The organism is Halanaerobium sp. ST460_2HS_T2 (genome assembly GCF_003337665.1).
Classification (GTDB): domain Bacteria; phylum Bacillota; class Halanaerobiia; order Halanaerobiales; family Halanaerobiaceae; genus Halanaerobium; species Halanaerobium kushneri.
Window position 1 is genome coordinate 1 of sequence record NZ_QPJF01000002.1, and the last position, 57,671, is coordinate 57,671.

At 33.4% G+C, this 57,671-nt stretch carries 55 protein-coding genes, 3 tRNA genes and 2 riboswitches (1 of these 60 running past the window's edge); of the genes, 4 read left to right on the top strand and 54 right to left on the bottom strand.

Going from position 1 to position 57,671, the window contains the following annotated elements; translation table 11 throughout:
* Positions 1-90: 90 nt before the first annotated feature.
* The 4 genes from DFR80_RS01435 to DFR80_RS01450 form a co-directional block, all read right to left on the bottom strand.
* The gene (locus tag DFR80_RS01435) at positions 91-768 is read right to left on the bottom strand and encodes a radical SAM protein (protein ID WP_114489027.1); all 678 of its coding nucleotides are present in this window, start codon (positions 766-768) and stop codon (positions 91-93) included.
* 72 nt (positions 769-840) lie between these two features.
* Positions 841-1,392, bottom strand: coding sequence for a TetR/AcrR family transcriptional regulator (locus tag DFR80_RS01440; protein ID WP_158537669.1), 552 nt, complete (start codon positions 1,390-1,392; stop codon positions 841-843).
* Positions 1,393-1,547: 155 nt separating this feature from the next.
* On the bottom strand, positions 1,548-2,888 hold the full coding sequence (locus tag DFR80_RS01445; RefSeq protein WP_114489029.1) for a phenylacetate--CoA ligase family protein: 1,341 nt from the start codon (positions 2,886-2,888) through the stop codon (positions 1,548-1,550).
* A gap of 16 nt (positions 2,889-2,904) precedes the next feature.
* Positions 2,905-3,429, bottom strand: coding sequence for a peptidylprolyl isomerase (locus DFR80_RS01450; RefSeq protein ID WP_114489030.1), 525 nt, complete (start codon positions 3,427-3,429; stop codon positions 2,905-2,907).
* Positions 3,430-3,671: 242 nt separating this feature from the next.
* Here DFR80_RS01450 and DFR80_RS01455 point away from each other — a divergent pair, with 242 nt between their 5' ends.
* A complete protein-coding gene (locus DFR80_RS01455) occupies positions 3,672-4,637 on the top strand; it encodes an ABC transporter substrate-binding protein (RefSeq protein ID WP_114489031.1) in 966 nt (321 codons plus the stop codon).
* An 84-nt stretch (positions 4,638-4,721) separates the two neighbouring features.
* Here DFR80_RS01455 and DFR80_RS01460 read toward each other — a convergent pair.
* From DFR80_RS01460 to nth, 10 genes are all read right to left on the bottom strand, one after another.
* Positions 4,722-4,797 (bottom strand) — tRNA-Phe (locus tag DFR80_RS01460).
* A 24-nt stretch (positions 4,798-4,821) separates the two neighbouring features.
* Positions 4,822-4,898 (bottom strand) — tRNA-Met (locus DFR80_RS01465).
* Positions 4,899-4,906: 8 nt separating this feature from the next.
* Positions 4,907-4,982 (bottom strand) — tRNA-Lys (locus DFR80_RS01470).
* 117 nt (positions 4,983-5,099) lie between these two features.
* A complete protein-coding gene (locus DFR80_RS01475) occupies positions 5,100-6,359 on the bottom strand; it encodes a LysM peptidoglycan-binding domain-containing protein (RefSeq protein ID WP_076546052.1) in 1,260 nt (419 codons plus the stop codon).
* Between the two features lie 50 nt (positions 6,360-6,409).
* The gene (gene trmL / locus DFR80_RS01480; RefSeq protein WP_076546051.1) at positions 6,410-6,901 is read right to left on the bottom strand and encodes a tRNA (uridine(34)/cytosine(34)/5-carboxymethylaminomethyluridine(34)-2'-O)-methyltransferase TrmL; all 492 of its coding nucleotides are present in this window, start codon (positions 6,899-6,901) and stop codon (positions 6,410-6,412) included.
* A 91-nt stretch (positions 6,902-6,992) separates the two neighbouring features.
* Positions 6,993-7,751, bottom strand: coding sequence for an MBL fold metallo-hydrolase (locus tag DFR80_RS01485; protein ID WP_076546050.1), 759 nt, complete (start codon positions 7,749-7,751; stop codon positions 6,993-6,995).
* 60 nt (positions 7,752-7,811) lie between these two features.
* Positions 7,812-8,357: an ECF transporter S component gene (locus DFR80_RS01490; RefSeq protein ID WP_114489032.1), complete on the bottom strand. Its 546-nt coding sequence runs from the start codon at positions 8,355-8,357 to the stop codon at positions 7,812-7,814.
* Between the two features lie 86 nt (positions 8,358-8,443).
* A riboswitch (FMN riboswitch) is annotated at positions 8,444-8,565 on the bottom strand.
* Between the two features lie 90 nt (positions 8,566-8,655).
* Positions 8,656-10,749 (bottom strand): SpoIID/LytB domain-containing protein, encoded by a 2,094-nt coding sequence (locus DFR80_RS01495; RefSeq protein ID WP_114489033.1) that lies wholly within the window; start codon positions 10,747-10,749, stop codon positions 8,656-8,658.
* 17 nt (positions 10,750-10,766) lie between these two features.
* Positions 10,767-12,077, bottom strand: a complete 1,311-nt coding sequence (locus tag DFR80_RS01500) for a PhoH family protein (RefSeq protein WP_076546047.1) — start codon at positions 12,075-12,077, stop codon at positions 10,767-10,769.
* Between the two features lie 152 nt (positions 12,078-12,229).
* Positions 12,230-12,871 (bottom strand): endonuclease III, encoded by a 642-nt coding sequence (nth, locus tag DFR80_RS01505; RefSeq protein WP_076546046.1) that lies wholly within the window; start codon positions 12,869-12,871, stop codon positions 12,230-12,232.
* Positions 12,872-13,039: 168 nt separating this feature from the next.
* Here nth and DFR80_RS01510 point away from each other — a divergent pair, with 168 nt between their 5' ends.
* On the top strand, positions 13,040-13,639 hold the full coding sequence (locus DFR80_RS01510) for a hypothetical protein (RefSeq protein WP_114489034.1): 600 nt from the start codon (positions 13,040-13,042) through the stop codon (positions 13,637-13,639).
* Here the strand turns inward: DFR80_RS01510 and DFR80_RS01515 are convergent.
* The 30 genes from DFR80_RS01515 to pta form a co-directional block, all read right to left on the bottom strand.
* Complete coding sequence (locus DFR80_RS01515; protein WP_114489035.1) at positions 13,598-15,247, bottom strand: nucleoside kinase; 1,650 nt, start codon at positions 15,245-15,247, stop codon at positions 13,598-13,600. The genes DFR80_RS01510 and DFR80_RS01515 overlap by 42 nt on opposite strands.
* Before the next feature lies 1 nt (position 15,248).
* Positions 15,249-16,334, bottom strand: a complete 1,086-nt coding sequence (gene queG, locus DFR80_RS01520; protein ID WP_114489036.1) for a tRNA epoxyqueuosine(34) reductase QueG — start codon at positions 16,332-16,334, stop codon at positions 15,249-15,251.
* Positions 16,324-17,466 (bottom strand): MFS transporter, encoded by a 1,143-nt coding sequence (locus DFR80_RS01525; RefSeq protein WP_076546042.1) that lies wholly within the window; start codon positions 17,464-17,466, stop codon positions 16,324-16,326. Before DFR80_RS01525 ends, queG begins: the two co-directional genes overlap by 11 nt.
* A 5-nt stretch (positions 17,467-17,471) precedes the next feature.
* Positions 17,472-18,755 (bottom strand): EF-P 5-aminopentanol modification-associated protein YfmH, encoded by a 1,284-nt coding sequence (gene yfmH, locus DFR80_RS01530; protein ID WP_076546041.1) that lies wholly within the window; start codon positions 18,753-18,755, stop codon positions 17,472-17,474.
* Between the two features lie 5 nt (positions 18,756-18,760).
* Positions 18,761-20,032, bottom strand: coding sequence for an EF-P 5-aminopentanol modification-associated protein YfmF (gene yfmF / locus DFR80_RS01535; protein ID WP_114489037.1), 1,272 nt, complete (start codon positions 20,030-20,032; stop codon positions 18,761-18,763).
* Between the two features lie 6 nt (positions 20,033-20,038).
* Positions 20,039-22,879, bottom strand: coding sequence for a UPF0182 family protein (locus tag DFR80_RS01540; protein WP_114489038.1), 2,841 nt, complete (start codon positions 22,877-22,879; stop codon positions 20,039-20,041).
* A 39-nt stretch (positions 22,880-22,918) separates the two neighbouring features.
* A complete protein-coding gene (locus DFR80_RS01545; RefSeq protein WP_114489039.1) occupies positions 22,919-24,217 on the bottom strand; it encodes an amidohydrolase in 1,299 nt (432 codons plus the stop codon).
* 22 nt (positions 24,218-24,239) lie between these two features.
* Positions 24,240-24,758: a CDP-alcohol phosphatidyltransferase family protein gene (locus DFR80_RS01550; RefSeq protein WP_076546038.1), complete on the bottom strand. Its 519-nt coding sequence runs from the start codon at positions 24,756-24,758 to the stop codon at positions 24,240-24,242.
* 12 nt (positions 24,759-24,770) lie between these two features.
* Complete coding sequence (locus tag DFR80_RS01555) at positions 24,771-25,076, bottom strand: hypothetical protein (protein WP_076546037.1); 306 nt, start codon at positions 25,074-25,076, stop codon at positions 24,771-24,773.
* Positions 25,077-25,159: 83 nt separating this feature from the next.
* Positions 25,160-25,678: a ferritin gene (locus tag DFR80_RS01560; RefSeq protein ID WP_114489041.1), complete on the bottom strand. Its 519-nt coding sequence runs from the start codon at positions 25,676-25,678 to the stop codon at positions 25,160-25,162.
* Between the two features lie 94 nt (positions 25,679-25,772).
* On the bottom strand, positions 25,773-27,134 hold the full coding sequence (locus tag DFR80_RS01565; protein ID WP_114489042.1) for a deoxyribodipyrimidine photo-lyase: 1,362 nt from the start codon (positions 27,132-27,134) through the stop codon (positions 25,773-25,775).
* A complete protein-coding gene (locus tag DFR80_RS01570; RefSeq protein ID WP_114489043.1) occupies positions 27,128-27,943 on the bottom strand; it encodes a mechanosensitive ion channel family protein in 816 nt (271 codons plus the stop codon). The genes DFR80_RS01565 and DFR80_RS01570 overlap by 7 nt, the downstream gene beginning before the upstream one ends.
* Positions 27,944-28,154: 211 nt before the next feature.
* On the bottom strand, positions 28,155-28,454 hold the full coding sequence (locus tag DFR80_RS01575; RefSeq protein WP_076546033.1) for an HU family DNA-binding protein: 300 nt from the start codon (positions 28,452-28,454) through the stop codon (positions 28,155-28,157).
* Between the two features lie 104 nt (positions 28,455-28,558).
* On the bottom strand, positions 28,559-29,590 hold the full coding sequence (locus DFR80_RS01580) for an NAD(P)H-dependent glycerol-3-phosphate dehydrogenase (protein ID WP_076546032.1): 1,032 nt from the start codon (positions 29,588-29,590) through the stop codon (positions 28,559-28,561).
* Positions 29,590-30,207, bottom strand: coding sequence for a glycerol-3-phosphate 1-O-acyltransferase PlsY (gene plsY, locus DFR80_RS01585; RefSeq protein WP_084566226.1), 618 nt, complete (start codon positions 30,205-30,207; stop codon positions 29,590-29,592). Before plsY ends, DFR80_RS01580 begins: the two co-directional genes overlap by 1 nt.
* A gap of 9 nt (positions 30,208-30,216) precedes the next feature.
* Positions 30,217-31,533 (bottom strand): ribosome biogenesis GTPase Der, encoded by a 1,317-nt coding sequence (gene der / locus DFR80_RS01590; RefSeq protein ID WP_114489044.1) that lies wholly within the window; start codon positions 31,531-31,533, stop codon positions 30,217-30,219.
* A complete protein-coding gene (locus DFR80_RS01595; RefSeq protein WP_076546029.1) occupies positions 31,526-32,824 on the bottom strand; it encodes a DUF512 domain-containing protein in 1,299 nt (432 codons plus the stop codon). Before DFR80_RS01595 ends, der begins: the two co-directional genes overlap by 8 nt.
* 120 nt (positions 32,825-32,944) lie before the next feature.
* Positions 32,945-35,161: a bifunctional 4-hydroxy-3-methylbut-2-enyl diphosphate reductase/30S ribosomal protein S1 gene (locus DFR80_RS01600; protein WP_114489045.1), complete on the bottom strand. Its 2,217-nt coding sequence runs from the start codon at positions 35,159-35,161 to the stop codon at positions 32,945-32,947.
* 147 nt (positions 35,162-35,308) lie between these two features.
* Complete coding sequence (locus DFR80_RS01605) at positions 35,309-35,902, bottom strand: 1-acyl-sn-glycerol-3-phosphate acyltransferase (RefSeq protein WP_114489046.1); 594 nt, start codon at positions 35,900-35,902, stop codon at positions 35,309-35,311.
* Complete coding sequence (gene cmk / locus DFR80_RS01610; RefSeq protein ID WP_114489047.1) at positions 35,899-36,558, bottom strand: (d)CMP kinase; 660 nt, start codon at positions 36,556-36,558, stop codon at positions 35,899-35,901. The genes DFR80_RS01605 and cmk overlap by 4 nt, the downstream gene beginning before the upstream one ends.
* 29 nt (positions 36,559-36,587) lie before the next feature.
* The gene (gene aroH, locus DFR80_RS01615) at positions 36,588-36,944 is read right to left on the bottom strand and encodes a chorismate mutase (protein ID WP_084566231.1); all 357 of its coding nucleotides are present in this window, start codon (positions 36,942-36,944) and stop codon (positions 36,588-36,590) included.
* A gap of 19 nt (positions 36,945-36,963) precedes the next feature.
* Positions 36,964-37,677: a ribonuclease III gene (rnc, locus tag DFR80_RS01620; RefSeq protein ID WP_076546128.1), complete on the bottom strand. Its 714-nt coding sequence runs from the start codon at positions 37,675-37,677 to the stop codon at positions 36,964-36,966.
* A 75-nt stretch (positions 37,678-37,752) separates the two neighbouring features.
* Positions 37,753-37,986 (bottom strand): acyl carrier protein, encoded by a 234-nt coding sequence (locus DFR80_RS01625; RefSeq protein WP_076546126.1) that lies wholly within the window; start codon positions 37,984-37,986, stop codon positions 37,753-37,755.
* A gap of 88 nt (positions 37,987-38,074) precedes the next feature.
* Positions 38,075-38,818 carry a 3-oxoacyl-[acyl-carrier-protein] reductase gene (gene fabG, locus DFR80_RS01630; RefSeq protein WP_114489048.1) on the bottom strand — a complete coding sequence of 248 codons (744 nt, stop codon included), beginning with the start codon at positions 38,816-38,818 and terminating at the stop codon, positions 38,075-38,077.
* 52 nt (positions 38,819-38,870) lie between these two features.
* On the bottom strand, positions 38,871-39,818 hold the full coding sequence (gene fabK, locus DFR80_RS01635; protein ID WP_114489049.1) for an enoyl-[acyl-carrier-protein] reductase FabK: 948 nt from the start codon (positions 39,816-39,818) through the stop codon (positions 38,871-38,873).
* On the bottom strand, positions 39,819-40,832 hold the full coding sequence (gene plsX / locus DFR80_RS01640; protein WP_076546123.1) for a phosphate acyltransferase PlsX: 1,014 nt from the start codon (positions 40,830-40,832) through the stop codon (positions 39,819-39,821).
* A 148-nt stretch (positions 40,833-40,980) separates the two neighbouring features.
* On the bottom strand, positions 40,981-41,154 hold the full coding sequence (gene rpmF, locus DFR80_RS01645) for a 50S ribosomal protein L32 (RefSeq protein WP_076546122.1): 174 nt from the start codon (positions 41,152-41,154) through the stop codon (positions 40,981-40,983).
* An 18-nt stretch (positions 41,155-41,172) separates the two neighbouring features.
* The gene (locus DFR80_RS01650) at positions 41,173-41,649 is read right to left on the bottom strand and encodes a DUF177 domain-containing protein (protein ID WP_076546121.1); all 477 of its coding nucleotides are present in this window, start codon (positions 41,647-41,649) and stop codon (positions 41,173-41,175) included.
* Between the two features lie 91 nt (positions 41,650-41,740).
* A complete protein-coding gene (locus DFR80_RS01655; RefSeq protein ID WP_076546120.1) occupies positions 41,741-42,937 on the bottom strand; it encodes an acetate/propionate family kinase in 1,197 nt (398 codons plus the stop codon).
* A 19-nt stretch (positions 42,938-42,956) separates the two neighbouring features.
* Complete coding sequence (gene pta, locus DFR80_RS01660) at positions 42,957-43,955, bottom strand: phosphate acetyltransferase (RefSeq protein WP_076546119.1); 999 nt, start codon at positions 43,953-43,955, stop codon at positions 42,957-42,959.
* A 186-nt stretch (positions 43,956-44,141) separates the two neighbouring features.
* On the opposite strand from pta, the gene DFR80_RS01665 reads away from it, so the two are divergent.
* Positions 44,142-45,428 carry a nucleotidyltransferase gene (locus DFR80_RS01665; RefSeq protein ID WP_076546118.1) on the top strand — a complete coding sequence of 429 codons (1,287 nt, stop codon included), beginning with the start codon at positions 44,142-44,144 and terminating at the stop codon, positions 45,426-45,428.
* Positions 45,429-45,448: 20 nt separating this feature from the next.
* Here DFR80_RS01665 and DFR80_RS01670 read toward each other — a convergent pair whose 3' ends face one another.
* Positions 45,449-46,459, bottom strand: coding sequence for a PDZ domain-containing protein (locus DFR80_RS01670; RefSeq protein WP_076546117.1), 1,011 nt, complete (start codon positions 46,457-46,459; stop codon positions 45,449-45,451).
* Between the two features lie 239 nt (positions 46,460-46,698).
* Positions 46,699-46,878: riboswitch (Lysine riboswitch) on the top strand.
* A gap of 111 nt (positions 46,879-46,989) precedes the next feature.
* Here DFR80_RS01670 and DFR80_RS01675 point away from each other — a divergent pair.
* Positions 46,990-48,531 (top strand): Na+/H+ antiporter NhaC family protein, encoded by a 1,542-nt coding sequence (locus DFR80_RS01675; RefSeq protein ID WP_076546116.1) that lies wholly within the window; start codon positions 46,990-46,992, stop codon positions 48,529-48,531.
* 86 nt (positions 48,532-48,617) lie between these two features.
* On the opposite strand, the gene DFR80_RS01680 is transcribed toward DFR80_RS01675, so the two are convergent.
* The 9 genes in view from DFR80_RS01680 to DFR80_RS01720 are tightly spaced (at most 25 nt apart) and all read right to left on the bottom strand, a layout consistent with a single transcriptional unit that may run on beyond the window.
* Positions 48,618-50,699 carry an EAL domain-containing protein gene (locus DFR80_RS01680; protein ID WP_114489050.1) on the bottom strand — a complete coding sequence of 694 codons (2,082 nt, stop codon included), beginning with the start codon at positions 50,697-50,699 and terminating at the stop codon, positions 48,618-48,620.
* A gap of 1 nt (position 50,700) precedes the next feature.
* Positions 50,701-51,486: a tRNA 2-thiocytidine biosynthesis TtcA family protein gene (locus tag DFR80_RS01685; protein ID WP_114489051.1), complete on the bottom strand. Its 786-nt coding sequence runs from the start codon at positions 51,484-51,486 to the stop codon at positions 50,701-50,703.
* A gap of 2 nt (positions 51,487-51,488) precedes the next feature.
* Positions 51,489-52,358, bottom strand: coding sequence for a patatin family protein (locus DFR80_RS01690; protein WP_114489052.1), 870 nt, complete (start codon positions 52,356-52,358; stop codon positions 51,489-51,491).
* 16 nt (positions 52,359-52,374) lie between these two features.
* On the bottom strand, positions 52,375-52,746 hold the full coding sequence (locus DFR80_RS01695) for a YccF domain-containing protein (RefSeq protein ID WP_114489053.1): 372 nt from the start codon (positions 52,744-52,746) through the stop codon (positions 52,375-52,377).
* Between the two features lie 25 nt (positions 52,747-52,771).
* Positions 52,772-53,710 carry a 1,4-dihydroxy-2-naphthoate polyprenyltransferase gene (locus DFR80_RS01700; RefSeq protein WP_114489054.1) on the bottom strand — a complete coding sequence of 313 codons (939 nt, stop codon included), beginning with the start codon at positions 53,708-53,710 and terminating at the stop codon, positions 52,772-52,774.
* Between the two features lie 5 nt (positions 53,711-53,715).
* The gene (gene coaD, locus DFR80_RS01705) at positions 53,716-54,210 is read right to left on the bottom strand and encodes a pantetheine-phosphate adenylyltransferase (RefSeq protein ID WP_076545020.1); all 495 of its coding nucleotides are present in this window, start codon (positions 54,208-54,210) and stop codon (positions 53,716-53,718) included.
* A gap of 19 nt (positions 54,211-54,229) precedes the next feature.
* A complete protein-coding gene (gene rsmD, locus DFR80_RS01710) occupies positions 54,230-54,769 on the bottom strand; it encodes a 16S rRNA (guanine(966)-N(2))-methyltransferase RsmD (protein ID WP_114489055.1) in 540 nt (179 codons plus the stop codon).
* Between the two features lie 22 nt (positions 54,770-54,791).
* Positions 54,792-56,849 carry an ATP-dependent DNA helicase RecG gene (gene recG, locus DFR80_RS01715; RefSeq protein ID WP_114489056.1) on the bottom strand — a complete coding sequence of 686 codons (2,058 nt, stop codon included), beginning with the start codon at positions 56,847-56,849 and terminating at the stop codon, positions 54,792-54,794.
* Positions 56,849-57,671, bottom strand: partial view of a DegV family protein gene (locus DFR80_RS01720; RefSeq protein ID WP_076545026.1) — the 3' portion only. Its footprint extends 50 nt past the window's final position; only the last 823 of its 873 coding nucleotides appear in the window; its start codon lies off the right edge, out of view; its stop codon occupies positions 56,849-56,851. The genes recG and DFR80_RS01720 overlap by 1 nt, the downstream gene beginning before the upstream one ends.

Genomic DNA, 57,671 nt, shown 5'->3' on the forward strand with positions numbered 1-57,671 from the left:
CATTCTTAAGATTTTTATTATAATTAAAATTAGTGATGTTCTATTACTATTTACTTACATTTTATGGTAACTATCATATTTTATTTGACGTTATCGACGTTTATCAGTTTCTTCTCTAAATCCTTCCAGACTAATAGCTGGCGTAACATTTCCCACTTCAAGCATTCTATCAGCAAATTCATCATCAATAAGGGTACCATTAGTATACATCATAAAACCAACATCATCATGTTTTTCAAAAATATCAAAAAGCTGAGGATAAACTGTCGGCTCACCGCCTGAAAAAACTATAAAATAAATTCCCATTTCTTTAGCCTCAGTAATTATTCTATCAATTGTAGCAAAATCAAGACTATCACTTTTATTATATTCGCCAGCCCAGCACCCTTCACAATTCAAATTACAGGCACTAGTAGGGTCAATAAGCATTGTCCAGGGCACGTCTACTCCAAGATCTTCAGAAAGTTCATACTGATATGGTATACCAAAAATAGCTGAATTAACAAAAAAATTCATTAAAAGTCCATTTTTATAAGAGGGTGCAATATCATTAATTTTTTTAAGATATTTTTTTATCAAAGGAGTCGTTTTATAATTTTCTTTGATAATCTTAATAGCATTTTTGTGATTATCTCTTCTAGCTAATTTTTCTCCAATATCTAGAATCTGCAAAAAATTTTCTTCAGGATCTTTTTCCAGATATTTTAAAGCCTGTTTGATCAACTTATCAGCGGCGTATTTTTTTGCCAGTTCAAAATCAATACTCATATTAACTCCTCCTCTTGTATTGTTCTAAATTATCTCTTTAATACTTGCTCATTCGCAGTTTTTAATTTTTCTTTAAATTAGATTTGCAATTTTTAAAAGATAAGAAATATTCTTCTCCCGTTCTCCTGGAAATCTCCTGTCCAAGATCAATATCATAATAAGCAGTGCATAAACGCCGCGCTTTCTTTCTGCTTCAGCCCCCCTTTTTATTCCCTTTTTTCCTTTAATTTGTATTAATATCTGATCTACTATCTCTAATAATTCAGATCGCAGCCGGGTTACAATTTTTTCTTCTTTATTATTTATATCTTTTTTAATGACTTCATCTATTATACCTTTTGATTTATTAATTTCATCATAGAGATGGGTAATAAACTTTTCCAGATCAAGTTCATCTTTTTTTAAATATTTATCAAAAATTTTTTTATTATTGTTAATTCTTTCTTCAATAACTTTTATAAATAACTCCTCTTTATTAGCATAATAATTATATAATGTTCCAACAGCAATACCGGTTTCTTCAGCAACAATTTTCATACTAACAGCAGAATATCCTTTTTTAGAAAATAACTGATATGCTGCTCTAGATATTTTACTCCTTAAATTATTGATGATTTTAGGCACAACATTCACCACCTATTTTTTAAAATTTACAATTATTTTAATGAACTCAAATTCATAATGTTTTATGAACTTAAATTCATTATATATTATGAAAATAAATATGTCAAATTTTTGTGAAATTTTAAAATATAGGGTAAAATGCAGCTTGAATAAATTTATTTAAATTCTTTTTTTATCAATTTAAATTTACCGGTAGTACCTGTACCGTCAATATTTTTGACTTTTTTTATCCTGAAATTAACATTTTGTAGGTTTTTACTCTGAAGTATCTTTGTTAATTCTTCTTTTATTTTCACCATTACATCCTCATTTTTTCTTCCCTTTTTAATAACCGCCTTGAAAACAAAGGAAGTTTCACCCGTCTGTATCACCTGATATTTATTCAAACCTCTAATATATAATTCCACAAATATTATTGGATGAATAAACTCTTTTTTTCCAGCTTGATTTTTAAACCATAATATATCCTCCTGGCGTCCGATAATTTCTTTTACCCTGTTAAAAGGCCATCTATCTTCATTTTTCCGTTCATTTACCGATACCAGTAAATCAGACATTCGATATCGTATAAGTGGTTGGGTATAATTATAGAGATTTGTTAGGTAATAGCCTTCTTCCGCAGTTTCAATATAATTAGCATCATCAAAAATATATAAATGATTAAACTCCTCTTTTTTTACTCCGATCACCAGGGACTCCGAAGCAGCATAATGATTAACAAGAGAGGTATTCCAGGTCTTTTTAATAAATTTCCTGGTTTCTGCTGTCAGCGGTTCACCCCCGCAGATTACCACTTCTGGTGATATATCTATTTTGCCAGCTCTCTGCATTTCAGCCAGGACCCTGATCCCGAAAGGATAGCCTGTAAGATTATGAGGGCGGCATTCATTTAACCTTTGGCAATAATCTTCTAAAGGATGATTAATATTAATTATCAGATATTTTTTATAGAAGTATTCTTCCAGGGAATTAATAGGGCTTAAAAAAAGGCTGACCCCGGCATAATGACCATCTGCTGCTCCAATAAAAGCATATCTTTTTCTCTTAAGACCAAAATTAGTAAATAATCTCAGGGAAAGAGCCTTGATAAAATCCCACTCCTTTGAATTATAAAGAAAATATCCAATTCTGCCTGAAGAACCAGAGCTATGAATAACGTGATATTTATTATTTAACTTGCTAACGGGAGAAGGATAATTTTCAAGAAAAGAAGCAATCTTATCACAGCTAATATTTTTATCAGTTACTAATCTTTCATAGTTTTCCATCATTATATTTTTATCAAGAGCAGGAAGATCTGAATGTTTAATCTCTGGCAGGTCTTTTTCCTTAATCCCGTGGGCTGAATAAAAATCACGGTAAAAAGGAGAATTATTATAAGCATAATACAGCAGCTTTCTAAATTTATTCTCTCTCAGTTTTAATATTTCACTTCGACTTTTATTTAAATTTTTATCCAGCTTATATTTATAATACAGGATTCTTGGTATACTCATAATTTTCTCTCCTTAGTTAAAGCTTTTCTGCAGCTTCATATTCTGCACCAAAAGTTTCAACTGCTACTGATTCCATTATCTGATCTTCCCGCGGCATATCTCTGGCTCCAGTTTCTACCTCAGCTATCTGATCAACAATATCCATACCTTCTATAACAACCTCACCAAAAGCAGCGTATTTACCATCCAGATGAGGTGCATTCCTGTGAACTATAAAAAACTGGGAACCAGCAGAATCAGGATGAGCACTCCTAGCCATTGAAATTACTCCTTTTTTGTGGCTCAAGTCATTATCATAGCCATTCTCGGAAAACTCACCTTTAATTGAATAACCAGGGTCTCCCATACCAGTACCATCAGGACAGCCCCCCTGAATCATAAAACCTTTAATTACTCGATGAAACTTAAGGCCATCATAATATCCGGCTTCTACTAATTCTATAAAATTCCTAACAGTATTTGGAGCTATTTCAGGATATAATTCTACCCTGATTTCTTCCCCACTTTCCATTGTTATGGTTATTTCTGGGTTTTTTTCCATTTAAAACACCTCTTATTTATATTTCTAGCCCTTATACCGCTTCTATTATATACAAATTGAACATAAAATTAAAGTTGTTATTTAAATAAAATATTATTAAAAGTTACTAAATAACTCCCCTATAACTTTTCTTCAAGACTCATTCAATCATAAAAATTTCAAAATTGACAAGCAAAAGCAAAAGATTATATAATTAACTTAAATAATTTGAATTTTCTAGTGAGAAGGGAGAAGAGATAGTAATGAAAAAGACTTTATTAACTGTACTATATTTTAGTATTATTTTCTTATTTATTTTAACAAATTTTGCAGGGGCGCAGGAATACAAAATCGGGATTTCTCAGTTTGTTGAACATCCATCCCTGGATTTAGCCAGAGAGGGATTTGTTGATCAACTGGCAGAAGAAGGTTTTGTAGAGGGGGAAAATCTTCAAATCGATTTACAGAATGCTCAGGCAGATTTTTCAACTGCTCAAACTATTGCCCAGAGATTCAACCAGAATAAACTGGATTTAGTACTGGCTATAGCCACCCCCTCAGCTCAGACTGCTGCCAATGTGATATCTGAGACTCCGGTTTTAATTACAGCTGTTACAGATCCTGTGGAGGCAGGTGTAGTCAACAGTATGGAAGCACCTGGTGGAAATGTAACTGGAACTACGGATATGAATCCAGTAGCCAAACAGCTGGAATTAATTAAACAATTTTTACCGGAATTAAATACTCTCGGAATTTTATATAACCCAGGAGAGGTTAATTCTGTTGTCCAGGTTGATTTAGCTAAAGAGAAAGCTAAAGAAATGGGAGTATCTGTCGAGGAAGGAACAGTTAGCAACAGCAGTGAAGTAAGCCTGGCAGTATCCTCTCTGGTTGGAAGTGTTGATGCAATCTATGTTCCAACTGATAATATAATAGTTTCTGCAATGCCAACTGTACTGCAGACAGCATATAATAATCAGATTCCAGTCTTTGCTTCCGAAAACAATTCGGTTGAACAGGGTGCTATTGCGACTCTTGGAATAGACTATTATCAGCTAGGAAGACAGACAGGTTCCATGGCTGCCAGAATTTTAAATGGTGCTGCTCCCGCAGAAATGGCAGTTGAATCTTCTGAAGAATTAAAGCTTTATATTAATCAAAAATCAGCCTCAGAAATTGGCTTAGAAATTCCAGCAGACTTATTAGAATCTGCAGATACTATTTTTTAAGAATAATTGAAGATAATTTTACAAAAAAATAAGTATCCAAAAAAAAGGCCAGGCTATATAGCCTGGCTTTAATATTCTAAAAAATGGTGGTGGGAGACAGAATCGAACTGTCGACACGTGGATTTTCAATCCACTGCTCTACCGACTGAGCTATCCCACCCAATATGTAATTTTAAAATAAAAATGGTTGCGGGGACCGGATTCGAACCGATGGCCTCCAGGTTATGAGCCTGACGAGCTACCAGACTGCTCTACCCCGCGCTATTAAATGGTGAGCCATGGAGGATTCGAACCTCCGACAACCTGATTAAAAGTCAGGTGCTCTGCCAACTGAGCTAATGGCCCATTTCTCTTGCGACGCTTTTTATAATATCAATAATAAATAGAGTTGTCAAGAAAAAAAGCAAAAAAAAAATAAAAAGGCAGGCAATTAAGGCCTGCCCATAGAATTTAATTTTATTTTTATGGTAAATAGTTCTTTGGATTTAAAGGTTCTTCATTTCTCAAAACACCAAAATGAAGATGAGGACCAGTACTTAAACCACTACTTCCTGATAAAGCAATTTGTTGGCCTTTGCTTACCATTGCACCTCTGGCCACTGTCACTCTAGAATTATGACCATAAAGAGTTTCTACTCCATTTCCATGATCAATAATTACTGTATAACCAAAACCATTCATCCAACCACTATGTACAACTTCGCCAGATGCTGCTGCTCTTACACTTGTACCTCTAGGAACTGCAATATCTAAACCATTGTGGAATAATCTTGTCTTCTTAATCGGATGAGTTCTCCAACCAAAATTAGAAGTTATCCGCCCATTTACAGGCCAGATAAAAGCATTTCTACCTAATTTAAAAGGTCCTCTTGTATAATTAGTTATTACAAGCTCATCACCAGCAAAAATTCGATCTCCATTTATATTATTATTTCTACGAATTGTATCTATATCAGTACCATACATTTTAGCTATGGTACTTAGAGCATCTCCTCGCTGAACTTTATATACTATCCGATCAGAAGAAGAATTATTTTTTTTAGTTTTTGTCTCACTTTTACTGCTGTTTGAAGCTTTAAAATCTACTATTGGAAGCACCAGTTCCTGACCTATTTTTATGAAATCTGAATTTAAATTGTTGGCATTCATAATTTCTTCAACAGGCAGATTTCTGCGAGCCGCAATTGTAGAAAGGGTATCTCCCCTGCGGACAGTGTAATAAATTTGTGCTTTTTTAGTTTCTGTATTTGTAGGTTGAGTTTTTGCTTCAGCTGTTAATATATTTTCTCTAGGTATTTTTAAGTCTTGTCCGGGTTTTATTCTAGAAGAACTCATGTTATTAAACTCCATAATTTCTTCTACAGTTACATCTCTTGACCCAGCAATTCCTGACAGAGTATCTCCATTATCTACAACATAAAGCTCATAAGATACTTTCTCAGAAATCATTTTTTTCAGTAATTCAAGGGTTCTACCACCAACAATACCATCAATCTTTAAACTATTATTTTTCTGAAAAGATTTTACTGCATCTTCGGTAGTCTTTCCAAATATACCGTCAGTCGATACATTATAACCAAGGGTTTCTAAATATTTTTGGACTTCAATCACATCTCTACCCCGATCATTTAATCTAACCTGAAAAGCAGAAGCAGCGATAGTTATTGACAAAAGAAAAACTAATAAAATTATTAGTGTAGTTAAATAATTATTTTTTTCCATTTCTCCCCTCCCTTCTTTTTTGCTCTACTATATTTAATTCAAGATAAAACTCAAATTTCCTTTTTATATTTCCCTTTTTTGTTTAAATTTATAAAATTATTCTGTCTCAGGGCTTCATAAATAATAATGGAAACAGAATTCGAAAGATTTAAAGACCTTAAATTATCCTTCATTGGAATTCTAATACATTTATCAAGATTTTTTTCTAGTAACTTTTCCGGCAAACCAGCAGTTTCTTTACCAAATAAAAAATAATCATTTTCCTGATATTCAAAATCAGCATAAGATTTTGCGGCTTTAGTAGTGGCATAAAAAAAGCGCCCATCTTTGTTTACCTCAAAAAAATTATCTAAATTGTCATAATAACTGATATCTAATTTATCCCAGTAATCAAGACCAGCTCTTTTTAAATATTTATCTGATGTTGAAAAACCAAGAGGTCTAACCAGATGCAGTTTAGAATCAGTTACCGCACAGGTGCGAGCAATATTACCAGTGTTTTGTGGAATTTCAGGTTCAACAAGTACTATATTCAAAATCATCACCTAATTAATTTTTTAATTATTATGTTGAGTAAAAGTTATTTCTTCTATAAAACTCATATTGTTATTACTAACTATTAATTACTAGCTATTAAATATTAATAATCAACCCATCATAGGCTGCACTAATATTTTCAGGCAAATAATCATTTAACTTTTTATGATCCAGTCTGTGGGAGATATGAGTTAAATAACCATGTTTTAAATTCAATTTGTCAATTAACTCCACCGCCTGATCAACAGACATATGAGTTGGATGTTTTTCAAATCTCAACGCATCAACAGCAGCATATTCAATACCTTCCAGCAGTTTTAAGGAGCTGTCCGGAATCTTACTGCAGTCAGTTAAATAAGCAAAATTATTAATTCTGTAAGCAAGAATTTTATTATCACCATGATAAATCGGAACAGCTTTAACATTTAAATCCATAAACTTTATTTCTCCCTCTATCTTTTTTAAAATAACCTGGGGTACCCCTCCACCAGGGTTTTCATCTGAAAAAATATAAGGGAAAATCCTTTTAATATGATTTAAGGTTTTATGGTCACCATAAACAGGCATTTCTTTACCCTGAAACCAGTTTAAAGCTCTGATATCATCAAAGCCCATAATATGATCGGCATGAGCATGGGTCATTAAAACTGAATCAACATTTTTGATATTATTATTAATCAACTCCAGCCTCATTTCCGGTGGTGTATCTATTAACAAATTATATTCTTCACTTTTTATATGAACCGAAGTACGCATTCTTTTATTTTTCGGATTATCAGACTGACAGACCTCACAATCACAGGCAATTACAGGTACCCCGTGGGAGGTTCCTGTTCCTAAAAATGTTATCTGCAAAAAAACAACCCCTCTCATAAAAATTTTAACTTAAGAGAGGGGTATTTGTCAAACTATTGACTAATTTATTTGTTTAAGTAATCCCTTATTTCTCAGGAAATTCGCTAGTTTCTTATAAATCAAAACTGTAACAATAGAATTAATAATAGCTTTAGTTAAATTAAATGGTAAAATACCGGGTAACATCATTTTTAAAACCTGTTCTCTGGGAATTCCGTAAAATATTGGATTGAAAATTAAATTGGCAGCTGCCATCACAACTGTCATTGCTATAGAACCAATTACAAGCCCTTTAATTGCTCCTCTTTTATTATGATGTTTCTGATAAAAATATCCGGCTGTCCCTGCAAAAATTCCTGTAGCTAAAAAATGCATAAAAGCACCAAACGGACCTCCTAGACCAGTAAATACAGCCATCAAAATTGATAAGATAAAGGTTGCTCCTAGCGCTGCAGTTGGCCCAAACATAAATGAAATGATTAAAATAGGTATGTCACCTGGTTCATAAATCAAAAATGGTAAAAACATTGGAAAACGAACCAAAAGCATTAAAACTAAAGAAAAAGCTGATAAAACTGCAATCGTTGTAATTCTTTTTGTATCCATTTTTTCTCTCCTTTTTTTAATTTTTTATCTTCATATCTTTACTCAAAAAAAAATTAGCCCTTTAAACAAACAGGGCTAATTAATTATTTAATCTTCTTTATTCCGGACTTTACCGTCGGTACTGGAATTTCACCAGTTCAGCTAAAGCTCGTGGACTATACCACCGGTTTGGAATTGCTATTACGCTCACCAGACCCTGAAGATAATATTTTTTTGTCAGTATTATTATAAACAATATTTGTTTAAAAAGCAAATAATTGTCCCGGAAAGTTTATTATTAGCACTATTATAACATTCTTCAATCAACTTGCTTAATTTCTACTCCCGGGTAAAAATGCTTAATAATCTCTCTATAATCCCAGCCTGCAGCTCCCATTCCAGCCGAAGCTGACTGATCAAGACCCAGATTATGACCCCAGCCTGACCCATAAACATAAAGTTCTTTTAAATAACCGTTCTGATCATAATGACTGTCAAAATAAAAGCGACTGCTTTTTAAACCTCCAAGAACTCTCCTGATTTGAGATACACTATAATTTTTGCTTTCCTGATCACCATAAATACTTAGTGAAGTAATAGTGCCTCCCTGTGCTCTCTGATTAACTTCAATCTTTTTAATTTTATTAAGTTCACTTCTATATTCAATAACTTCTGCTGGTATTCTTAGCTGCCAGCGATAATTACTACTGCCATAATCTTTAGAATAAGATTCAGGTGTATAAAAAAGCCACTGCTGCAGTTTTACTGGTGCCAGAGGGAAATTATAGTCATTACTCTTCATCTGATTTGCCCCTCTTAAATAGGGTAAATCTGCAGACCAGATCTGATCACTTCGTTCTGTAAAACCACCACTGTTACTACTGAAAACAGCTTCTATAACCCGGCCTTCAAAGACAGCACTTTCGCCTTCAGTGGACAGAACAGCCTCTGTAGTCCGCTGGTTTTCACTCATAATTCCTTTATAGGCTGCACAGTGAACACTGGAACAGAGATCATAACCATCACTTCGATGACGCCCAAGATTACTCAGCGTATAGCTTCGAGCAGCAACAGCCTGAGCCTTTAATGATTCAATTGGCCAGCTGGCATAAATTTCTGAGGGCACAACAGAAATTAAATATGGTGTTAATTCAATTTGATTAATTAAAGTAAATTCTGTTCCTTTGCCACTAATAATCATATTACCCCTATACTGTCTGTTACCACTTCCCTGCCAAAAATAACCCTGACCATAACTTATATTATAAACATAAAAAGATGAATTCTCCTGGCTGCTGTAAATCTGATATTCAAGCTTGGAACTACCCAGCTTTACTCTATTCTCTTCAGTCCTGATAAATAATGATCCGGCATCGATTTCAAGTAAATAGTTCTTTTTTGCCTGACCTCTATAAATAATTTTACCATCATAAACAACAGAAAATGGAGCTGAGTATTGAAAAAGAAGATGTTTATTATTTTCCTGAAGTCCAATTCTCAACATCTGTGTTTTTTTCTGATTATTAATTTCTTCCACTTCTCGCCAGGAAGCCTCTAAAGCAAAAGGATTAATCTCTTCTGGTTTATCTTTTTTATCTTCATCTGGCTTTAACTGAGGATATTTGTTCTGATACTGATTTATTTTTTGATAGGCAAGATCTCTAAACCAACCATAAGAAAGAGTTCTCTGCCAGTAATTATATGCTTCAATTTCTTCTCCAGCAAGTTCAAGCATTTCAGCCATATTTTTAAATAAATAAGTCTGACTCCTGTTGGCCTGATAGGCTGCCTGATAATTTTCAAAGGCCTGCTTAAAATTATTCTGATATCTATTCAGCTCTGCACTGAGTAGATATATTTCTGACTGATTTATTTTAAGATTTGTGATTTTCATTAAATATTCTTCTGCTTTTTCAATTTTTTTTAAATCTAAATTGTTTTTTATTAAATAATAATATTTTTGAAAAAGCAAAGACTTCTGATCTATGTCCAGGTTAATTTTATTTTCCAGTATAAAAATTGATGCCAGATTATTATTTATTTCGTAAAAATTAACCGCCAGATCCAAATAGTCCTGACTTTGATTACTTAAAATAGCCAGCTGAAGCAGAGTTCTATTTTCTGCTTGAAGTTTATTCTGATCATTGTAAATAACAGCTAAATTTCTTCTGCTTTCCAGATTAAAAGGATCAAGTTCGATAATCTCCAGGTAATGATTTTCAGCAGACTGGTAATTCCCCTCATAATAAGCTTCCTTTGCTAATTTAAGTAATTCACTAATATTTCTATCTCTGCTATCCTGAGCCATAGTTAAAGATACCTTATCTTTCTCCTGATAAAAATGATCAACTACTGGAATAAATATTCCCAATAATAGAGCAGAGATTATTATTAACCTAAAAACTTTTTTCATTAAATACAACTCCTAGTTTAAAGAAGATCACTTGCAATTTCAGCAAGTTCTGATCTTTCCCCTTCTTTTAACATAACATGACCGGCAATTTTTTGATCATGAAACTTATGAGCCAGATAATTTAAACCATTTTTATGAAAATTTAAATATGGATTATCAATCTGAAATGGGTCACCTGTAAAAATTAGTTTGGATCCCTCTCCGGCTCTGGTTACAATAGTTTTAACTTCATGCAGTGATAAATTTTGAGCCTCATCAATTACTATAAACTGGTCAGGTACTGATCGACCTCTAATGTAAGTTAGCGCCTCAATTTGAATTAAATCTTTGTCCAATAATTTTTGATAAGCAAATCGAGCATCCTTATTACGGTGAACTATAAAATCTAAATTATCAAAAATAGGCTGCATCCAGGGCCCCATTTTTTCCTCAACATCCCCCGGCAAAAACCCAAGTTCCTTACCCATCGGCTGAATCGGTCTGGCTACCAACAATTTAGAAAAAGCCTGTTCGTCCACAACTTTTGAAAGTCCGGTTGCTATAGCCAATAATGTTTTTCCAGTACCAGCCTTACCCGACAGAGTCACCAGCTTAATTTGATCATCAAGCAGCAGTTCAAAAGCCAGCTGCTGTTCTCTATTTCTGGCTCTTATTTTTGCAGGCTGACTCTTATTATAGCGAAGAGTAACCAAATTTTCACCATCAAATCTGGCAAGAGCAGTGTTTTTATTCCTATCATCAGCTGTTAGCTGCACAAATTCATTTGGATAAAGCGAATCATTAAGCTGATTTAATTCGGATGGAGAAATTTTTTCCTCCTGAAAAAACTTATCAATCAAAGAGGAACTACAGTTAATTTCTTTAAATCCAGAATAGATTTCTTCTTCTTTCAGTTTGGTAGAACTATGCTCCTCTGCTTTTACCCCATAAGCATCACAGATTAAACGCAAATTAATATCATCAGAAACCATTACTACCTTTTTTTCTGAATTTTCCTCTTGCAAATGGATAGCTGTCGAAATAATTCTATTGTCCATTTTGCTGGAACTTAAACCTTCTGGCAGTTCAAGGCCCCCGTTAATTACTATTTTAACAGTTCCTCCAGAATCCAGCTCTACACCATCATGTAAGTTGCCTCTGCTTCTCAATTCCTCCAAAATTCTTGAACTTTCACGTGCATTGAAACCTAAATCTGAACTTTTAGTCTTTAAATTATCAATTTCCTCTAAAACAGCCAGTGGTATAATAACATCATTATCCTCAAAACTATAAATAGCACGAGGGTCATTTAAAAGTACATTTGTGTCCAGAACAAATATTTTTTTCATTTTTGTTTCCCCCTCCAGTTTCTATTTTTTTTACTGAGCTACTGATTTTAATTTTAAAATCTGTTACCAGGGTGTTAAACCATTGTCCTGTTCATATTTGCTAGTCTTTTTAGAATTTTATCATCTCCCTTTAATTTAAGTTAAAGATGAAACTAATTATTATAATAAGAACAGATTCCAGAAGCAAAACAGTTTTCACAATCCGGATTTTGAGCTTTACAAACAGCACGACCGTGATCAATTAGCCAGTGATGAAAATCAATCCAGTATTTTTTAGGAATTAAATCTGTTAATTCTTCTTCTGTACGTTTAACATTTTCCCCACTGCTTAAACCAAGCCGGGCAGAAACTCTAAAAACATGTGTATCAACGGGAAACGCAGCTTTAAAAAAGGCATTTGCCAGAACTACATTCGCTGTTTTACGTCCAACCCCACTTAATTGCATGAGTTCTTTTCGCGTTTTGGGAACTTCTCCTTCGAAATCATTAAGTAAAATTTTACAGGTTTTTAAAATATATTTCGCCTTATTTCTAAAAAGTCCAATACTGTTTATTTTATTTTCTAATTCCTTCTGACTTAGCTGCAGCATAGATCCAGGTGTATTGTATTTTTCAAAAAGATCTTCAGTAACTTTATTGACCTGAATATCTGTTGTCTGAGCTGATAGAATCGTTGCAATTAGAAGTTCAAATGGAGTGCTAAAATTTAAAGCTGTACCTGGTTCCGGATAGTGCTTTGAGAATAACTCAATCAGCTTTTCTACTTTTTCTTCTTTATTTAATTTTTCAGTCAATTTATTACCTCCTACAATAATATTGCTTAATACTATTTTACTTCATTCAGTCTAAAAAATAAAGTTAAATTAAGAAATATTACTAATAAAAACTACTATCTGGACATTATTTTAAAAAAATGATAGTATAATTAAAGATAGAATATAATAATTTGAGGTGTTATAAAAATGAAATATAATTTTGGCATAGATATCGATGGAGTTCTGACTGATGAAGGACCCGATCATAACAGCATCTGGCAGCAAAAAATGAATGAATTTTTTGATCGGGAAATCACTTTAAAGGAATATACCTATGATCTTCGCGAAGCTTTTGCAATCAATGATCAGGAATTAAATGAATTTATTCAGGAAAAAATTGAAGAGATTTATATTAACGTAAAAGCTGTCGCCAGAGCAAGAGAAATACTTAAAGAGCTTTATGTCAAAGGACATCGGCTAATTTTAATAACAGCCAGAAGTGAGGAACACCGTTCTATAACAGAAAGCTGGTTAAAAGAAAACAATATCCCTTATCACGAACTACACCATGAGGACCAAAAAGCACCTCTGGCTGTAGAAAAAGATATCTCTCTATTTATAGATGACAAAAAAGAAAATGCTCTGGAAATTGCAGCCAGAAATATCCCGGTAATTCTAGTCAGTAAATATCATAATCATGATTTTGAAGGTAATGAACAGATAACAAAGGTTAAAGACTGGGATGAAATAAAAGCTAATCTTGATTTATTCTTCTCTAAAAACACTCATACCGGTAAACTCTCTTAAAATCGAAGTAAAAGGAACCTCATTATCAGGTATAGCTTTAAAATTACTCAAAATTTCGAGCAGCCGCTGTGCCTGGTAATAGTTTTTGTTTGTTTTATCAATCTGTTTTAAGAGTGGCTCAACATAATTTTTAAGTACTGAAAGTTCATAAATTAGAGCTGAGTTAAACATTACATCAGCATTTTCCTGAAAAGGAAAGATATTTTTTTCTTCTCCCCGACGCACGCTCTTCCATAAATTTAGCGTTTCAGAAGCCGCCAGGCCGCGATACTGATTATCTCTAACAATTCTGCGAATTAGCCGGGTATCAGTTGTTGGAATTCTGTTGTGACAGTCAATATTAAGCTGAGTTAAGGCACTAATATATATTTTGAATTTCAAATCCTGAGGTATAACCTCTGTCATCTTATCATTTAAACCATGAATTCCTTCAATTAATATTGGCTGATCATCACCAAGCTTGAGAAATTTACCACTCTTTTCCCGAATACCTTTTTCAAAATTAAACCTGGGAAGTTCAACTGTTTCTCCCTGAATTAATTTTAAAAGATGCTCATTAAAAAGATCTAAATTTATTGCCTTTATTGATTCAAAATCAGGCTCCCCATTATTATCAAGAGGAGTATTTTCACGATCTACAAAATAATCATCAACTGAAATCTGAACCGGTCTTAAACCGTTAATCTTAAGCTGAGTTGACAGCCGATGAGTAAATGTAGTTTTACCCGAAGAAGTAGGACCGGCAATTAAAATAATTTTATTTCTTGGCATACCACTTTTTATTCTATCTGCAATTTCAGCTATTTTCTTCTCATGCAGGGCTTCTGCTATTCTAATTAACTCATTGTATTCCTTGTTTTCAATCAAACGATTCAATTCTACCACATTATTAACTCCAAGAATCTTCCCCAAACGCTCATATTCTAAAAAAATATTTGCCAGTTTTGGCTGTTCAATAAATTTAGGTACTTTTTTGCTACTGAAAAATTTAGGGAACAATAAAACAAATCCAGGTATTCTTAAATGAAGATCAAATTCTTTCAGATAGGAAGTAGATGGTACCATATTATAATAAAAATAATCATAGTAGCCATCAAGTTCATAGAGAGTATAATAATCTTTATCCTGCTGTTCTATCAGCTCACTTCTAAAAGAACAATTTTCATTTTTAATGATTTCCAGAACTTCCGATTTTTTTAATCTGTGTTTCTGAATTTTATAATCAGCTGCAATAATTTCCTGCATTTTATTTTTTATTTTATTTAGATCATTTTTACTCAAACTACTTTTATTTTCAAGCTCACAGTAAATACCATTGCTAATAGAAATTTCAATTTTCAAAATAGAATCCGGAAAGAGCTCATAAACTGCTCTGGCCAGAACAAGATAAAGGCTTCTTCTATAAATTCTGTTGCCTAACTCCGAATGAATTTTAACAGTTTTAATTTCTACATCTCGATCCAGTTCTTCATTAAGATCATAAACTTCATTTTCTATAATTACAGCCATTACATCTCTTTGATTTTTAATTTTACTTTCTGCTATTATTTCTTTAATTGAGCTTTTTTCAATTATTTTTAAATTTTCTCCGTCTAAATTAATATTCATTCTATTCTCCTTTCTGCTCCAAAAGCTTTAACATCTCTTTTTTATATCTGCTGTTCTTTTCATTTTTTATTGCCTGCTCTACAGGTTTTTTTGCCCTCTGATAATTGAGCTCAAGCAGAGCCAATACAGAGTAATAGCGAATTATAGGCGAATTATCTTTTAATTTTCTTTTAACTGCTTCAAAATATCTTTCTTCACCTAAATTATAAACAGCAATAAGTGCATTTCTCTGTAAAATTCTACTTCCCCGCCACATAATAGCAGTATTTTTAAGTTCAGAAGGAGGAACTTTTCTATCCAGTTCTAAGAAGTATTCTAAATTTTTATTAAAAAAGTTCAATTCCGGCTCTGAATTTTCTGTTTTATTAATATTATAAGGACACTTATTTTGACAGGCATCACATCCCCAGACATGGGTGCCTATCTTGTTGATTTCAGCTGCAGATAAAATCCCTTTTTTTTGTGTTAAATATGAAATACAAACTTCACCATCCAACAAATATTCATCTTTTAGAGCTTTACCCTCACAGTTTTTAATACAAATCTGGCATTCTCCACAGTCAAGATTAAGTGGTTGATCTTTTTTGATTTCCAGATCTGTAAATAACTCTCCTAAAAAAAGATAAGAACCAAATTTAGGATTGATCAGCATTGAATTTTTACCAATAAAACCAATTCCAGCTCTTTTGGCCAGTGCTCTCTCTAGAAATGGGGCTGTATCAACAAATATTTTATAATCAAACTTCTTTTTTAACTTATTCTGCAGTACAGAAGCCATTTTTTCGAGTTTTTCCTGCAGAAAATTGTGATAATCTTTTACCGTAACATAATTAGATAAAAAGGAACTACTAGCTCCATTATTATAACTCATCGCTATCACAATGATTGACTGTAAGTTTTTAAACTGTAATGATGGTTTTGTCAGCAGATCAAGTTGCTGACTGGCAAAAGGCTGAGGCCAGTATTTAGTCTGGATTCTTTTTTTTAATTTTTTCCTTTCATCATTAAGATCACTACCATCAGTAATACCACAGAGATCAATGTTTAATTCCGCAGCTGTTTCTTTTACTAAATTATTAATCCGCATTTGTTTTCAATTCCCTTTCTTTTCTTAAGAGATATAAAAAGTACACAGTGCCAGCAGCTGCAGAAATCAGAGCCCAGAAAAAATACATTCTTTCTCCTCCGGTAACCTGATATATTTTGCCACCAACCAGACTGCCTGAAATAGCACTTACCCCCATAAAAACAGCTGCATAAATATTCTGTCCAGTAGCTCTAAATTTTTCACCACTAATTTGATCAACATAATCTACTCCAACCGCAAAAAAGAGGCCAAAAGTTATACTATGTAAAAGCTGAGATAATAAAATCATCAAATTATAAGGAAAAAACGAAAGCAAAAGCCAGCGAACAATAAACCCTGCACTAATCACTGCAATAATTTTACTAAATTTATTGTTTTTAATTATTTTATCAGAAAAGAAAAAAGCAAGAATCTCACTGGCAGAGGAAAATGTAAGGGCAATTCCCAGTAAAAATTCTCCCCCTCCATGATCAACAATGTAAAGCGGAAAATAGCTATAATTGGCATTCATTGCTGTCTGGAGAATAAATACAAAAAACAAAAAATAGAGAAGCCTTTTTTTCTTAAATATTTTTTTGAAATCCCCCGGATTTAATACTTCAATCTCTCTTTTACTTTTTGGTAAAAAAATGAGTAAAAATATAGAAAGAACTAAAACAGCTGCATAAACATAAAACAAATTAACTGAAGAAGTACTTTCCAAAAAATACCCCAGTAGAGACACAGAAAGCATGTAACCTGCAGAACCCCACAATCTAAATTTACCATAGTTGCTTGAATCATCCCCTAGATAATCTAAAAGCAGACTGTCAGATAGAGGGATAATAGGATTTTGAAAAAGAGTATAAAAAAACATCAACAACATCAAATATTTAAACGTTTCAGTTTGAGGAAACAATAAAACCGTTGTCATGGTTCCGATCATAGTTATAAACAGAACTTTTTTATTTTCATGAAAATAATCAGTTAAAAATCCCCAGAAAGGCATCAATAAAAGAGCAAATATCCTGGGGATTGCATTAACAAGACCTATCTGAAATGAATCAAGTCCTGTGTCCTGAAAATAAATATTAAAATATCCAAATGCAGCCATAGTGATATAAAATATAAAGTTATAAAGCTTAAAAGTCAAACAAATCAGTCCTCATTCAAAATAATCGATTCAACCATTAAATCCTTATTAAATATCTTATCTGAATAGGCTATTAATTCTTCCAGATCGATATTTTCAATTATTGCAGCCAGCTCAAAAATGTCAATTCCCAGCCTTCTATAATTTATAAATTCAGCTGCCAGATGGTTAAAATTATTAAACAATCTAATAAAACTTCCCTGATATTTTCTTTTGATTCTCTGAAAATTTTCAGAGATTTCATCATGATCAATATCCACAAGTTTTTCTTTTATTTTTCTGCGCATCTGATCAGGCTTATTACTCTCTCCATGCAGATGCACATAAGCATAATCAGGTTTTTTATGATAGGTACAGGAAAAACTATTATCGATTATTCCCTGATCATAAAGCTGATTATAATTTTTACTGCTGCGACCAAAAACTATATCCAGGAGCAGGTTAACAATATATTCTTTTTTTATTATCTGAGTTGGCTCTTCATTTTTCACTGGATCTTTAAAAGCAATTTGTACCATTGGTCTTGATATATTCATCTTTTCTTTGACAAGTTTTTTAGCTACTTTTTCTGGTTCCTCTTTAATAATTCGAACTGGGTTTTTAAAATGAGGAAAATGCTTTCGAGCCTGATTACCTCTAATTAGATTTATAATCCGCTGTGGATCAAGATCACCAATTAATATCAAATCCATATTAGATGGAAGATAAAAATTATAATAACAGATATATAAGTCTTCAGGTGTAATTGACATTACACTCTCTTCTGTCCCTGCGATATCATTTTTTACTGGATGTTCTGAATACAGAGCAGAAAGCAAATTAAAATAAGACTTCCAATAAGGATTGTCCTGATACATTTTAATTTCCTGAACTATAATTCCTTTTTCCTTTTTTACATTTTCATCACTAAAATAAGGTTCCTGTACAAATTCAATTAAATTAATTAGTGAATCTTCAAAGTTACTACTGCTGGAAAAAAGATAATTGGTGCTGTCAAAATTTGTATACGCATTTGCAGATGCACCAAGATCAGCAAATTTATCAAATATACTTTCTTCCTTATCTTCAAAAAGCTGATGCTCCAAAAAATGTGCAATCCCAAGCGGCATGTTTCTTCTCCGTCCATTTTTAACATCTATAAAATCTATATCATTTGAGCCAAAATCTACTGAAAGCATCGCATACTGTTTTACATAATCCTTTTTGGGGAAAATATAAATATTTAAACCATTATCCAATTTTGCTTTAACCAGAGTCTCATCCATATTTTTGTTATATATACTCTCCAAATTAATCAATCCTCACTTTTTAATAAATAAATAGTATCCATTTTCAATTTTTTTGCCACAGAAATTATATCTTCTCTACTTACAGCCTCAACTCCGTTAATCGTTTGATTAATAGATTCTTTCTTATGATTTACCAGACTTAAAAGGAAGTGAGCAGAAAGAGACTTATTGCTGTCTAGATCCTGTTTCAGATGGTTAATAATACTTTTTTTAGACCGCATAAATTCTTCTTCACTAAAATCACCTGCTGCTACTGCTGCAATTTCCTGTTTGACAAGCTCAATTACTTTTTCATGATTTTCCGCATTAATACCACTATTAATTAACAGTAAACCTTTAGTCGTTTCAATAGAGGAGCTAACATAATAAGCAAGACTTCTCTTTTCTCTGATTTCCTGAAACAACCTGGAATGAGTTGAGCCTCCAATCAAACTGTTAAATACAAGTAATGAATAATAATCTGGTTGTTTACGTGTTATGCCAGTCCTAAAGCCTATAGACAGTCTGGCCTGATTAACCTTTAACAACTGTTCATAAAAGTCGATCTCCTTATCCTGGTAAACAACTTCAGTATTTTCATCAAAAATATCAGCACCAGCCTTTAACTCTGTACTGGCAAAAATATTGTCAACAAAACTGCTTTTAAAATTTCCGACTAAAAACAAGGATCTTTTAGCCTGATTGATTATTTTTTGATAATGGTCAAAAAGTTCCTGATTACTTATCTGATCCAGAACTGATACTGATCCCATTTTATAAATACCATATTTTTCGTTTTTACACATTCGAGATAAACAATTTTCAACCGCAAAACTATATTTATCGTTAATTAGAGATAAGATATCCTGTTTTAAAATTTCTTTTTCCTGTTTAAAATATTTTTCTTTAAACTTACTTTTTTCAATTAGAGGATTAAATATTATATCATTTAATAAATTAAATGCATCTACAGTCAGATTGCTTTTGTGAGTAAGAAATTTCTCGTTGACCATTTCCAGAGAAAAGCGCAGAATCTGATTTTCACCTCTTTTTAAAATATTAGAACTCATATTTGAACCATATAGATTTTCTAACTCAGTTTTAATTAACTGATTATCGTTATAATTTTTTGAACCTCGCTCCAGCACTGATGGAATCAGAGCATTCATTGCTGCCTCTTTTTCGTTCTCAAGAGGCAGCATGAAATATATCTGAATCAAATTTGTTTTAAATTTATCTGTGGCCAGATGATGTAAATTAAATCTATTCTGGTAATTTTTAAACTCTAAATCATTCATATTTATTTACTCTCCTGTTCTGGATAATTGATTAAGTACTTCTCCTAAGTTAGTTATAATTTCTCCGTATTGGGCAAAATCCCCATTCTGTAAAGCCTGCTGTGCCTGCTGATATAAATCATTAGCTCTTTTAATCAATTCAGCGCTGGTTGCTGACATTAAATCAGCACTGTCCTGAGCAGTATCTGACACCTGCGGCTGGGTACCCTGCTGTGAAACCTCAGTATCAGTTTTGATATCAGCACCTGTTTTATCTTCTAAATCTCTAACATCTTCCTGCGGAACTGCCATTCCTTCTCCTTCTTTCAGTAAGGCTTTTAAAGCTTCCTCTAGATTTTCTCTCATTATTATCTGATTTTTATAAGAGACTATTACCCGACGCAGTTCTGGAATACCTCCACTTTCTGCCTGAAGGAAAATAGGCTCTATATAAAGCACACTATTATTAATTGGTATTACAAGCAGATTGCCTCTAATTACTTCTGAACCTCGCTGACTCCAGAGGGTTAATAATTGTGATATTTCAGATTCCTGATCAATTCTGGATTCAATCTGATTTGGACCATAAACCAGCTGATCTTTAGGGAATCTGTAGGCAAATAATTCACCATAATGTTCAGCATCATTTCGGGCGGCCATCCAGGCAATCATGTTATTTCTATTGGAAGGTGTAAAGGGAGTCATCAATATAAACTCTGCTTCTTCCTCATCTGGCAGCTGATTCATAATATAATAAGGCTCAACAGGAATAGTTGATCCCTGATAATTTTCATTAGGAATAGACCAGACATCCTCACGATTATAATAAACAACTGGATCCTGCATATGATAGGTACTGTAAATCTGAGTCTGAATCTTGAATAAATCCTGAGGATAACGCAAATGTTTCCTCAATGAATCAGGCATCTGATCCACAGATTCAAATAAATCATCAAAAATCTTACTGTAAGTTACAGCAATCGGATCACTATCATCTATTACATAATAATCTAGAGTACCATTGTAAGCATCAACAACAACTTTAATCGAATTTCGAACATAATTATCCCCACTGTTATTAAAAGGCTGAGAATAAGGATAAAGATTGGTTGTTGTATAAGCATCATAAATCCAGAACAACCTTCCCTCAGCATTTACTATATAAGGGTCACTGTCATATCGTAAAAATGGAGCAGCTTTTCTTACCCGCTGATGAATATTTCGATTATACATAACCTGGCTTTGATTATTTATATCATTAGAAAGTAGTATTTTAGTTGTCCCAAAACGTAAAGCATACATCGTTTTGCGAAGAATATTATTTATCTCTACCCCACCGGTCCCTTCATACTGAGTATAGACATTTTCAGAGCCCATTGGGTAGTGAAATTCCGTTTCATCTGTATTTACAATTACATAATTATTTGTTTTTTCACCATAATATATTGAGCTGTTTTCTAAATTTAAATTTTCATTATTAACCACAGGTGGAATGTCCTGAACTAAAAACTCGGGCTGACCATTATCTCTTACCTTTCCAGCCGGGCTCATTGTAACTCCAAGTCCATGTGTATATTTCAAGGTTCTATTAACCCAGGTCTGAGCCTGAGCTGCCAGTGCATTCTGATCTAGTTCTCTGGCACCAAGCATTACCTGTGTATAATCGTTGCCAAGCTGATAACGATCTATATCAATATCTTCAAAAGAATAATACTGTCTCAAAGCCTGCAGTTGATTATAGGTAGACTGGAGAGGGCGATAATCCCAGAGTCTGACATTATCAACAACTGTCTCATATTCCATAAGCTCATCATAGCTTAAATCATCCTGAGAAAGCTCAAAATCTTTATTTTCAACATGATCAAGATTATAAGCTTTCAGGGTCATATTAATATTATTTTCTATATAATTTTTTTCTAGATTAATCTCATTTGGCTCTACTCTATACTGCTGCATAAAAGCAGGATAAACCCCTGTAAAAACAATGGATAAAACAATCCAGGCACCAATCCCCCAGATAAGCGGTTTATAGTTGTTTTTAAATAAACTGTATAATACAGCCAGTGCAACAAATAAAACCACAAAAAACAGAACTCTATATCCCAGCAAACTGGCATGGACATCAGTATAACCGGCCCCAAAAACGACCCCACTGGGAGAAAATAATATATCATACATTTTTAATCTATAATCCCAGGCTTTAAATAGTAAGAACATAAAGACCAGAACCGACATATGCTTTTTTGCTCGACTGCTTAACTTGGCCGAGACTTCACTAAAGGAATGAATCCCTGTAAAGATAATATAAATTGCACCAACTAAAATTAAAGAAATAACAATAACTACCATTCCCATTTCTCTTAAAAATGAATAGAAAGGTAGGGTAAAAACATAAAAAGAAATATCGTTATTAAAAATCGGATCAACAGAATTAAAAGCTGTTTTATTTAAATATTTCAAAACCATCTTCCAGCTTTCACTGGAGATAGAAGAAAATAAAAATCCAAGCACAATACTGGAAATTAAATAAATAATATTTAATCTTTTTTTATTTAACCAGTCAAATATCTGATTTCTTTCTTCTCCAAATAAATTTTCAACTTTTGAGTCTTTTTCGACATTAATAAATTTATTGATCGGTTTTTTGGTAAAATGCAGGTTTAGATAAATAACAGCTGCAAAAATAACACCAATCAGCAGTCTTAAAATAAAATTGGAAAGAAACATAATTGTAAATGTTTTTTCAAAATTTAATTCTTTAAACCAGAGCCAGTCAGTATAGATATTTGCTCCTGTTGAAATGAAAATAATCAACAAAATAGCAGCTATCGCAAAAATAGAGAGAAAAAACTTAATTGTTTTACTCATAATTTTCTCCTTTCAGATTCTCAAATTTTATCATTTAATCTATCTTAATTTTTGAGCAATTTTTAATGCCCGCTTTTCTGCTTCATAGTAAATTTTTTCCGTATCAAGTGTTTTTAACTCCTTATTTTCCATCAAGACTTTCCCGGCAACAATAACTGTATCAACACTTCCACTATCAGCAGCATAAAATAAATTTGACAAATTGTTATGATGAGGATAGAAAAAAGTAGAATTATTTATATCTATTAATTGAAGATCCGCCTGATACCCCTCTTTAATCAACCCAACATTAGATAAAGCAAGAGCTTTAGCCCCATTAATCGTTATAATTTCCAAAATATTTTTAGTAGAAATTGCTGTAGGATCACTATACTTAATTTTCTGAAGATAGGAAGCCATCTTAGCTTCTTTAAGCATATCGAGAGAATTATTACTGGAAACACCATCAGTACCAAGACTGACATTTACACCCTTATCCAGATATTTTTTAACAGGAGCAATTCCATTTGCAAGTTTGGCATTACTCATTGGGTTGTGAGCAATTTGAATATTATTATCACTTATAATTTCCAGATCTCCTGACTCTAAATGAACACAATGAGCAGCCAGGACATGATTAGCAAAAAAATCAAATTCAGCTAAATATTTAACTGGAGAGAGTTGATGTTTTTCTAAAAAATCAAAAATTTCCTTTTTGCTTTCTGATAAATGAATGTGAATCGGCAGACTATTTTCCCGAGCCAGATCCCTAATTTGTTCCAAATATTCTCTTCCACAGGTATAGGGAGCATGAGGTGCCAGCATTGTTGTAATCCGGCCATCAGCTGCTCCAGAATAGTCAAGCGCAAATTTCAAAGCTTTATTTAAGCCTTCCTGACCATCATTAGCTTCAATCAGCCCTTCAGCCAAAACTGCCCTAATCCCACTTTTCCCAACAATATCAGCCACTCTATCCATTGCAAAATACATATCAGAAAAAGTAGTTGTACCGGTTTTAATCATTTCCATTAAAGCAAGTGCTGTTCCCCAATAAATGTCATCTGCATCCATCTCTGCTTCAAAAGGCCAGATCTTATTTTGTAACCATCTGTCCAGAGGCATATCATCTGCATACCCTCTCATTAATGTCATCGCAGCGTGACTGTGAGTATTAATATATCCAGGAAGTACTATTTTCTCATCAGCATCAATTAAATAATCATATTCTTTAATCTGATTTATTTTTGACATTTTACCAATTTTTTTTATAAATTGATCTTCTATTAAAATAAACTGGTTTTTTCTTAACTCTACAAAAGGGCTGTAGATTTCCGCAATATTTTTTATTAAAATTTTCAAAATGTACATCCTCTCCAGAAATTTATTTATATATTTTTTTATAGGCTCTATAAGAATAATCCAGAGCAGAATAAATATTAATTGGAATTACAATATAAAACAAAAGATTTCCCAAATAATCAAATTCTAAAAGTTTAAGTGCAATAGCAAAATATAATAAAGCAACAGAAAGTTTTCCAATAAAACTAGGGTTAATAAAATTCAAACCATAAATGTAAGTTATTATTCCAGATAATAAAATAAACAGTTCTCTAATTAAAATAATATATGAAATAAAACGAGGTATAATATTTAAATAAATTAGCACCAGTAAAATACTAACGATTGTTAATTTGTCTGCCAGTGGATCCAGCAGTTTTCCTGTTTTTGATTCCAGATTATATTTTCTGGCTATATAACCATCCAGAAAGTCTGTAACAGCAGAGACAGCAAATAATATCGCTGCAGCTATAATATTTCCCTGAACAAAATTATATAAATAAACTGGTATTAATAAAATTCTAAAAAAAGTTATATAATTCGGAATTGTAAACAAAATCATCACTCCAGGGAATTAATTATTTTCATATTCTTCTTTACTAATAATTTTACCACTTTCAATTTCCTGATTAATAATCTTATATCTTTTGTCAAACTCAAGATGAAGATTTATCTTATTATAACATTCATCACAAACTACAACCTTAGAAATTTCATAGGCAGCTTCTCGATTGTCTTCATAAACTTTTTGAATATCATAACTTTTTCTAAATAAAAGTTTCATCTGATTGCCACACTTATTATCTTCTACATAAATATCAATCAAATTAGACTGATTTCCACTACTAAATATGGATTTTAATTTATCAAAAATTCCCATATACTCTCCTCCTATCACTAAAATAATCAAAGATAAGTAATCAAAGAGATATATCTAATAATTAGATATATCTCCAATTTGAATTATTTTTCTCCCTCAGTATCAGCAGCTGGTTGAGGTCTGGCAGCCAATTTGTCATCCATCATAAATAGACTTTGAGCGGAGTCTCCAACCAGCTTTAATTTATCTACAATTTCGCCAACAGAATCTTCTTCTTCTACCTGTTCGTCCACAAACCACTGGAGGAAGGAATGGGTAGCATAATCATTTTCCTGATCTGCTAGCGCAACTAAGTCATTAATCATTGCAGTGACTTTTTGTTCATGAGCAAGTGAATCCTCAAAAACTTCAAGGTTAGAATCCCAGTCACTCTTAGGTTTATCTATTCCCTCAAGAATAACTCTTCCACCTCTTTCATTAACAAAATCATAAATTTTACGGGCATGAATCATTTCCTCTTCCGCCTGCAGATCCATCCAGCGAGCAAATCCTGCTAGACTTTTATCTTCAAAATATGCAGCCATGGATTGATATAAATAAGCTGAATAGAGTTCTGCATTAATCTGTTCATTTAACGCTTTTTCTACATTTTCTTTTAACATAATATTACCTCCAAATTTATAATTTAAAAATGTTCTTCATTAATATTAATTCAACAATAATTATTAATATCCTGCTTTTTTAAAGTTAATAAAATTATTTCAAACTATTAATTTTATTTAAATACTTCTCCATATCAAATTTTCTTTCCAGACCAGCAGCGTTCATGTATCTAACTTTACCAAAAATTTCTCTCTCCTTCCAGGCACGATCATGCTTGGAAAAGATCCAGGCCACACCTGCATAACTATTAGGATCTCGTCCATCCAGAGAATATTTATTATTAAGTTTCAAGGCCCACTGATAAGCCTGATTGGGATCTGAAGTCCATTCCAGAATTTTCTTGCCCCAGTACATCCTCATATAATTATGCATTTTGCCGGTAATTACCATTTCATTCTGGGCTGCATTCCAATATTTGTCATGGGTTAATCCCTTTTCTAATTCCTCATAGTTATAAATATATTCTCTTTCATCATTTTTATGCTGCATAAGCGACTGATAAGCCCAATCATTTATTATATCCTCCAGGCAGCCATCATAGTCTTTATTATAATAGACAAAGTTAAATGCAAGCTCCCGGCGAACAATCAGTTCTTCTAAAAAAGCTTCCGCATCATATTCGGAATTTATCGTCTCCAGCGCAATTTCCTGAGCTGATATTTGCCCAAAATGCAGGTAAGGACTTAAATCAGACTGGTAATTGAGATGGGGAATGTTTCTTTTTTCATCATATTCTTTTAACTTTTTCTGAATAAATACATTCAGCTTCTTTTTAGCCTCCAGATAACCACCGACAAAATAATTTTTATATTTTATTTCCTGATCAAAATTTAAACTATCTAAATAATAATCAAGGTCATCTACCAAGTTTAGACCGCTGGCCTCCAGTTCAATTTTAGATTTATTATCGAGACTGTTTCGCTGATATTCTTTTAAATAATTATCTCGTATTTTGTTAATTTTCTTCCTGATTGTATAAGCGGCATATTCTTCTTTTTCACTTACTTCTTCGATCGGACAGACCAGATTACTTTCAACCAGATAAAATGGTAGAGCAAGTCTATCCGCTGCCTCATTTTTCCACTGCCGCAGATGTTTGAGATAAACTTTCTCACTAACAACTAAAGATGCATCTTTAGTAATCTTTTTTAAGTCCTCAAACTCTTTGTAATCAACTAGATAAAAATTAATATCTGCTTTAGATAAGTTATTTTTTATTTCTTTTAAACCTTCAATCATAAATTTAAAGTGACCATACTCAGCTTCCGGAAAATTAGCATTTAATAAGAAAAAAATTAAAAGAGGCTGATTTAATTGATTTGACATTTCAACAGCATAACCCAGTGCCTGATTATATTTCAGTCGCTGAGATGACTGCATCCAGTATGCAACAAATTCTCCATCTTTTAATTCAGCCTCATTAATTTTTTCTATTCTATTTTTTTCTACTAACACAATTTTGTCCCTTCATCAAAATGTATATCCAGCTGTGGGTATGGAATACCAATACCAGCCTCATCAAAGGCATCTTTAACATTTTCATGCATATCATAAAATACAGTCCAGTAATCCGGTCCCTTAACCCAAACTTTGCAGTCAATATTAATGGAACTTCCTGCATGTTCAGCAACTCTAATAATTGGTTCCGGATCATCTAAGATCAAATCATGTCTGGCTGCTAAATCTTTTAATAAAGAAATAGCTTCGTGAAAATCATCATCATAACCAATTCCAAAAGTTAAATCAACCCTTCTTTTGTCCATAGCTGAGAAATTAGTCACGCTATTATTAGAAATATTACTATTTGGAATCATAATTTTTTTGTTATCAAAAGTAGTCATTATTGTATATAAAATCTGTATTTCCTGTACTTTACCTTTATGTCCAGCAACTTCAATTGTATCACCAGCAGTAAATGGTCTAAAAATTAAAAGTAAGACACCCCCAGCAAAATTAGATAAACTTCCCTGCAAAGCCAGGCCAACCGCAAATGAAGCAGCCCCCAATACAGCAACAAAAGAAGTTACTTCAATTCCCATTGTTGAAGCAATAGAAATAAATAATAGAATCATTAAAACAGCTTTTGTAATTGACATTAAAAAACTGGTCAGGGTTCTATCGAATCTCCCCTGAACATTTTTTTCTAAAAGCCTGACAATGAACTTAATCAGCCACAAACCAACTATTAAAAGAATTATCGCCAGTAACAACTTCATTCCATAATTTGCAATTATTGACTGCAAACCTCCAGTGATTTGGTCCATCCTTTCTCCTCCTTAGTTTTAACTATGCTATTATTATAAATTATCTATCTTTTCTATACTATATAAATTTCTAGTTAAATACTAACATTCCTGCAAATCATTAAAAAAATTCCCTTATTCATAATTAGCCAAAAATCAGGAATAAAGGAATTTAACTTTTAAAAAAAGAAAGACCGGAGATTTCCGGTCTTTCAATAAGTAATTTTAAATCTTAAACATCAACTGTTTCTTTAAAGGACTTACCACTTCTAAATACAGGCACTTTGCGTGCTGGAATCTGAATCTCTTCCCCGGTTTGAGGGTTACGTCCCTTTCTAGCACTTCTATCTTTTACTTCAAAAGTACCAAAACCAATTAATTGTACATTATCACGCTTATCTTCTGATTTTTTAGCTTCAGATTTCAAGTGGCTCATGATAGTATCAATTGTTTCATTAATAACTTCCCCTGTATCTTTTTTAGTGACACCAGTCTTTTCTGCAACGGCATCAATAAGTTCATTCTTAGTCATGGAAATTCACCCCCTTTTAAAACTAAAACTTTTGCTGTCATTATACATTATTCTCGCTATAACAGTGATTTCCTGCTTAAGCGAAGAAAAAATTTATAAAATTTCTAGATATTCCATAAAGAATTATCAACTATAGATTCCATTTCATGTTTTTTACTTCTCAGCATTAGTTCTTCTACTGCCTGATAGGGATCTTTTTTATCAAATAAAACCTGATAAACCTGTCTGGTTATTGGCATTTCCAGGTCAATATCTTCTAAATCCAGCCACTTATATATTGCCCGAGCAGTTTTTACACCTTCCACAACCTGATTAACCACCTGTTTTGCTTCTGACATACTTTTTCCTCTACCAATTTCAATTCCAAAACGCCGATTGCGACTGTGCATACTGGTACAGGTAACCACAAGATCACCCATACCGGAAAGTCCAGATAGTGTTAAGTCACTGGCTCCATGAAAATCAACAAAACGGCTCATTTCGTTTAAACCTCTGGTAATAAGAGCAGCGCGTGTATTATCCCCAAAATCTAAACCATCACAAATACCACTGGCTACAGCAATTACATTTTTAAGAGCTCCACCAAGCTCAACTCCTTTGATATCGGGATTTGTATAAACTCTAAAATATTTAGACATAAATAAATCCTGAACTTTTTCTGCTGACTCTTTATTATCTGCTGCCGATACTATTGCTGTTGGCAATTTCTCCATAACCTCTTCAGCATGAGTGGGTCCAGATAAAACGACTACATTTTCAAAGCCAGCTTCTTTAATCATTTGTGAATTTGTTTTAAATGTATTTTCATCAATTCCTTTAGCTGTAGAAACAATTATTGTATCTGAATCAACGAAACCATCCATTTGACTCAAAACACCAGTTAAAGCCTGAGTTGGCACAGAAATTACAATTAAATCTGAATCTCTTAAACTTTGATTTAAATCATTAATAGCAGTTAATTTGCTGTTTAGCCTGTATTCAGGAAAATACTTAGAATTTTTCTGTTCCAGATTAATTGAATTAACAACCTTCTGATCCCGGGCATATATTTGGACTTCCTCACCATTTTCTGCCAACAGATTAGCCAGAGCAGTGCCCCAGCTGCCAGCACCTATTACTGTAATCTTTGAACTCATTATTTTTTACCACTCTTCCCTAACTTTTCTGGATCCATTCTATTTTCTTCTCCATTTAAAAGCCGCTTAATATTTTCTCGATGAGTATACATTACAAAAAGAGATAATAAAGCAGCAAAAACAACATGTTTACCATGGAAAGAACTAAAATAAAGAGTCAGAGGTAGAGACATAGATCCAATAATTGAACCAAGTGATACATAGCGGGTCATCAAAACCAATAAAATCCAGATCACTGCATAAATCAAAAAGGCAAGCGGATATAATCTTAAAATAACTCCAAAAGTTGTGGCAACCCCTTTACCTCCAGAAAAACCCAGAAATATTGACCAATCATGTCCGGCAATTGCAGCAACTGCAACAAATAAAATAGCTGTGGATAAATTAGTACCCAGAATCATCTGCCCAACTAGAACTCCTAAATAACCTTTTAAAATATCAAAAACTGCAACTAAAATCCCGGCTTTTAATCCCATTACCCGGGCAACATTTGTAGCACCAATATTTCCACTACCATATTTTCTAACATCTTTTTTCATTACATATTTTGTAAGTAAAAAACCGGATGGTATTGAACCGATTAGATAACTAATTAAGATAGCAATTATTACCTGCATGATAACCTCCTAATTTCGCTGTTTCAATTTAAAGTTCATTGGATTTCCTACATAGCCAAAGGCTTCTCTCAGTACGTTTTCTAAGTATCGCTGATAGGCAAAATGCATTAAATTTGGATCGTTAACAAAGAAAACAAAAGTCGGGGGTTTAACACCCACCTGACTGCCATAATAAATCTTAAGCCTTTTACCCTTTCGACTGGGGGGTTCACGCAGCTGTACTGCTTCCGAAATAACTTCATTTAAAATTCCAGTTTTTATACGCAGATTACTCTGATCAACAACAAATTCAAGTAAAGATAGAAGTTCATCAATTCTCTCCCCTGTTAGAGCAGAAATATATGTTACCGGTACATAATTTAGAAACTTAAGCTGATAATATACTTCATCAGTATACCGATCCATAGTCCTAGAATCTTTCTCCATCAGGTCCCATTTGTTAATTGCAATAACCATTGCCTTACCTTCATCATGAGCATAACCAGCTATTTTCTTATCCTGATCAGTTACACCTTCCTGGGCATCAATCATCATTAAAACAGCATCAGCACGATCAACTGACCGCAAAGCTCTAAGGTTACTGTAATATTCTACATCTTCTTTAACTTTTGATTTTCTTCTAAGACCTGCCGTGTCAATAAAATTAAACCTAATATTATTCCATTCAATTAAGGTATCAACTGCATCTCGAGTTGTTCCAGGCATATCACTGACAATAACCCTGTCTTTACCAATCAAATGATTAATCAGACTTGACTTACCAACATTTGGTTTGCCAATAACTGCAATATTTATCTTATCATTATCACTATCTTCTGCTTCAGTTTCAGGTAAATTGTCTGCCACCTGATCCAGCAGCTCACCTGTATTTTTACCATGTTCTGCTGAAATAAGTATTGGATCACCAAAGCCAAGAGAATAAAATTCCCAGCCTATTTCCTCCTGGTTAGAAAAATCTTCAACTTTATTAACTACCAAAATGACTTCTTTGTTAGTCCTGTATAAAAGCTGAGCAATATCTTGATCAACACCGGTCATTCCTGTTCGGGAATCCACGACAAATAGGATAAGGTCAGCTTCTTCCATTGCCAGTTCAGCCTGATATTTAATCTGATTTTTAATTTTATCATTTTCGTACATTACTATTCCACCAGTATCAATTACATTAAACTTTTTCCCCAGCCATTCTGTTTCGCCATAAATTCTATCGCGAGTAACATTGGGCTCACCTTCTACAATAGCCCTCCGTCCTCCAACTAATCTATTAAAAAGAGTTGATTTACCAACATTGGGTCTTCCAACTATTGCAACTGTAGACTTAGCCATTCTTAACCACCTCCATAAATTGCTTAATATCACTTACAAACTCTATCCTGTATTCAGATAGTTCTTCCAAAAAATCTTCTTTTTGTACATTATCTAGAAATTTCATCTGATCATTTAAAACTATTTTGGGTATAAAAATCATATTGTATTTATCTGGCTTAATTTTTTTTATTTCAGCCTTTAAATCTTCAGCAGTTAAAAGACCGGCAACTGTAACACTGTCACCAAAAAATTTATTTTCAACTACTATAAAATCAGTTTTTAATTTAATAACTTTTTTTAAACTATCATAAAATTTATTCAAAGCTTTTTCTCCCAGAACTGAAGTCATAACTGCAATTGTTTTCTCATCACTGAGAGATTCTGGAAATTCATATGACTCTATTTGTTTATTCATTAAAGCAGTTAAACCAATTCCGTTTTCCAGTTGAGGAAAATCATTATACTCATTATAGGCAGGGATCTCCAGATCAGTATTTAAATAAAATTCATCAGCAGCATAAATTAAGTTTTCACCAAATTTATCTTTTGCCTGCTGCTGCCAGTATCTAATCTGAGTTAACGAAGACTTCATTTCTTCTTTAGTCATAGTTCTTAATTCAGCCAGATCTTTTCTATATTTAGTTAAACCGACTGGTACTATACCAACAGATAATAACTGGGGATAATATTCTAAAAGATCCTTTAAAGTTCTATCAAGTTCTTCCTGATCATTATATTCCGGACAGACTACTATCTGAGTATGAAATTGAATATTATGTTTCTGGAATAATTTAAGTAATCTGTTAATTTTAGCAGCCTTTGGGTTTTTCATCATTTCAACCCTCAGTTCAGGGTTGGTTGTATGAACTGATATATTTATTGGACTTAAATTTTTTTCAATTATTCTTTTAATTTCTTTAGCTTCAAGATTTGTTAATGTAACAAAACTTCCCTGTAAAAAAGAAAAGCGATAATCATCATCCATCTGGTTTAAACTATCCCGCATATTATCAGGCTGCTGTTTGACAAAGCAAAAAATACAATTGTTTTTACACTGTTTTAAGCCATCAAATACAATTTCTTTAAATTCTATTCCCAGCTCTTCTCCTGGTTTTCTCTGTAGCTGGATATTTTTTCTTAACCCAGATTCTGTCTCAATTTCCAGTTCAATAATAACTTCAGAAATCTGATATAAATAATCTATATAATCAATTATTTTTTGACCATTAATAGTGATAATTTTATCATTTGAATTCAGACCTGCTTGTGCAGCGGTAGAATTTTCCACAACTTTTTCTATTTTAACCATAATTCTTCTACCTCCTGTAAGCTTGATAATATCACATTTACTCTATTTAGGCAATAATCTGCAGAAAGCATAAAAAAACCCGCCGCCCATAATAAAAATGGACAGCGGGTGCTTTTTTAATTATTCACCCTGGTCAAAAATATCTCCAACAATTTCTCTGATAGTAGCTCCTCCTGAAGATGAACTATCTTCTTCTTTTTTACTTTGTGATTTACTACTACTGCTTGAACTCTTAGAACTGCTGGATTCTTTTTTAGGCTCAGGCTTTTCTTCCAATTCTTTCAAGCTTAAACCTACTCTTTCCTGTTCAGCATCAATATTGATGATTTTAGCTTCTCTTACATCACCTACATTAACTACTTCGTCAGCAGTCTTAACATGTTTGTGTGATAATTGAGAAATATGAATTAATCCTTCAATACCTTTTTCAACTTCCATAAAGGCACCAAAATCAACAAGTTTAGTTATTTTTCCTTCAACAACTTCTCCTTCATAATGCTTTTCAGCAAATTCTTCCCATGGATCAGGAAGTAACTGCTTTAAGCCAAGAGAAATTCTTTCTTCTTCCTTATTTACGCCAAGAACTTTAACTTCAACCTCTTCACCTTCAGAAAGAACTTCAGATGGACTCTCAATTCTTCCCCAGGACATTTCAGAAATATGAAGTAAACCTTCAATACCACCCAGGTCAATAAAAGCACCAAAATCAACTAATTTGGTTACAGTACCTTCTACAGTTTGACCTTCTTCTAAATTGGCCAGAGTTTCTTCTTTTTTGGCAGCTCTTTCTTTTTCCAGAACTTTTTTAGCAGAAAGAACAACATTATTGTTATCTCTCTCCACTTCGATTACTTTTAAGCGTAATGTTTCTCCAACATAATCACTTAATTCATCAACATAACCAATTGCTACATGAGAAGCAGGGATAAATCCTCTAACTCCTACATCTACAACTAAACCACCTTTAACTTCTTTAGTAACTTCAGCTTCAATGATTTCATCATTTTCATAAGCTTCTTCAATCTTTTCCCAGGCTTTTTCATAATCTGCCTGTTTCTTAGATAAAATCATATTACCTTCATCATCTTCTAAAGTTAAAATAACAACTTCAATTTCTTCGTCCATACTCACTATATCATGAGCATCTTCAACAGGACGATGACTTAAATGGCGTAATGGAATAAATCCATCTGTTTTGTAATTAACATCTACATATACACCATTGTCATTAATTTCAACAACAGTACCAGTAACTTTTTGACCTTTTCTTAAATCAGCAATATCATTATCGCTATATTTAAATTCGGCTTCTTCTTGAGTTTCAACTTCTTCCTCTGCTTCTGTTTCCACAGATTCTTCAGCTTCCTCAGTCTGATCAGCCTCTTTTTCCTCTGTAGTTTCTTCAGTCACTTCTACTGTCTCTTCTACCTCCTCTACAACCTGCTCTTCTTTCTCCTCTACATTCTCATTTGACTCAACATTTACATCTTTGTTTTCTTCGTTCATTAACTGAACAACCTCCCTTATTAACCAGTCTGGAGTCGATGCTCCAGCTGTAATTCCAACTTTATTTTTTCCAGACAGCCACTCTTTTTCAATTTCAGCGGCTGTTTCTATATGATAAGTAGGGGTGTTTGTGGCTGCACAAATTTCTGCCAGCCTGGTAGTATTAGCACTATTATGACCCCCTATTACAAACATGATATCTGCATCCTCAGCTAATCTTTTTGCCGAAGATTGACGTACATCTGTAGTATTACAAATAGTGTTAAAAACTTTTAACTCTTTAACTTCTGTGATTACTAAATTAATAATATCCCGAAAAGACTCAGGAGATTTTGTTGTTTGAGCCACAAAACCTACTTTAGCTTTTAGCTCAACAGATTTTAAATCCTCTTTTTCTCTGATTACAATTGCTTTTTTATCACTTGCCCCATAAATACCCTGAACTTCTGGGTGATCCTGATCACCATAAATAAAGGTTTGATAGCCTTCATCTACCAGCTGTCTGGCATATTTTTGAGCATTTTTAACATAAGGACAGGTAGCATCTATAATCTTAAGATTTTTTTCTCTTGCCTGCTCAATGATTTCTGGTGCTACTCCATGTGAACGGATAATAACTATCCCAGAATCTATCTCGGCAAGTGAAGAGGCAACTTTAACATTTTTTTCTTCCAACTTTTTAACAACCTGTGGATTGTGAATTAGTGGTCCCAGTGTATAAACATTTAAATCATCATTTTCACTGGCAGCTTCCAGAACCATATCTATAGCTCTTTCTACACCAAAACAAAATCCAGCCTCTTCTGCTGTAATAACCTCCAGAACCTTCACCTCCTTCCAGCACAACACCAACAGTTGAACAGTGCACCCTGAAAATAAACAGGGTACCTCTTAAACTTTTTTCTCTATCAATCTCTAAAATCCTTCTTTAAATCCAAAAAAATTTAAAAAAGAAGCAAAAAACTTGTGCATTGACAATTATTCTTGATAATTTAGCTCTTTTTGAATTTTGGCCTTAATAAATTGCGAGGCCTCTTTTCGCTCTTCTTTACTCAGTCTTTTTTTGGCAAATTGTTCTAAGCCAAAAGGTTTTCCGATGTTTACTGTAATTCTACCATCTTTTTTAACATTTTTAATTCCAACTGGTAAAACCGGAGCCCCACTTTTAATAGCCAGCATAACTGAACCGGCCTTAGGGTTCCCAAGTTTTCCTTCAGGACGTCTGGTTCCCTCAGGGAAAAGACCAAGTACCTCTCCATTTTTAATAACAGAGAGCGACTTTTTGACAGCAGTAATATCATTCGTACTGCGGTCAACTGGAAAAGCATCTGCTAAAAATAAGACAAATCTTAAAATCGGGTTTTCAAACAATTCCTTTTTGGCCATAAACCTCACTGGTCTTGAGAAAATAGCTGCCAGCAGGGGAGGATCATAAGCACTGATATGATTTGACATAATGATTACTCCACCCTGATCTGGCAGATTTTCTCTGCCATTTATCTTAATTCTAAAAAATATTTTAAAGATGGCAAAGAGCAGCAGTCTAATAATCTGATAGATAATTTTTTTCACTGTACTTCACCTTCAATAATTTCTATCATTTTAGCAAGTACCTCGTCAATAGATAAATTGGTTGTGTCCACCAAAACAGCATCTTCTGCTTTTTTTAGTGGTGAATGTTCACGCTCACTATCCATTTTATCTCTGCGAGCAATGCTTTCTTTAATTTTTTCAAAATCTGCATCTTTATTTTTGGACCTGACTTCCTGATATCTTCTTCTGGCTCTTTCCTCTAAAGATGCTGTCAAAAAGAATTTATGGTCTGCTTCAGGTAAAACAACCGTAGTAATATCACGCCCATCCATAACAACTTTGTTGTTCCGGGCAAGCTGCTGCTGTTTTTTTACTAAAACATCCCGCACTCCTTTAACTGCAGCTGTTTGAGAAACATGTTTATTAACTGCAGCTGATCTTATTTCCTCACTTATATTTTCTCCGTTAAGAAATATATCACCATTCTGATTAAAATTGATATCTGTATTTTTAGCTAGTTCTATTAACTTATCCTGTTTATTAAAATCAATTTTTTTCCGCAGGGCCGCCAGAGTTACAGCTCTGTACATGGCTCCAGTATCAAGATGCAGATAATTTAATTTTTGGGCCAGCAATCTGGCAATTGTACTTTTACCTGCCCCACCCGGTCCATCAATTGCTACTACATTTTCCATTAAGATCTCAACACCTTTTATAGTTAGATTTATTCAACTAAATCAGGTCTAAGTTTTTTAGCCTTTTTTAAATATTGATGTTTTACCTGACTTTTATCTTTTCTGCCATCAACATGCACTAATAATCTTATCATTTTTTGACTACTATTTTCAACCTTCATTTCCTGCATACATAAAATAGGAGTTAAATTATAGCCAATTTCTCTCAATGCTTTACCAGGATAAACTTTTGTTAAATCATCAGTAGTTGTTGTTATAATACTTACTAAATCTTCTTTTTTAAGTTCATTTTCCTGCATCAGGCTCTGCATCATTTCTTTAGTTGCCTTTAAAATATCTTCTTCTGTATTTTTATCTACACTGATTGCAGCTCTAATCGCATACATAGAAATATCCCCCATTTAACTAATCAAGTTTATTTAATTTATTTAAAGCAACTTTTGCTGCTTCCTGTTCAGCCTCTTTTTTACTTGATCCCTGGCCAGAACCAAGATTATCATCATTTAATTTTACAGCAACAATAAATGTTTTATTATGATCTGGGCCTTCCTCATCAACAACTTCATATTCCGGTCGATGATTACCATTTTCCTGAATTACTTCCTGCAGCATAGTTTTATAATCCTGAATATGATTACCTTCTGCTACATTTACAATATCAACTTTAAGAAGCTCCAGTATAAAATCTGCCGCTACTGTAAAACCCTGATCAAGATATAAAGCACCAAAAATTGCTTCCATTGTATCTGCTAAAATTGAATCTCTTTCTCTTCCTCCTGTCATTTCCTCTCCTTTGCCGAGAAAAAGAAACTGTCCGAGTTCAATCCTTTTGGCAACTTCTGCTAAAATTGGAGCACTTACAATAACCGCCCGCATCTTTGCCAGCTCTCCCTCTGGTAGATCAGAAAACTTTTTAAAAATATAGGTGCTGACGGAAAGACTCAAAACAGAATCTCCCAAAAACTCTAAACGTTCATTGTCTTTTATATTAAGACGCCTGTTCTCATTCGGATAAGATTTATGAGTCAGAGCTCTCTGGATTAATAATTTATCATTAAAATCCAGTTTAAGGCTTTTTTCAAATTCTTTAATTTTTCTACGATTAAACAGCTGTCCCATTAATATATCACCATCCATTAAAATAAATAAAAGGGATGAAAACTCCACAGAGGGAGCTTCATCCGTAATTATCTCTTAAAGAATATCTTCTAAATAACTCACAGCATCCTCTACTGTGCGAATGTCTTCTGCATCTTCGTCAGGGATTTCTACATCAAATTCTTCTTCAAATGCCATAACTAATTCTACCACATCTAAAGAATCTGCTCCAAGATCTTCTATAAATGAAGAGTCTTCAGTAACTTCATCTCTGTCAACTGCTAATTCTTCTGCTACAATATCAATTACTCTTTCTAAGATATTATCCACTCCATTCACCTCCTTTCACTGAGTCTTCATTTTATAACGCATGGTCGACTCAGCACTAGGGCATCGAGCCCGTCGCACTCGTCTTCAGCTAAGCTCCCATGCCACCATCGATTTTAATTACTTCACCATTTATGTAATTTGCACTGTCTGAAGCTAGAAACGATACTAAATCTGCGACTTCTTCTGCTTTACCAAAACGAGCCAGCGGAACCTGTTCAATAATTCCCTCTTTAATGCTCTCTTTCAATTCATCTGTCATTTCTGTATCTATAAAACCAGGAGCAATTGCATTGGAACATACACCTTTAGAAGCCAGTTCTTTGGCCATTGTTTTAGTAAAACCAATAATACCTGCTTTGGCAGCTGAATAATTAGCCTGACCTGCATTACCATTAACTCCGACCACAGAAGAAAGATTTATCAACTTACCATTTTCAGCTTTAAGTAAATATCTAACCGCGTTTTTTGTACAGTTAAATACTCCCTTTAAGTTAATATCCAAAACCTGATCCCAGTCTTCTTCTTTCATTCTTAAAATAAGCTTATCTTTTGTAATTCCAGCATTATTAACTAAAACATTAAGTCCACCCATTTTTTTATAAGCTGTTTTGACTAATTCTGACGCCTGCTCAAAATTACTAACATCTGCCTGAATCAAATGAGCTCTACCACCCGCAGCTTCAATTTCGTTTTTAACACCTTCAGCTCTCGCCTGCGAATTGGCATAGTTAATAACAACTTCCGCACCCAAAGCAGCCATTTTTTTTGCTATTTCAGCTCCAATTCCTCTGGAACTACCTGTAATTAAAACTTTTTTATTTTTAAGGTTCATCAAATTTGACACCTCTTTTTTCTATTAATAAATTTAAATATGACCATATATATTATTCCAACAGTTTGTAACTATTTTTAATAGTATTTTCTGCTTCTAAAATAATTTCATCCATAATTTCTCGCACACTTTTTATCTCAGAAATCATACCTGAAATCTGTCCGGCCATTACACTACCCTGATCAATATCACCATCAATCACAGCATCCCGGAGCTTACCCGAACCAAGTTCTTCTACTTTTTTTGGATCAGCACCTTCTTTTTCCAGACGATCAATCTCTTTAGTCAGCTTATTTTTAAGGTTTCTCACTGGATGACCTGTACTGCGGCCTGTAACAACTGCATCTCGATCTCTAGCTCCAACGATAGCTTTTTTAAATTCTTCCGAGGCTGTACACTCTTCAGAGCAGACAAATCTGGTTCCAATCTGAGCACCCTTAGCTCCCAGAGCCAGCACAGCAGCAAGCCCTCTACCATCAGCAACGCCCCCGGCGGCAATAACTGGAATCTCAACTGCATTCACTACTTGAGGGACTAAAGCCATAGTAGTCAGTTCACCAATATGACCTCCAGCCTCTGTACCTTCAACAATAACTGCATCTACTTTAAGTCTCTCCATTCTTCTGGCCAGGGCAACCGATGGTACAACAGGAATTACTTTAGAACCTACTTCCTGAAATCTTTTTACATGCTTGCCAGGGTTTCCTGCACCTGTGGTAATTACGGGAACCTTTTTCTCAATTGCAAGTTCTATTATGTCATCTGCAAAAGGAGAAAGTAACATGATATTTAAACCAAATGGTTTATCTGTTAGCTCTCTTACCTTTTCAATCTCTTCTTCAATTACATCGGCCGGAGCATTTCCTGCTCCAATTATTCCCAGGCCACCTGCACTGGAAACAGCTGCAGCTAATTCACCCGTAGCAACCCAGGCCATACCTCCCTGAATAATTGGCTTTTCAATCTCTAATAAATCACAAAGTTCTGTTTTCAATGCCATTTATTCCAACTCCTCATTCTTTTCTAACTCACTTTTTATCAGCGAAACTATATCTTCTTTAACAGTATTTTTAGCAGTTTTAACAGCATTATAAATAGCAGTCCCATCGGAACTGCCGTGGCTAATGATAACAACTCCCTTAACACCCAGCAAAGGAGCTCCTCCATACTGTCTGTAATCTATTTTTTTCAATACTTTCTTTAAATATGGTTTTAATAATAATGCAGCAAGTTTTGATCTCAGGTTAGTCTGAAAACTTTCCCTGAGTAAATCCAGAAAAAAAGAAGCTGCGCCTTCAGTCGTTTTCAAAACAACATTACCAACAAAACCATCAGTCACAACCACATCAACACTATCACTAAAGATATCTCTACCTTCAACATTACCGATAAAATTCTTAATTCTTGTGTCACTGTTTAAAAGTTTAAAACTTTCTTTACTTAAATTATTTCCTTTGCTCTTTTCTTCACCAATATTTAAAAGAGCCACTCTGGGATTTTCAACTTTCATTACATTTTCTGCATAAAGCTGACCCATTAATGCAAACTGCCGAAGATTTTCCGGACTACAATCAGTATTAGCTCCATTATCTAAAACCAGAGTACTACCATTAACAGCAGGAAACTGAATCGCAATCGGTGGTCTGGAAACTCCTTTGATCCGGCCCACCCGCAATAAACCAGCTGCCATAACCGAACCCGTATTACCCGGAGATATAAAAGCATCTATTTTATTTTCTTTCAATAATTTAGCACCAACATTAACTGTAGCATTTTTCTTTTTTCGCAGAGCTTTAATTGGAGACTCATCCATATTAATTATCTGATCTGCGTTTTCTATTTTAAGTCTTTTCGAATCAGAGTCAGTTTTTGCTAACTCTTCGCTTATAATATCATATCCACCAATCAGGGTCAATTCTATTTCTGGTTCTTCTTTTAAAGCTTGCAAAGCTCCTGTAATCAACTCCGCAGGGTTTTTTTCACCGCTCATTACATCAACAGCTATTCTATACAATATGGCCGCCTCCCAGGTTCCAAAAAAAGAAATTTATATCTGTATCATTTGCAAAACATTATATCTCAACCGTCGGTCAATTGCAAGTTTAAGGCAAGAAAAAAACAGAGAATCTCTATTGAAGAGATCTCTGTTTAGCTAAAATATTTTAATTTCCACTCACCTTTTTGCCATCATAATGTCCACATTCAGGGCATACATGATGAGGTAAAATCTTCTCATGGCAGTTTGAACATTCTACTAAATTTGGAGTACTAAGTTTCTTGTGAGTACGTCTTTTACGCTTGCGTGTTTTAGAAGTTCGTTTCTTTGGTACAGCCATTCTATCCACCTCCTTTATTTATTCATCTTCATTATAAAAGTCTTTAAGTTTTGCCAGACGCGGATCCAGTATTTCTATCTCACAATCACATTCTGCCTCATTTAAATTCTGACCACATTCAGGACAGATTCCCTTACAGCTATCAGAACAGAGAGGTTTCATGGGTAAAGATAAAATTATATTATCCACGACTATTTCATCTAAATAAAGTTCTTCCTCATCTTCCATTTCACTTTTTAAAACATCTTCGGAAATGTTCAATTCTATTGGAGAACTGTATTTTTGCAGACAGCGACTGCAGCTTAAAATCAATTCAGCTTTTAACTTGCCTTCTATTACAAAAGAATCTGTGGTGTTAAAAATCTCCAGTTCAAGCTCAATTGGTTTTTCAATTTCGATTTCACGATTTACAAATTCCAAATCATGAAATTCAAGCTCCAGCGAAACCTGTTTTCTACCTCCAATTTCCTTTAAATCACTGAGGTTAATATACAATTTATTGATCACCCCTGTAAATAGCCACGTTTTATTATATAAAAAGCAGCCTAAACTGTCAAGAAGAATTTTACACTAACTACACTAACTTTTACTGATTTACTAATTCCATTGTATCTCTTGCAATGACTAATTCCTCATTTGTCGGTACAACCATTGCCTTAACTTTAGAATCAGCAGTGGAAATAAATACTTCCTTACCACGGCAGTCATTTGCTTCATAATCTACCTCTACACCTAAATATTCAAGACCCTCTAAAACTCCTGCTCTGGTATCTTTAGAATTTTCACCAATACCAGCTGTAAAGACAATTGCATCAACACCGCCCATAGCTGCAGTATACGCTCCTATATATTTCTTAACTCTGTAATTAAATAGTTCTATTGCAATTTCCGCCTGATGATTACCTTCAGCTGCTGCATCTTCAACATCACGAGAATCACTGCTAACTCCAGATACACCTAAAAGCCCACTTTCTTTGTTCAAGATATCATCCATCTCTGAAGCAGAAATATCCTCTTTATCCATGATAAATGGAATTATCGCCGGATCAATATCTCCACAGCGGGTACCCATTACTAAGCCTTCAAGAGGAGTTAAACCCATACTGGTATCTACAGACTTACCATTTTTAACTGCTGCAACACTGGCTCCATTACCTAAGTGACAGGTTATAATTTTAAGTTCAGAGAGAGGTTTATCCATCATCTGAGCTGCTCTTTTAGCTACATAGCCATGAGAAGTACCGTGGAAGCCATATCTTCTAACACCATACTTTTTATAATACTCATAAGGAAGAGCATAAATGTAGGCTTTTTCGGGCATACTCTGATGAAAAGCTGTATCAAAAACTCCAACCTGTGGCTTATCAGGCATTAATTCCTTACAAACCTTAATCCCCATAATGTTTGGTGGATTGTGTAGAGGTGCTAAATCAGCCACATCTTCTAAGTTTTTAATTGCCTCATCATCAATAATTGTTGAATGAGCAAATGCCTCACCACCATGGACTATACGATGCCCAACTGCCTCTACCTCATCCATACTCTCTAAAACACCGTGATCATCAGATAAAAGGGTTTCAAGTAATAATTCAATTCCCACTTTATGGGTAGGAATGTCTTTTTCGATTACAATTTCTTCTCCTTCACCATTTTCATATTCTAAAAATGAATCTTCAATACCAATTCGCTGAATTAAACCTTTGGCCAGCACGCTTTCTGTTTCCATATTAAATAACTGATACTTTAGAGAAGAACTTCCACTATTAATAACAAGAATTTTCATTTTTTTCCTCCTAGAAATTTTATTTATTTTGAGCCTGCACTGCTGTAATTGCTGTTAAATTAATAACATCATCAACTGAACAGCCGCGAGATAAGTCATTAATTGGTGCAGCCAGCCCCTGTAAAATTGGACCAACCGCATCTGCACCTGCAAGTCTCTGTACAAGCTTATAACCTATGTTACCTGACTGCAGATCAGGAAAGATTAAAACATTTGCTTCCCCTGCTATTTCACTATCTGGGGCCTTTCTTTTACCAACACTTTCTACTAAAGCCGCATCTGCCTGCATTTCTCCATCAATTTTTAAATGGGGTGCATTTTGATGAGCAACCTTTACAGCCTGCTGAACATTTTCCACATTTTCATGCCTGGCACTACCCATTGTTGAAAATGAAAGCATTGCAACTTTAGGATCAAAATCTAATAATCGATGAGCAGTATCTGCTGTTGTAATTGCAATTTCTGCCAGCTGTTCTGAATTTGGAGCTGGATTTACTGCACAGTCTGAGAAGACCATAACTCCTTCTTCTCCAAACGATTTATCTTTTAAAACCATAATAATTGCACTGGAAACTGTAGAAATCCCCGGTGCAGTTTTTACAATCTGAAAAGCAGGTCTTAAAACATTACCAGTTGCATTAGCAGCCCCAGCAACCATTCCATCTGCTTTATCAGTGTAAATCATCATTGTGCCGAAATAAAGTGGATCTTTAACTGCCTTTTCGGCTTCTTCTTTTGTAATCCCTTTATGTTTTCTAAGTTCATAAAACTCATCTCTAAATTCTACTATGTAATCTGAATCTTCAGGATCAATTATTTCAACACCATCCAGATCAACTCCATAATCTTCTGCAGAATTTTGAATCGATTCTCGATTGCCCAAAATGACAATCTCCGCAATTTTTTCAGCTTCTATCTCTGCTGCAGCTTTGACAATTCTTTCATCATCACCTTCAGCAAAAACTATTTTTTTTAAATCAGAAGCTGCTCTTTCTTTAAAATTTCTAAGTACATCCATTTCAATATCCTCCCCCGTGGTTTTAATAATATGTAAGTTGTTCTTTATATATTTATTTGCTATTATATATATAATACTGTATTAAAGTATTAAATCCTCTTTTATTAAAAGAAGTTCGAAAAGTAAAACTTTTATTTTGTAATACTGTTTAATAAATTAAATTAAATTTAAAAATGAGGTGTTTTAATGAGTGTAACTGCTTTAATTGTAGAGTATAATCCATTTCACAACGGCCATCAGTATCATCTAAACCAGAGCAAAAAAATAACCAAAAACACTGACTTAATTGTAATTATGAGTGGAAACTATACTCAGCGAGGTGAAGCAGCCCTTTTAAATAAATGGGCCCGAGCAAGACAGGCACTAAGTTGTGGCGCTGATCTCGTACTGGAGCTACCTTTAGTCTATAATATTCGAAGTGCTGAATATTTTGCTTATTACTCTGTTTTAAGTTTAGAAAAAACAAATCTTGTAGATTCAATTGTCTTCGGCAGTGAATCTGGCGATATTAAAATACTTGCCGCTATTGCTGATGCTTTAATAAACGAAAACTCTAAATTCAAAGAGGTACTACAAAAGCATTTAAAAAATGGTATTGACTTTCCAACTGCCAGGCGTCAGGCTTTACTTGCCAGTTATCAATATTATCCAGAATTGAAAAAGTTCGATAAAAATAGTATAAAAAAAGTATTGGAAGCTCCAAATAATATCCTTGGACTTGAATATCTTAAATCACTCAGCCGCTTAAAATCCAGTATAAAGCCCCACACTATCAAAAGAGTGGGCACAGATTATCACAGCCAGAAAATAAATAAAAATTATGCAAGTGCTTCCTTAATCAGAAATTTAATTAATTCGAAACCTCAAGCAGAGGCCCTGACTGCTATTAAAAAAATAATGCCAGCATCTTCCTGGGAAATCTTAAGAAAAGAACTCAAGCAGGGAAGATATGTTAAAAATGACTCTTTAAACAAGATTTACAGCAAATTAGCAGATCAATTGCGGCGTCTTCAGGCTGATGATTTAAAAAAATATCAGGGTATCAAAAATGGTCTGGAAAATAGAATCATTGACAAAGCTGCTGCAGCTTTTGAAGCTAATAGATTTTTAGAATCTTTAAAAACAAAAAACTTAACAGAAAGCAGACTCAAAAGAAAGCTGCTTCAAATATATTTTGAACTTACAGCTGAAAAAATAAAGCTGGCAGAAAAAAATGCTCCCCATTATTTAAGAGTCCTGGGGATAAACAAAGACAAAGAATATCTACTTTCTCAGCTGCAAAGAAAATCTGGGCTGGAAATTATTGTTAATCCAGCCTCAAAAATTAACCAGCCTGATTTAAATAGTGAGGACCCACTTGTACTCTCACTAAGTTATGATCTGCTCGCTTCAGATCTTTATTCTCTACTATATCAAAATCCTGAACACAGTAAAGCCCATAGAGATTTTTACCAAGAATTAATTAAAATCTAAGACAGAATCCAAAATAATATTTAAGATTCAATGTCCGACTCAAGATATTTTATAATATCATTAATTGTTTCAACTTTTAATAATTTTAAGTCCCCGGCAAACTGAGCTGCTGTTTCATAATTTTCTTCAGGTACAACAAAGAGGTCAACCCCGGCTTCTTTGGCTGCCATAATTTTGTATTTAACTCCATCTATACGACCAATTTCTCCATCTAGATTAATTGTTCCTGTACCAGCAATTCTTTTTCCACCGGTAATGTCCTCAGGTATCAATTGATTATAAATTTCCATACTAAACATACTGCCGGCAGAGGGGCCTATAATATTTTCTGTTTCAAACTTAACCTCACCTGGAATATTATAATCTAGCCCTTTGGAACTTATTAAAACACCAATAGACGGATTGCCCTCATTACCCTCCAGCTCTAAAGTTTTTAAATTAAAATTCAATTTTTCTCCATCTCTAAGAACTGTAATCCCTACAACATCACCAATATTTCTATTTTTTATAATATTAACTGCATCTGCTGCCATTTCAACTTTTTTTCCATCCACAGCTGTAATTAAATCACCTTTTTTTAAGTTGTTATAGGCACTTCCGTCTTCCATGACTTCTACAACTTCTGCCCCTTCACCTGAAACTTCAACCTGATAGCCAGCCTGAGTAAAGGCTACAGCCTGAGCCTGAAGTTTACTTTCTTCCATTAGTTCGGCCATCAATTCTATATATTCATTCATATCCATATTCTCCGGCAATTGCTCAGAAATTGCAGTTAGCTCCTTATCTTCAGGTGAGAAAAGAGAAATATAAACATAATCCCAGGCTACCGCTCTCCGGCTACCTACAGCTGTCAATAAAAAATCACCCTGGTTTTTATAACCATCTTTTACCTTAACCATTGGTGAAAGTTCAGCCGCAATCCCGGGTTCCATAACCTGGTAAGGAATCGGAATAAAATGGCTAATAACAAATAAAATAAATATTATACCTATTAAACGAGAATAAAATCTCTGTAATTTTTTGTTTCGCATATAGACCTTCCTTTTTATTTAATCTTATATTAATAAAGAACAAAATCGCAATTTACTAAAACATTTTTTAAATTCAGCTCAAAAAAAGTCAACATATCTATTATATATTATAACCCCTGCCTAATGCAAAAAAATCTGCAGATTTCTTGACATAAATTGTAGGCTAAGTTATAATTTATATGAAATTGAATATTGAGAAGTGATTGGCTTTAGCCAGTCACTATAAATACCTCATCAAATGGTGAGGTAGAGGAGCAGAAAAAATTAGTAATTTTAGAATTAACCAGAATCCAGTTTATCTAAAAGGAAAGGTTTTTCTGCCGAAGTGGTTTTTTTCAGGATTCCAAAATTCCACTGGGGCTGTACAGAAGATGTACAGAACTGTCATAGTAAAATTACTATGTTGTGCTATCTCAGATAAAAGATGAGGCGATTTTTGCAATTAACCCGGCATATCGCCGGGTATTTTTTATGCTTTTATATTTTTCTCTTATTCAATTTTTAGAAAATAAAACTAGGAGGATTTTTTTATGGAAAGTTATGGTATTATTTCTTTACTGCCGCCATTAATGGCAATTATTCTAGCCTGGTGGAGCAAACAGGTTGTATTATCCTTATTTTTAGGTGTTTTTGCAGGTGCATTAATTACAAATGGATATAATTTCATCTTTGCTTTTATGCATACTCTGGATGATTACATTTTAGCTTCACTGGCTGATTCCTGGAATGCAGGTATTATTTTATTTCTGCTGGCTATGGGTGGCATGATTGGTATTATTAATAAATCAGGTGGTATTATCGCTATTGGAGAGTATGTTGCAGAAAAGGCAAATTCTGTTGTTAAAACTCAACTTGCTGCCTGGGTAATGGGAGTACTAATATTTTTTGATGATTATGCAAATACCTTAATCGTTGGAAACACAATGCGTCCAATAACTGATAAAATGAAAATCTCAAGAGAAAAATTGGCCTTTATTGTTGATTTAACTGCTGCTGCTGTTTCGAGTATTGTTCCAATTTCAACCTGGATTGCTTTTGAAGTAGGAGTAATTAGAGATGGTTTTGATTCTTTAGGTCTGGAAATGAATGCTTACAGCACTTTTGTTCAGACGATTCCTTACCGTTTTTATAGTATTTTTGCCCTTGGTTTTGCTTTAATTATTATTTTTACTGGTAAAGATTTTGGCCCTATGTTAAAAGCCGAAAAAAGAGCCCGTTCTACTGGAGAAACTTTAAGACCAGGATCCACACCAATGGTTTCTCAGGAAATGGAAGAAATTGAACAGCCTGAAGGCGAAAGTTTTACTTTTACCAATTCTTTTTTACCTATTATCGGAGTAATTGTAGTCACTTTAGTTGGTCTCTGGTACAATGGTGGAGGATTAGAAGCTGGTACTACAGTCAGGGATGCATTTGGTAATGCCGATGCCAGTATTGTTCTCCTCTGGGCAGCTATTACTGGGAGTTTTATCGCCGGTATATTATCATTTTCTAAAGGGATTCTTAATATAAGTGAAACAGTAGATGGTTGGATTGATGGAGCAAAATCAATGTTTATTGCCTGTCTAATTCTAGTTTTAGCCTGGTCAATTGGAAGTATTACTGAAGATCTAGGAACTGCTAATTATCTTGTTTCTATTTTAGAAGGTAATATCATTCCTGAAATTGTACCCGCTATGATTTTTGTTTTCTCTGCTTTTATTGCTTTTACTATCGGGAGTTCCTGGGGAACTGTTGCAATTGTAATGCCGCTTGCTATTCCTCTTGCTAATTCTATTGGAATTCCAATGCTGCCAACTATTGCGGCTGTATTAACAGCAAGTGTTATGGGAGACCACTGTTCACCAATTTCTGATACAACCATTATGTCTTCAACTGCTTCGGCTGTTGATCATATGGACCATGTTAGTACTCAAATGCCCTATGCCTTAACAGTTGGCCTAATTGCTGCTGTCTTTGGGTTTTTACCAGCAGGATTTGGTTTTCCAGCCATTTATCTTTTACCTGTAGGAATTATTGTACTTTACCTGATTGTTAAACTCTACGGTAAAAAACCGGAAAATGTTATTTAAAAGCTAAATTAATATAACTTAAGAATTAATTGAAAATGACCGCTTCTTTTTACGGAAGCGGTCATTAATTATTAAAATATCTATCTTCAACTGTAAATTTTTTCGATTTCCTTTGCTGGCATTGGCGGATTAAAATAATATCCCTGAATAAAATCATTACCTAATTGATTAAGTTCATTTAATTCAATTTCTTTTTCTACTCCTTCAGCTATAGTTTTTAAGTTCAAGAGATGAGCAATATTGATTATTGATTCCACAATATTTTTACCATCACTGCTTAAAGTCATATTCCTTATAAATGAGATATCAAATTTAAGATAATCTATCGGAAATTTCTGAAGGTAGCTAAAAGATGAATAACCCGTACCAAAATCATCGATTGAAATAGAAAAACCCTTTGCCTTCATTTTATTCATTACTTTTAAGCTATAATTTACATCATCCATAGCACTTGATTCCGTTATCTCAAATTTAATTAAAGAATTATCTATTCCACTTTCTCCAATAATCTGATAAATATCCTTTAAATGATTATTATCTTCAAGCTGTCTGGCAGATAAATTAATAGAAACCGGTACTACTTTGTAGCCTGCATCCAACCAATTTTTGATGCTTTTGACCACTTTTTTTACTACAATCAGTCCTACTTTCTTGATAAGCTGAGAATTCTCTAAAATCGGAATAAATTCCGCCGGAGAAATCAGTCCTTTTGTAGGATTCTGCCATCTAATTAAGGCTTCCATTCCATAGAGCTCTTTAGATACCCCTCGATAATAAGGCTGATAATAAATTATAAATTCATCATTTTTTATAGCCTGATCAAGTTTTGCTTCCATCTTTGTAAACTGTTTAATTTCCTGATTCATTTTCTGATCAAAAAAAGCATAATCATTTTTCTTAATGTTAATCAGAGCAATTTCTGCATTAGACAATAAACTCTGCGAATCAATACAATCATCAGGATAAATTGAAATACCTATTCTAGCATTCAGCATAAAGGGTTCATAATTATAATCAATTGTATCAGAAAACGTTGTTAACAAATTATCTGCTGCTCTATAAATCTGATTTATAGAATCAAGATTATCAACTATCATAGCAAAATTATCTCCACCAAGATAGGATAGATGATTTTCTCTATCAATTTTTACACAACTTTGATTATTGGCTGCCTTATTATTTATTTTTTCGGCAACCAGATTAATCAGACTTCGATCATTTTCTGGATCAGTATAGATATCATTTAAATACTTAATCCTGTTTATATTAACTACTAAAACTGCAATCTTTTTATCAGAATTAATTTCAATTAAATTATCAATTTTATTTCTAATAGATCTTCGGTTAGGCAAACCTGTTAGAATATCATAATTCGAAATATATTCAATTTTACGTCGTAATTTTTCATTTTGAGTTATATCTCTACCAACAGAAATATAATTTACAATCTCATTATTATGATCTTTGATGGGAGTTATTGTCTGTTCTGAATAAAAATAATCTCCATTCTTTTTTCGATTGATAATTACATCATTAAAAACTTCTCCGGATTTAATTGTCTGCCAGAGTTTTTTATAATATTTATTATTATGTTTATCTGATTTAAATAAAGAAGGTTTGTTTCCAATAACTTCTTCTTTGCTGTAACCTGTTATTTCCTCAACAGTCGTATTTGCATACTCGATAATTCCAGATTTATCAGTAATAACAACCCAGTTATCAGTTTCATTTATTGCTTTAACCAGTTTTAGCATTTCCATTTCCTGTTCTAAATCATTGCTCAAATTTTTAGCTATGGAAATAACTTCTTCTACACTTCCATTTTCTTTAATTACAGCATTATTCCAGCTGCAGTTAATTATAGAACCATCTTTTTTTAAACCCCGACTCACAAAATCACGAGGAAGGTCATCAAGCTTATCATTTTTCCAGTTACGCCAAACATCCCTATCTTCTTCTGCTATTATTGTAGAAATAAAGTCCCTGTTTTCTAATTCCAATCGATCCCAACCAAAGAGCTCTTCTGCTGCCTGGTTTAAATCAATAATATCACCTTCACGATTCCAGGAAATAAATGCTAGTGGAGATTTTTGATAAATCAAATTTAGTCTTTTCTGAGTAAATTGCAATTTTTGAATTATAAATTCTTCACTTTTCGTTTCTGACATACTACTTTCCACCTTTTTTTTGCCAGTATTTTTTCATTTTTGTTTTTAAGAGTTGAAATTCTTCATTTTCTGGCCACAATTCTCGATTGTCACTATCCCTCATTGCTGAAATCAAATTAGAAAACAACTGCTGATCATTAAAATAGTTTGCAAAATCTTTTCTGACCTGAGAGCGGACTGAATTACCATCATAAGGACAGCTGCTCTTTTTAATTTTAATCTTTCTTTTCTGTATTTCTTTAATAATTATATTTTCTCTTAAATAAATCAGCGGTCTAATTATTTCTACACCACTATTACTTAAAAATCTTTTGGGCTGCAGAGTTTTTAATTGACCTGAATAAAAAATACTCATTAGAAAAGTTTCTACAGCATCATCTAAATGATGGCCAAAAGCCAGTTTATTAAAACCGTTTTTATTAAGATAATTTATAATAGCCCCTTTTCTAAAATGAGCACACTTAGAACAGGGATTTTCGGCATCTGCTTTAGTAATATAATCAGCAATTTTTGTTTCTATGATTTTTAAATCAATATTTAATTGATTACAAAATTTTTTTATTTCTGCAGCTGTAGAATCTTTAAATCCAGGATCTACATGTACTGCTTTTAATTCAAAATCTTTCTTAAAATGTTCCTTAAAAATTTTTAAAATCATTAGCATAAATGTACTATCTTTTCCACCGGATAAACCAACTGCAAGACGATCTCCATCACTAATAAGATCAAATTCTGCAACTGCCTTAACCACTTTTGCTGTGATTGAACTATCAAAAGATAAATCCATAATTACTCCTTATTATTTTTTAACCACTCGCTGAATTCGCCTGATCTTTTTTCTGCCAGCTTATAGCCTGAGTTATACAGTTGTTCCAGTTCTTTTTTATCACGGCTAAAACGGTCAATATCAATCTTTTCAGGCCTGAAAACAAAAAATTGATTATTTTCTTCTTTTTTTTCTATTAAATCAAGACTATTATTATAAATTTGATGTCTTTTTTTTAGATCTTCAACCAAATTGGGATATTTTTTCAAAAAGAGATTTAATAAAAATTTTGCTTTAATAGGACTTTTTCGATATTCTTTTTCTCGAGTTAAAATTACTACAAGTTTCTGATAGCCGTCCGAAAGAGCTTTTTTTACTGGGATAGAATCTCTAATACCCCCATCAAGATACAAATTGCCGTCAATTTCTACAGGATTTGAAACTAATGGCAGACTGCTTGAAGCTTTAAAAATATTATCGATTTTGTCAATATCATCATAATTTTGCGGCTTAAAATATTCAATTTCTCCGCTGCTGCATTCAGTAGCAGCAACTTTAAGAGTTGTCGATGAATTTTTGAATTCACTGTAGTCAAAGGGTAAAATTTCATGAGGAAGTTGATGAAAAAGAAAATCCATTCCAAAATAACTTCCATCTTTGATCAAATTTTTTAGACTCATATATCTCTCATCTTCAACCAGTTCTGTAAATATTTTTTTATTTCTAACTGACTGTCTACTGGTATAATTGGCACCATTGTTAGCCCCAGCAGAGACTCCTATAGTATAATCAAAATAAATTTTATTTTCTAGAAAAAAATCAATAACTCCAGCAGTAAAAGCACCACGCATACCGCCACCTTCAAGTACAAGCCCAAAATTTTTATGCTGCAACTTAAAAACACCTCATCTATTTAACTTTTTCTATATCTTTTCCGAAAGGCATCAGAGATAAATATGCAAGCTTCAGACTCTGCTTGGCAAATGGAATTCCAATAATAGTAATTCCAAAAATAAAAGCAGAAACCAAATTAGCAAAAGCCAGTTCCCAGCCAAACAAAATAATCCAGATAATATTTGCAATTAAACCGATTGAAGAACTATTTTTCTCTACAACTTTTTTGCCAAAGGGTGCAAGCTGCATTTTTGCCAGTTTAAAACACTGTTTACCAACTGGTATTCCAATTATCGTAATTGACCAGAGCAGCCCAGCAAACCACCAGCCAATAGCATGAAATAAGCCACCAAAGATAAACCAAATAATATTTCCCAGTAGAGTCATAATAATTAACCCCCCTATTTTTATCTTAAAAAATAATTGCTATTACTAAAGTTATGGCTGTAAAATAATTTATAATTACAAAATTCTTAACTGATAGAATAAATGTATCTTTTTTACTCTGATGTTTTTCAAACCGTTTTAAATTTTGTTCTACTTTAAGAATAGACAGAAGTGATAGCATAGATACGGTAGGTAATATCTTGATCAAAACTGCTATCAAAATGCTAAAATAGGAAAAATAATATAACAATCTAAATAACTTAAGACTTTTGCTGCGCGAAATATAAATTGGAAGAGTAAATCGTTTGTTTTCCAGATCATCCTCAATATCACAGATATTATTTGCAAGCATAATATTGGCAATTCCAAAAATAAGAGGCAATGAATAAATAAATATTTTAATAATTTCTATATATTTTAATTTTGCTATTAATAAGTTACTATTAATAACTAAATCTACTAAATCCAATTTATGGACATAAATTGACAGAAAAGTAATAAAAAACCCCATCGTAAAACCAGAAAAGATTTCTCCCAGAGGGGTTCGCGAAATTGGAACCGGACCAGAAGTATATAAAATACCAATTATAAATGAACTAACACCAATTATTAAAACTATAACATCAGTATTTTTATAAAGCAGTAAACCACTTACTACTGCCAGAAAAAAAAGCAGTGAAATTATTATTTTTACATCTCTTTTTCTTAAATTAAAGTTTACAACTGCATTATGTTCTTCATAATTATAACCCTGTTTTTTTTGAGCTCTAATAAAATCCTGATAATTATTAACTGCTGTTGTACCCATATCAACACAGAGCAAAGAAAAAAAGAGCAGTAAAAAATTTAAAATATTAAAATTTGAATAATGATAAAAAAGATATAAATTTCCCAGAACAAAGGGAGTAAAACTGGCAATTTTTGTTCTAATTTCTACCAGTTTCAAAAAGGCAGCTAATGACAAATTATTCACCCCTGATTTTCTACCGCAAATTTATTTCTCAGTTTTTTATAAACAAAATTAGGAACGAGTTCTTTGATATCCCCATCAAAATAAGCGGCTTCTTTAATTACACTGGAACTCAAAAAAGCAAATTTAGTATCTGTCATTAAAAAGATTGTTTCGATTTCCTGATCCAAATGTTTGTTCATCGAAGCCATCTGAAACTCCCCTTCAAAATCAGAGACAGCCCGCAAACCTCGTAGAATGGCCTCACCACCAATAGAATGTACATATTTGGTTGTTAAACCAGAAAAAGAGTCTACTTTTACATTTTTGAACTTTTCAGTTGCTTTCTTCAACATCTCAACCCGTTCTTCCATAGAAAATACCGGTTCCTTATTAGGATTGCAAAACACAGATACAATAACCTCATCAAAAATATTGGCCGCTCTTTCAACTATATCAAGGTGTCCATTTGTAACGGGATCAAAACTACCTGGATATACAATTTTTTTACTCATATTAACTACCCCTTATAATTTATTTTAGTTTATAGATTGTTAATAATGAATTTCCGTAACGTTTATTTTTAAAAATACTCAATTCATTAAATTCTTCAACTTCTTCAGCAGCTGATTTTTCGCTAATAATGAGACCATTTTCTTTTAATAACTTGTTGTCCAAAATCAACTTTATAGCTTCTGAAGTCATATTTTTTTCATAGGGAGGATCCATAAAAATTAAGTCATATTTTGTACTGCAATTTTTTAAATATAGATAAGCATCCTGTTTAAAAAGTTCTGCTTCATCAAAAAGCCTGGCCTTTTTTAAATTATCCTTTATTATATTAAGATGAGACTTATTAATCTCTACAAAATCGGCCCGCCCTGCCCCTCGGCTCAAAGCTTCAATACCAAGACTGCCAAAACCACTAAATAAATCCAGAATTTCAGCTCCCGGTAGATAAAATGCAATAATATTAAACATTGACTCTTTAACCCGATCGAGTGTTGGTCTAACATCCTTTCCCTTTAAACTTTTTAATTTTAAACCACCAGCTTTACCGGCAATAATTCTCATTAAATAACTCCTCCAGATATAATTAAATCTTTAATTCTATTTCCGAAATATTCTCTGCTAATTTTTTATAATGCTGCTGCCAGTTATCAGCTTTAACAATTAGTTGTGCTTCCTCCCTTGCCTTAACCAGAAGTTCCTGATCTTCAGTTAAACTGGCCACCTTTAGATCATCAATTCCATGCTGTCTGGTACCGAAAAATTCGCCGGGTCCTCTCATTTTCAAATCTTCTTCCGCAATCAAAAAGCCATTATTGCTCTTACACATAATTTCCAGCCGATAAGCAGCATCCTCTCCTGGCGGATCAGAAATTAAAATACAGTATGATTGATGACGTCCTCTCCCAACTCGACCCCGTAACTGATGCAGCTGGGCCAGCCCAAATCTTTCTGCATTTTCAATAATCATAATACTGGCATTACTGACATCCACCCCAACTTCAATTACAGTTGTTGCAACCAGTATATCAATTTTACCTTCTCTGAAACTCTCCATGATCTCCTTTTTTTCAGCTGCAGCAATCGAGCTGTGGATTAAAGCAAGCTTCTGTTCTTTAAAAAAACCACTCTTTAAATCATTAAATAATTCTTCTGCAGATACAAGCCCTGGCATTTCTTCTGATTCCTCAATTAAGGGACAGACAATATAAGCCTGTCTGCCTGCTGCAATTTTTTCTTTTAAAAAAGAATAAATCTGCTGTCTTCTGTTTTCTCTTCTCCAGAAAGTAGCAATTTCCTTTCTTCCCGGTGGCATTTCATCAATAACCGAAAGATCAAGATCACCATAAATCAGCATTGCCATTGATCTTGGGATCGGCGTAGCAGTCATGATTAACAAATCCGGACTGTCACCTTTTTCTTTTAAACTATGCCTCTGTTCTACACCAAAGCGGTGTTGTTCATCAATAACTATTAAACCGGGGTTATTATAACTCAAACCCTCCTGGAAAAGCGCATGAGTACCAATAATTAAATCTGTTTTGCCAGTTTCAATATCCGCTTCAATTTTCTTTCTGGCAGCTGTTTTGACACTGCCGGTTAATAAAATGATATTATAATTAAAATCACTTAAAAGTTCTTTAAAATTTAAAAAATGCTGTTCGGCAAGTATTTCTGTTGGAGCCATAAATATTCCCTGAAAACCATTGGCAATAGTCTGCAAAAGTGCCAGTGCAGCGACCACAGTTTTACCAGAGCCTACGTCTCCCTGCAGTAATCGAGACATAGTTTTTTTGGATTCCATATCCCTTCTAATTTCTAAATTCACCCTTTTTTGAGCATCTGTCAGCTCAAAATCAAGCTCTGAAAGAAATTTTTTATTCTCTTCCGCCTTAAATTGATGCTGGATACCCTGAAGCTCATTATATTTTTTCTTTTCTTCCAGAGCATAAAGCTGGAGATAAAAAAACTCTTCAAAAGCAAGTCTGCGGCGAGAAAATTTTTGGTGTTTTTCATTTTTAGGATAGTGCATTCCCAAAATAGAAGTTTTAAGATCAGGAAAGTTATATTTTTTTAGAATTGATCCCGGTAATTGCTCCTCAATTAAAGCAGCATGACTTTTTAATGCATTAGCAATTACCCGACGTAATCTGCGCTGTGTTATTCCCTCAGTAAGTGAATAAATAGGCACAATTCTACCTGTATTCAATACAGACGCATCAGAATCCAATTTTTCATAAACTGGATTATTAATCTCTTTCCTTTTATATTTACGCCAATTTTTCTCGCTAATTTTACCGCTGATTATATATTGATCCCCTTTTTCAAATTGTTCGCTAAGATATGACTGATTATACCAGATTCCATTTACTACATCTGTGCCATCAGAAAAAGTTACCCGCAGGAGGTCAAGATTATATCGGATTTTCTGATATTCAGTCTTTAAAACTTCAACTTTAAAATTAGCCTGTTCTCCAACAGCAGTATACTTTATCTGACTGATCTGACTGCGGTCTTCATATTCTCTGGGAAAATAATATAAAAGATCTCGCACAGTTTTTATCCCTAATTTTGAAAGGCGCTCGGCCCACCTGGGCCCAACACCTTTAATAAATTGCACTTCATCTGAAAGTTTTTGCTTCATTATTCCAGTAATTCTCCTCTGTAAATAACAATTCCATAGACAAGAGGACCGGTATGAGAACTTAAAACAGTTCCAATCTTGTTTTCAAGGATTTGATATTCAAAATTATTCTGAGCAGCTAATTCTGATTCAAAATTATTTTTTAACTGCTGGTAATTATCACTATCCTTACCATAAATATAAGCAAAATTAACACTGTCACTATCTACCGCAGCATTTAGTGCCAGATCTGTCATCTTCTGATTTGTTTTTTTATACCCTCTTATTTTTTCTTTGGGTATAATCTTACCTGTGTCAGCAGAAAGTTCTAAAATTGGATTAAAATTAAAGATACTACCTAAAAAAGCCTGGGCTTTACCAATCCTGCCTCCTTTTTCCAGATAAGTAAGTTCATTAACAGTAAAATATATTGTTATTTTTTCTCTTTCCTGTAAAATAATTTCTTTAATTTCCTCGATATCTTTACCTGCTTCTATCATTTTGGCAGCCAACAACACCATAAACCCCAGACCTGAACTTGTAGACTTAGAATCTATTATTTCAACCTCCAGTTCATCCAGCTGAGCAGCAGCAAGTCTTGCCGACTCGCAGGTCCCACTTAAAGCAGAAGATAAATGAATAGAAATCACCTGATCATAGTCTTCTGATAACTTTTGATATCTATCCATAAATAATCCAACTGATGGCTGAGAAGTTGTTGGTAATTCAGCTGCAGATTCCATCATTTTATAAAACTCTTCACTTTCTAAATCAACCTTATCATAGTAAGTGTCTTCTTCAAAATGAACAGTTAATGGAACAATCTCAATTTGATGTTTAGCA

Bases quoted from the DNA above. Each gene is read 5' to 3' on its own strand.
- DFR80_RS01595 (WP_076546029.1), bottom strand. From the start codon at position 32,824: ATGGTTAAAATAGAAAAAGTTGTGGAAAATTCTACCGCTGCACAAGCA.
- trmL (WP_076546051.1), bottom strand. From the start codon at position 6,901: ATGATTTTGAATATAGTACTTGTTGAACCTGAAATTCCACAAAACACT.
- DFR80_RS01680 (WP_114489050.1), bottom strand. From the start codon at position 50,699: ATGTCAGAAACGAAAAGTGAAGAATTTATAATTCAAAAATTGCAATTT.
- coaD (WP_076545020.1), bottom strand. From the start codon at position 54,210: ATGAGTAAAAAAATTGTATATCCAGGTAGTTTTGATCCCGTTACAAAT.
- DFR80_RS01665 (WP_076546118.1), top strand. From the start codon at position 44,142: ATGAGTGTAACTGCTTTAATTGTAGAGTATAATCCATTTCACAACGGC.
- DFR80_RS01575 (WP_076546033.1), bottom strand. From the start codon at position 28,454: ATGACTAAGAATGAACTTATTGATGCCGTTGCAGAAAAGACTGGTGTC.
- DFR80_RS01580 (WP_076546032.1), bottom strand. From the start codon at position 29,590: ATGAGTTCAAAGATTACAGTAATAGGTGCTGGCAGCTGGGGCACTGCT.
- plsY (WP_084566226.1), bottom strand. From the start codon at position 30,207: ATGCAGGTAATAATTGCTATCTTAATTAGTTATCTAATCGGTTCAATA.
- DFR80_RS01500 (WP_076546047.1), bottom strand. From the start codon at position 12,077: ATGAAAAAAATATTTGTTCTGGACACAAATGTACTTTTAAATGACCCT.
- DFR80_RS01515 (WP_114489035.1), bottom strand. From the start codon at position 15,247: ATGAATATTAATTTAGACGGAGAAAATTTAAAAATAATTGAAAAAAGC.
- queG (WP_114489036.1), bottom strand. From the start codon at position 16,334: ATGCGGATTAATAATTTAGTAAAAGAAACAGCTGCGGAATTAAACATT.
- rpmF (WP_076546122.1), bottom strand. From the start codon at position 41,154: ATGGCTGTACCAAAGAAACGAACTTCTAAAACACGCAAGCGTAAAAGA.
- DFR80_RS01675 (WP_076546116.1), top strand. From the start codon at position 46,990: ATGGAAAGTTATGGTATTATTTCTTTACTGCCGCCATTAATGGCAATT.
- aroH (WP_084566231.1), bottom strand. From the start codon at position 36,944: ATGTATGCGATTAGAGCTGCAATCAGTGTAGATAAAAATACAGAAGAA.
- DFR80_RS01685 (WP_114489051.1), bottom strand. From the start codon at position 51,486: ATGGATTTATCTTTTGATAGTTCAATCACAGCAAAAGTGGTTAAGGCA.
- DFR80_RS01490 (WP_114489032.1), bottom strand. From the start codon at position 8,357: ATGGATACAAAAAGAATTACAACGATTGCAGTTTTATCAGCTTTTTCT.
- rnc (WP_076546128.1), bottom strand. From the start codon at position 37,677: ATGGGACAGCTGTTTAATCGTAGAAAAATTAAAGAATTTGAAAAAAGC.
- recG (WP_114489056.1), bottom strand. From the start codon at position 56,849: ATGAAGCAAAAACTTTCAGATGAAGTGCAATTTATTAAAGGTGTTGGG.
- DFR80_RS01670 (WP_076546117.1), bottom strand. From the start codon at position 46,459: ATGCGAAACAAAAAATTACAGAGATTTTATTCTCGTTTAATAGGTATA.
- DFR80_RS01475 (WP_076546052.1), bottom strand. From the start codon at position 6,359: ATGGAAAAAAATAATTATTTAACTACACTAATAATTTTATTAGTTTTT.
- DFR80_RS01435 (WP_114489027.1), bottom strand. From the start codon at position 768: ATGAGTATTGATTTTGAACTGGCAAAAAAATACGCCGCTGATAAGTTG.
- DFR80_RS01655 (WP_076546120.1), bottom strand. From the start codon at position 42,937: ATGAAAATTCTTGTTATTAATAGTGGAAGTTCTTCTCTAAAGTATCAG.
- fabG (WP_114489048.1), bottom strand. From the start codon at position 38,818: ATGAACCTTAAAAATAAAAAAGTTTTAATTACAGGTAGTTCCAGAGGA.
- DFR80_RS01495 (WP_114489033.1), bottom strand. From the start codon at position 10,749: ATGAAAAAAGTTTTTAGGTTAATAATAATCTCTGCTCTATTATTGGGA.
- yfmF (WP_114489037.1), bottom strand. From the start codon at position 20,032: ATGAATGATTTAGAGTTTAAAAATTACCAGAATAGATTTAATTTACAT.
- DFR80_RS01445 (WP_114489029.1), bottom strand. From the start codon at position 2,888: ATGAGTATACCAAGAATCCTGTATTATAAATATAAGCTGGATAAAAAT.
- cmk (WP_114489047.1), bottom strand. From the start codon at position 36,558: ATGGAAAATGTAGTAGCAATTGATGGACCGGGTGGGGCAGGTAAAAGT.
- DFR80_RS01455 (WP_114489031.1), top strand. From the start codon at position 3,672: ATGAAAAAGACTTTATTAACTGTACTATATTTTAGTATTATTTTCTTA.
- DFR80_RS01695 (WP_114489053.1), bottom strand. From the start codon at position 52,746: ATGACTCTACTGGGAAATATTATTTGGTTTATCTTTGGTGGCTTATTT.
- DFR80_RS01540 (WP_114489038.1), bottom strand. From the start codon at position 22,879: ATGAGTAAAACAATTAAGTTTTTTCTCTCTATTTTTGCGATAGCTGCT.
- DFR80_RS01560 (WP_114489041.1), bottom strand. From the start codon at position 25,678: ATGTTAAAAGAAAATGTAGAAAAAGCGTTAAATGAACAGATTAATGCA.
- DFR80_RS01510 (WP_114489034.1), top strand. From the start codon at position 13,040: ATGAAATATAATTTTGGCATAGATATCGATGGAGTTCTGACTGATGAA.
- DFR80_RS01555 (WP_076546037.1), bottom strand. From the start codon at position 25,076: ATGGGAATTTTTGATAAATTAAAATCCATATTTAGTAGTGGAAATCAG.
- pta (WP_076546119.1), bottom strand. From the start codon at position 43,955: ATGGATGTACTTAGAAATTTTAAAGAAAGAGCAGCTTCTGATTTAAAA.
- DFR80_RS01450 (WP_114489030.1), bottom strand. From the start codon at position 3,429: ATGGAAAAAAACCCAGAAATAACCATAACAATGGAAAGTGGGGAAGAA.
- rsmD (WP_114489055.1), bottom strand. From the start codon at position 54,769: ATGAGAATTATTGCCGGTAAAGCTGGTGGTTTAAAATTAAAAAGTTTA.
- der (WP_114489044.1), bottom strand. From the start codon at position 31,533: ATGGCTAAGTCTACAGTTGCAATAGTTGGAAGACCCAATGTTGGTAAA.
- DFR80_RS01550 (WP_076546038.1), bottom strand. From the start codon at position 24,758: ATGATTTTGTTTACAATTCCGAATTATATAACTTTTTTTAGAATTTTA.
- fabK (WP_114489049.1), bottom strand. From the start codon at position 39,818: ATGGCATTGAAAACAGAACTTTGTGATTTATTAGAGATTGAAAAGCCA.
- DFR80_RS01570 (WP_114489043.1), bottom strand. From the start codon at position 27,943: ATGGACCAAATCACTGGAGGTTTGCAGTCAATAATTGCAAATTATGGA.